Source organism: Paenibacillus sp. Pae15, assembly GCF_024519685.1.
Lineage (GTDB): Bacteria > Bacillota > Bacilli > Paenibacillales > NBRC-103111 > Paenibacillus_G > Paenibacillus_G naphthalenovorans.
This window is the reverse complement of sequence record NZ_JALJRM010000002.1, coordinates 230686-283540: the sequence shown is the minus strand read 5'-3', so window position 1 is coordinate 283540 and position 52855 is coordinate 230686. Positions and strand designations below refer to the sequence as shown.

The 52855-nt window shown below is 53.4% G+C and carries 47 protein-coding genes, 1 pseudogene and 2 other annotated features (1 of these 50 cut by a window edge); of the genes and pseudogenes, 4 read left to right on the top strand and 44 right to left on the bottom strand.

Features of this window, described 5'->3' with window-relative positions:
- Window positions 1-54 precede the first annotated feature (54 nt).
- From NR121_RS03060 to NR121_RS03030, 7 genes and pseudogenes are all read right to left on the bottom strand, one after another.
- Window positions 55-702 (bottom strand): annotated as a pseudogene (locus NR121_RS03060) (IS1595-like element ISPana1 family transposase); the annotation flags it as partial.
- 148 nt (window positions 703-850) lie between these two features.
- Window positions 851-3478: a LysM peptidoglycan-binding domain-containing protein gene (locus NR121_RS03055; RefSeq protein WP_256830441.1), complete on the bottom strand. Its 2628-nt coding sequence runs from the start codon at window positions 3476-3478 to the stop codon at window positions 851-853.
- 204 nt (window positions 3479-3682) lie between these two features.
- The gene (ilvE, locus tag NR121_RS03050) at window positions 3683-4561 is read right to left on the bottom strand and encodes a branched-chain-amino-acid transaminase (protein ID WP_054819710.1); all 879 of its coding nucleotides are present in this window, start codon (window positions 4559-4561) and stop codon (window positions 3683-3685) included.
- Between the two features lie 6 nt (window positions 4562-4567).
- Window positions 4568-5452, bottom strand: a complete 885-nt coding sequence (gene pheA, locus NR121_RS03045) for a prephenate dehydratase (protein WP_256830440.1) — start codon at window positions 5450-5452, stop codon at window positions 4568-4570.
- Window positions 5449-6429, bottom strand: coding sequence for a homoserine kinase (gene thrB / locus NR121_RS03040; protein WP_137670535.1), 981 nt, complete (start codon window positions 6427-6429; stop codon window positions 5449-5451). Before thrB ends, pheA begins: the two co-directional genes overlap by 4 nt.
- Before the next feature lie 124 nt (window positions 6430-6553).
- Window positions 6554-7840 (bottom strand): homoserine dehydrogenase, encoded by a 1287-nt coding sequence (locus tag NR121_RS03035; protein WP_256830439.1) that lies wholly within the window; start codon window positions 7838-7840, stop codon window positions 6554-6556.
- 17 nt (window positions 7841-7857) lie between these two features.
- A complete protein-coding gene (locus tag NR121_RS03030) occupies window positions 7858-8331 on the bottom strand; it encodes an ACT domain-containing protein (protein WP_054819709.1) in 474 nt (157 codons plus the stop codon).
- A 144-nt stretch (window positions 8332-8475) separates the two neighbouring features.
- On the opposite strand from NR121_RS03030, the gene NR121_RS03025 reads away from it, so the two are divergent.
- Together NR121_RS03025 and NR121_RS03020 are read left to right on the top strand one after the other, a co-directional pair.
- Window positions 8476-8979: an NUDIX domain-containing protein gene (locus NR121_RS03025; RefSeq protein WP_054819708.1), complete on the top strand. Its 504-nt coding sequence runs from the start codon at window positions 8476-8478 to the stop codon at window positions 8977-8979.
- Window positions 8980-9075: 96 nt separating this feature from the next.
- Window positions 9076-9861 (top strand): ABC transporter ATP-binding protein, encoded by a 786-nt coding sequence (locus tag NR121_RS03020; RefSeq protein ID WP_256830438.1) that lies wholly within the window; start codon window positions 9076-9078, stop codon window positions 9859-9861.
- A gap of 65 nt (window positions 9862-9926) precedes the next feature.
- Here NR121_RS03020 and NR121_RS03015 read toward each other — a convergent pair whose 3' ends face one another.
- The 20 genes from NR121_RS03015 to NR121_RS02920 all read right to left on the bottom strand — a co-directional run bounded on the left by NR121_RS03015 (window position 9927) and on the right by NR121_RS02920 (window position 28544).
- Window positions 9927-10982 carry an anthranilate phosphoribosyltransferase gene (locus NR121_RS03015; protein ID WP_054819707.1) on the bottom strand — a complete coding sequence of 352 codons (1056 nt, stop codon included), beginning with the start codon at window positions 10980-10982 and terminating at the stop codon, window positions 9927-9929.
- 67 nt (window positions 10983-11049) lie between these two features.
- On the bottom strand, window positions 11050-13179 hold the full coding sequence (gene nasC / locus NR121_RS03010; protein ID WP_062410986.1) for an assimilatory nitrate reductase catalytic subunit NasC: 2130 nt from the start codon (window positions 13177-13179) through the stop codon (window positions 11050-11052).
- 42 nt (window positions 13180-13221) lie between these two features.
- Window positions 13222-14454 carry an MFS transporter gene (locus tag NR121_RS03005; RefSeq protein WP_054819706.1) on the bottom strand — a complete coding sequence of 411 codons (1233 nt, stop codon included), beginning with the start codon at window positions 14452-14454 and terminating at the stop codon, window positions 13222-13224.
- A gap of 307 nt (window positions 14455-14761) precedes the next feature.
- Window positions 14762-16063, bottom strand: coding sequence for a GTPase ObgE (gene obgE / locus NR121_RS03000; protein WP_256830437.1), 1302 nt, complete (start codon window positions 16061-16063; stop codon window positions 14762-14764).
- Entirely contained in the window at window positions 16053-16694 is a 642-nt protein-coding gene (locus NR121_RS02995) for a Spo0B domain-containing protein (RefSeq protein WP_249929608.1), read from the bottom strand. Before NR121_RS02995 ends, obgE begins: the two co-directional genes overlap by 11 nt.
- A gap of 196 nt (window positions 16695-16890) precedes the next feature.
- The gene (gene rpmA, locus NR121_RS02990; protein ID WP_054819705.1) at window positions 16891-17202 is read right to left on the bottom strand and encodes a 50S ribosomal protein L27; all 312 of its coding nucleotides are present in this window, start codon (window positions 17200-17202) and stop codon (window positions 16891-16893) included.
- A 19-nt stretch (window positions 17203-17221) separates the two neighbouring features.
- Window positions 17222-17548, bottom strand: coding sequence for a ribosomal-processing cysteine protease Prp (locus NR121_RS02985; RefSeq protein WP_054819704.1), 327 nt, complete (start codon window positions 17546-17548; stop codon window positions 17222-17224).
- A gap of 6 nt (window positions 17549-17554) precedes the next feature.
- Window positions 17555-17866, bottom strand: a complete 312-nt coding sequence (rplU, locus tag NR121_RS02980; RefSeq protein ID WP_054819703.1) for a 50S ribosomal protein L21 — start codon at window positions 17864-17866, stop codon at window positions 17555-17557.
- Between the two features lie 11 nt (window positions 17867-17877).
- Window positions 17878-17964, bottom strand: a sequence feature (ribosomal protein L21 leader region).
- A gap of 51 nt (window positions 17965-18015) precedes the next feature.
- Complete coding sequence (locus NR121_RS02975) at window positions 18016-19254, bottom strand: Rne/Rng family ribonuclease (protein WP_171005939.1); 1239 nt, start codon at window positions 19252-19254, stop codon at window positions 18016-18018.
- A gap of 36 nt (window positions 19255-19290) precedes the next feature.
- A complete protein-coding gene (locus NR121_RS02970) occupies window positions 19291-20196 on the bottom strand; it encodes a M50 family metallopeptidase (protein ID WP_137670539.1) in 906 nt (301 codons plus the stop codon).
- Window positions 20189-21067, bottom strand: a complete 879-nt coding sequence (locus NR121_RS02965) for a M23 family metallopeptidase (protein ID WP_054819700.1) — start codon at window positions 21065-21067, stop codon at window positions 20189-20191. The genes NR121_RS02970 and NR121_RS02965 overlap by 8 nt, the downstream gene beginning before the upstream one ends.
- A 258-nt stretch (window positions 21068-21325) precedes the next feature.
- A complete protein-coding gene (locus NR121_RS02960) occupies window positions 21326-22477 on the bottom strand; it encodes an FtsW/RodA/SpoVE family cell cycle protein (RefSeq protein WP_054819699.1) in 1152 nt (383 codons plus the stop codon).
- A gap of 6 nt (window positions 22478-22483) precedes the next feature.
- Window positions 22484-23281, bottom strand: coding sequence for a septum site-determining protein MinD (gene minD / locus NR121_RS02955; protein WP_062409250.1), 798 nt, complete (start codon window positions 23279-23281; stop codon window positions 22484-22486).
- Between the two features lie 19 nt (window positions 23282-23300).
- On the bottom strand, window positions 23301-23966 hold the full coding sequence (gene minC / locus NR121_RS02950; protein ID WP_062409251.1) for a septum site-determining protein MinC: 666 nt from the start codon (window positions 23964-23966) through the stop codon (window positions 23301-23303).
- A gap of 70 nt (window positions 23967-24036) precedes the next feature.
- Window positions 24037-24561 carry a rod shape-determining protein MreD gene (gene mreD, locus NR121_RS02945; RefSeq protein ID WP_054819698.1) on the bottom strand — a complete coding sequence of 175 codons (525 nt, stop codon included), beginning with the start codon at window positions 24559-24561 and terminating at the stop codon, window positions 24037-24039.
- Complete coding sequence (mreC, locus tag NR121_RS02940; RefSeq protein ID WP_083351186.1) at window positions 24558-25415, bottom strand: rod shape-determining protein MreC; 858 nt, start codon at window positions 25413-25415, stop codon at window positions 24558-24560. Before mreC ends, mreD begins: the two co-directional genes overlap by 4 nt.
- 43 nt (window positions 25416-25458) lie before the next feature.
- Window positions 25459-26493, bottom strand: coding sequence for a rod shape-determining protein (locus NR121_RS02935; protein ID WP_054819697.1), 1035 nt, complete (start codon window positions 26491-26493; stop codon window positions 25459-25461).
- Between the two features lie 285 nt (window positions 26494-26778).
- On the bottom strand, window positions 26779-27468 hold the full coding sequence (radC, locus tag NR121_RS02930) for a RadC family protein (protein ID WP_054819696.1): 690 nt from the start codon (window positions 27466-27468) through the stop codon (window positions 26779-26781).
- Between the two features lie 57 nt (window positions 27469-27525).
- A complete protein-coding gene (locus NR121_RS02925) occupies window positions 27526-28137 on the bottom strand; it encodes a Maf family protein (RefSeq protein WP_074727148.1) in 612 nt (203 codons plus the stop codon).
- Window positions 28138-28301: 164 nt separating this feature from the next.
- A complete protein-coding gene (locus NR121_RS02920) occupies window positions 28302-28544 on the bottom strand; it encodes a DUF4321 domain-containing protein (RefSeq protein WP_054819695.1) in 243 nt (80 codons plus the stop codon).
- A 158-nt stretch (window positions 28545-28702) separates the two neighbouring features.
- Between NR121_RS02920 and NR121_RS02915 the strand changes: the two genes are divergently transcribed.
- Window positions 28703-30001 carry an N-acetylmuramoyl-L-alanine amidase gene (locus NR121_RS02915; protein ID WP_256830433.1) on the top strand — a complete coding sequence of 433 codons (1299 nt, stop codon included), beginning with the start codon at window positions 28703-28705 and terminating at the stop codon, window positions 29999-30001.
- Between the two features lie 138 nt (window positions 30002-30139).
- Here NR121_RS02915 and NR121_RS02910 read toward each other — a convergent pair whose 3' ends face one another.
- From NR121_RS02910 to NR121_RS02880, 7 genes are all read right to left on the bottom strand, one after another.
- Window positions 30140-31441 (bottom strand): hypothetical protein, encoded by a 1302-nt coding sequence (locus NR121_RS02910; protein WP_256830431.1) that lies wholly within the window; start codon window positions 31439-31441, stop codon window positions 30140-30142.
- 140 nt (window positions 31442-31581) lie between these two features.
- Window positions 31582-32967, bottom strand: coding sequence for a UDP-N-acetylmuramate--L-alanine ligase (gene murC / locus NR121_RS02905; RefSeq protein ID WP_054819255.1), 1386 nt, complete (start codon window positions 32965-32967; stop codon window positions 31582-31584).
- Window positions 32968-32975: 8 nt separating this feature from the next.
- Window positions 32976-34355 (bottom strand): bifunctional folylpolyglutamate synthase/dihydrofolate synthase, encoded by a 1380-nt coding sequence (locus NR121_RS02900; protein ID WP_054819254.1) that lies wholly within the window; start codon window positions 34353-34355, stop codon window positions 32976-32978.
- A gap of 7 nt (window positions 34356-34362) precedes the next feature.
- On the bottom strand, window positions 34363-37035 hold the full coding sequence (locus NR121_RS02895) for a valine--tRNA ligase (RefSeq protein ID WP_256830428.1): 2673 nt from the start codon (window positions 37033-37035) through the stop codon (window positions 34363-34365).
- 107 nt (window positions 37036-37142) lie between these two features.
- Window positions 37143-37398 (bottom strand) — a binding site (T-box leader).
- A 154-nt stretch (window positions 37399-37552) separates the two neighbouring features.
- Entirely contained in the window at window positions 37553-38662 is a 1110-nt protein-coding gene (locus NR121_RS02890; RefSeq protein ID WP_062409255.1) for a LysM peptidoglycan-binding domain-containing protein, read from the bottom strand.
- 104 nt (window positions 38663-38766) lie between these two features.
- Window positions 38767-39639, bottom strand: a complete 873-nt coding sequence (locus NR121_RS02885) for an RluA family pseudouridine synthase (RefSeq protein WP_062409256.1) — start codon at window positions 39637-39639, stop codon at window positions 38767-38769.
- Entirely contained in the window at window positions 39636-39803 is a 168-nt protein-coding gene (locus tag NR121_RS02880; protein ID WP_171005937.1) for a hypothetical protein, read from the bottom strand. The genes NR121_RS02885 and NR121_RS02880 overlap by 4 nt, the downstream gene beginning before the upstream one ends.
- A gap of 201 nt (window positions 39804-40004) precedes the next feature.
- On the opposite strand from NR121_RS02880, the gene NR121_RS02875 reads away from it, so the two are divergent.
- Window positions 40005-41471 carry a phosphodiester glycosidase family protein gene (locus NR121_RS02875; protein ID WP_062409257.1) on the top strand — a complete coding sequence of 489 codons (1467 nt, stop codon included), beginning with the start codon at window positions 40005-40007 and terminating at the stop codon, window positions 41469-41471.
- Window positions 41472-41599: 128 nt separating this feature from the next.
- Here the strand turns inward: NR121_RS02875 and hemL are convergent, their stop codons facing one another.
- From hemL to hemA, 10 genes are all read right to left on the bottom strand, one after another.
- Complete coding sequence (gene hemL / locus NR121_RS02870; protein WP_054819250.1) at window positions 41600-42901, bottom strand: glutamate-1-semialdehyde 2,1-aminomutase; 1302 nt, start codon at window positions 42899-42901, stop codon at window positions 41600-41602.
- 168 nt (window positions 42902-43069) lie between these two features.
- The gene (gene hemG, locus NR121_RS02865) at window positions 43070-44488 is read right to left on the bottom strand and encodes a protoporphyrinogen oxidase (RefSeq protein ID WP_256830422.1); all 1419 of its coding nucleotides are present in this window, start codon (window positions 44486-44488) and stop codon (window positions 43070-43072) included.
- A gap of 4 nt (window positions 44489-44492) precedes the next feature.
- Complete coding sequence (gene hemH / locus NR121_RS02860) at window positions 44493-45437, bottom strand: ferrochelatase (RefSeq protein ID WP_054819249.1); 945 nt, start codon at window positions 45435-45437, stop codon at window positions 44493-44495.
- A 1-nt stretch (window position 45438) separates the two neighbouring features.
- Window positions 45439-46512: a uroporphyrinogen decarboxylase gene (hemE, locus tag NR121_RS02855; protein ID WP_062409260.1), complete on the bottom strand. Its 1074-nt coding sequence runs from the start codon at window positions 46510-46512 to the stop codon at window positions 45439-45441.
- A 280-nt stretch (window positions 46513-46792) separates the two neighbouring features.
- A complete protein-coding gene (gene hemB / locus NR121_RS02850; protein ID WP_054819247.1) occupies window positions 46793-47788 on the bottom strand; it encodes a porphobilinogen synthase in 996 nt (331 codons plus the stop codon).
- A gap of 31 nt (window positions 47789-47819) precedes the next feature.
- The gene (gene cobA, locus NR121_RS02845; protein ID WP_139170766.1) at window positions 47820-49361 is read right to left on the bottom strand and encodes a uroporphyrinogen-III C-methyltransferase; all 1542 of its coding nucleotides are present in this window, start codon (window positions 49359-49361) and stop codon (window positions 47820-47822) included.
- A 13-nt stretch (window positions 49362-49374) separates the two neighbouring features.
- On the bottom strand, window positions 49375-50319 hold the full coding sequence (hemC, locus tag NR121_RS02840; protein ID WP_256830457.1) for a hydroxymethylbilane synthase: 945 nt from the start codon (window positions 50317-50319) through the stop codon (window positions 49375-49377).
- Between the two features lie 146 nt (window positions 50320-50465).
- Window positions 50466-51230, bottom strand: coding sequence for a precorrin-2 dehydrogenase/sirohydrochlorin ferrochelatase family protein (locus NR121_RS02835; RefSeq protein WP_074727137.1), 765 nt, complete (start codon window positions 51228-51230; stop codon window positions 50466-50468).
- A 14-nt stretch (window positions 51231-51244) separates the two neighbouring features.
- On the bottom strand, window positions 51245-52069 hold the full coding sequence (gene ccsA / locus NR121_RS02830; protein ID WP_062409264.1) for a cytochrome c biogenesis protein CcsA: 825 nt from the start codon (window positions 52067-52069) through the stop codon (window positions 51245-51247).
- 15 nt (window positions 52070-52084) lie between these two features.
- Window positions 52085-52855: the 3' portion of a glutamyl-tRNA reductase gene (gene hemA, locus NR121_RS02825; RefSeq protein ID WP_054819246.1), read on the bottom strand. It continues 630 nt past the right edge of the window; 771 of the gene's 1401 nt are visible here — the last part of the coding sequence; its start codon lies beyond the right edge, outside the window; its stop codon occupies window positions 52085-52087.

Below are 52855 nucleotides of genomic sequence, written 5' to 3'. Positions count from 1 at the left end.
ATTTTCTCGGCATTTTTACGCTGCAATTCTCGGCACTTTTATTTTGCGATAAACAGTTTTCACAACCCGACCCATACAAGCAACTTTGGAGACAGTTGCTTTTGTACGGTCTCTGGCAACAAGAACACAAACCTGTTCGTGGCTAATCCCTCTATGCTTGGATTTACCGACACGTTTGCGAGGTTTACGGTCAGTAATGCCACGTTGCCCCTTTTGAGAGTACAGGAAATAGGTCTCGTCAATTTCAACGATACCTTCAAAATGGTCAAAATCCATTTGTTTCAAGGCGTTTAACAGTTTGTGTCTCCAATAAAAAAGTGTAACCCAAGTAACTCCTACGACTTCAGCCGATTTTCGCAGGGAATATCCTTTGAACATACAATCAACAAATGTAATCCATTCGTTGCCTTTTCGGGTACGGTACAAGACGGTATTGGTTGTGTCAGTGAAGGTTTTGCCACAACATTTACAGCGATACCGTTGTCGACCATTATATTTTCCGAACCGAACAACGTGTTCTGATGAACAATGAGGACATTCAAATCCTTCCTTGAAGCGAGTTTCTCTTATTTCATTGATTAAACGACCACCAGCAGAGGAAGAAGGCTCGACATAGCATTTAACCCATTGATAGACTTGCTCTTTTTGGGTGTGTGGTAATTTGTCGATATATTTTAACAAGTTTCTAAACGCTTTGCTCACCTATAACCCCCCCGAATACTTGTTCCTATGTTAAGATTTGGGCAGGTATCAAATATCAACATGTACCTTTAACAGAGCCTTTGTTTTACAAAAATGAAAAAGGGGTACCCCCGTCACCTCGGTGACTTATGGGACACCCCCTTGCATTTTAATTATTTATCCAAGGAGACGCCTTTCTCACTGTTTCCGTTTTCCGTGTTCTTCGGTTATGGCGTTTGATCAGACTGCTGATCGAAACGCGCGGCGATTTCCGTTTCGCAGAGGCTTTGGACTGCCTGGGAACCGGCTGAGGTCCCGTTTGAGAAACCTCCGCCTTCTCCTCCCGGGATTTTTCCTTATCCCCTTTGGATTGGTCATGGTAACCGTAAGCCTCCTGCCCGCCCCAGTCCTGCCCGCCCCAGGGATAGGGTACATTAAGGGGAGATCCCGGACCGGCCGTGTCCGCGTACGGCGAAATTCCCGGATAAGCGTTGACTGCCGCTAACGGCTCGAATGAAGAATAACCACCGGTTCCGTAAGGCGCTATCGGCACGCCATAAGGATGAATCGGATACGATAAGAACGGATCTCCCGCCGTAGGAATACCGGGATAGCCTGCCGCCAAAGGCAACGCGTAGGGAAGTTGAGGCTGACCCTTGCCGCATCCGCAACCTCCTCCCAAATGCGGTCCTTCCACGTAAGGAAATGAAGGAAGAGGCGCATGGGGAGTATAATACGGGATCTCCGAGCTTGAAGGCAGATTCGGCAGCGCAGGAAGCGATTCGGCCGTCGGCATTGTATGCACGGGCGGCAACGGCAGGTGCTCCGGCTGCTTCCATTCTTCTTCTTTTCCTTTGCTTTTGGACGATTCCGTATCGTGAGCCATGACTTCCGTCGCCGGCACATGATATTGCTGAAACAAATCGGAAGAAGGCGGCAGGTTCCCCGCTCCCGAATGAATCCCCGTCTGCCAATCCGATTGCGGCACCGTGTAATGAGGCAAGACAGCCTCATGTAACCCGAACGGCTCATTACTCTCCACTGCCGTCAGTGCATGCGCCGTATTCGGCCACTGCGGAACCCCATAAGAGGGCGAGATATTGGAAAGCTCTATGGCTGGCGCTTGCTGGACGCCCAAGTAAGGGATTTGCGGAATGGCGTCAAATGGAGAAACATTCGGCTGCTCGTTTGAAGGCTCCTGCTGTATGCCTACGTTCGGCCACTGCGGGGCCGACTGGATGTACGGCACATTCGGCTGCTCCTTGGAAGGCTCCTGCTGTATACCTACGTTCGGCCACTGCGGGGCCGACTGGATGTACGGCACATTCGGCTGCTCCTTGGAAGGCTCCTGCTGTATGCCTACGTTCGGCCACTGCGGGGCCGACTGGATGTACGGCACATTCGGCTGCTCCTTGGAAGGCTCCTGCTGTATGCCTACGTTCGGCCACTGCGGGGCCGACTGGATGTACGGCACATTCGGCTGCTCCTTGGAAGGCTCCTGCTGTATGCCTACGTTCGGCCACTGCGGGGCCGACTGGATGTACGGCACATTCGGCTGCACCTTGGAAGACTCCTGCTGTATGCCTACGTTCGGCCACTGCGGGGCCGACTGGATATACGGCACATTCGGCTGCTCCTTGGAAGGCTCCTGCTGTATGCCTACGTTCGGCCACTGCGGGGCCGACTGGATGTACGGCACATTCGGCTGCTCATACGAGGACACCTGCTGTATACCCACATTCGGCCACTGCGGACTCGCCTGGATGTACGGCACATTCGGCTGCTCATACGAGGACACCTGCTGTATACCCACATTCGGCCACTGCGGAATCGCCTGGAGGTACGGCACATTCGGCTGCTCATACGAGGGCACCTGCTGTATACCTACGTTCGGCCACTGCGGGATCGACTGGATGTGCGGCACATTCGGCTGTTCCTTCGAAGGCTCCTGATGTATTCCCACGTTAGGCCACTGCGGGGCCGACTGAATGTGCGGCACATTCGGCTGCTCCTTCGAAGGCTCTTGCAATATCCCTACGTTAGGCCACTGCGGAACCGACTGGATGTACGGCACACTCGGCTGTTCTTTCGCAGGCTCCTGCTGTATTCCCACGTTCGGTATCTGCGGGATCGCCTGGATGTGCGGTACATTCGGCTGCTCTTTCGAAGGCTCCTTCTGTTTCTCCACATAAGGCCACTGCGGGGCCGACTGAATGTGCGGCACATTCGGCTGCTCCTTGGAAGGCTGCTGCTGTATCTCTACGTTAGGCTGTTCGGGAGTCTTTTCCGCCTGGAGCACATTCGGCTGCTCCTTGGAAGGCTCATGCTGAATCTCTATGCTCGGCTTTTCTGCCTCCTGCTCCGCTGCCGGCGGTTCTTCCACCGGAAGCGGAGCTTCGGGAATAATCTGAGACGTGTCCGCTTTCGGTTTGACGCCCGTACTCAGCTTCTGTGACGGGGCAGCACTCAGCTTCGGAATATAAATGGCTTCGCCTGTCATCAAAACATTAGGGTTTTTGAGCTGCGGGTTGGCGGCGATCATATCTGCCAGTGGAATACCCCACGCTTTACCCAACTTCCAGAGCGAATCCCCCTGCACGGCGATGTGTTTATACAAATAATCCGTCGGCGGCGTAATCGATTTCGGCGAAGCAGGGATTTTCACCTTCGTGCCGATGTCAAGCACGTTCGGGTCAGGGATGTGCGGATTGGCCGCAATCAGCTTGTCGAGCTCGACATGGTACTTTTGAGCGATCTCATAGAGAGAGTCGCCTTTTTTTACGATATGAATCTTCACTGCATAAACCTCCTTCAAATTTTGCGGAAGTATGATCGTTCGGGTTACGTCCGCTGTGTCTCGCCGCACGCAAACGATGCGAAACAAAATGATATTACAGTTTATGCAGCAAAGTGGGCATTTGACCATCGAATTCCAGAAAAAATCGCGGCTTTTTCCGGGATAACAAAAAGAACCCGTCTTAGACGGGTCCTCGCTTATCCATTATTCGTAAACCTTCAGGCCGTCAATCTCGACCAGCTTGCGGAATTCCTTCAGCAGGTGGGTGGTGATTGGACCGGCTTTGCCTTCGCCGATGATGCGGGCATCGACTTCGCGAACCGCGATGACCTCCGCCGCTGTACCGGTAAAGAACACCTCGTCCGCCACATAGACGTCATGCAGGGTGAACGGCTCTTCTTTGACCGTATACCCCAATTTGCCGCAAATTTCGATAATGGCGCCACGCGTAATGCCTTCAAGCGCACCGCAATAGCAAGGCGGAGTATATACAACGCCGCGCTTCACGATGAAGATATTGTCCGATGAACCTTCGGCCACATAACCTTGGGAATTGAGCATGATCGCTTCGCCTACGCCGGCCAGGTTCGCCTGGATTTTGACCAAAATGTTGTTCAGGTAGTTCAGCGATTTGATCTTCGGGTTAAGCGCATCCGGAACGTTGCGCCGTGTCGAGACGGATACCGTTTTCAGACCGTTCACATAAGCTTCTTCCGGATAAATCGACAGCTGTTCCACAATGATGATTACATTCGCTTTGGGCGAGCGTCTCGGGTCAAGTCCCAGGTCCCCGGGACCCCGGGAAACCACCAGACGAATATATCCGTCCCGCAGCCCGTTGCGGCGAATCGTTTCCGCGAGAACGGCCTGCATCTCGTCCTGCTTCAAAGGAATGTCGAGCATGATCGATTTGGCCGAGTCATACAACCGGTCCAGATGCTCCTTGCATTTAAAAATGTTCCCGTTGTAAATCCGAATCCCTTCAAAAATGCCGTCGCCATACAAAAAACCATGATCATAAACCGATACTTTCGCTTCTTCTTTGTTGACGTATTCCCCATTTAGGTAGATGACTTGTGCCACGTCTGATTACACCTCCGAAGTTTCGGACTCATAGGAGTAAGTCGGGTAACAACCCAGGATGCGCACCTGACAGCCGATCGCTTCAATTTCTTGAAGCGCTGCCGGGAGCAATACGGAGTCCATAGAAGCCTCAATGTCGATATAAAAAAAATAATTCCCCAGCTTTTTCTTGGTTGGACGCGACTCGATTTTGGACAAGTTGATCCGTCTCCAGGCAAACGCGGACAGCACCTGGTGCAGTGCGCCCGGGTAATCCTCGGGCAGCGTCACGAGGATTGTCGTTTTGCAGCCGGCCGATGTTTTCATGACCGGCTTCTCGCGGCCGATCAGTACGAACCGGGTGTAGTTGTTCTGATGATCCTGTACGCCTGCGGCAAGCGTCTGCAAACGGTACAGCTCGCCCGCGGCCTGAGGAGCCAGCGCCGCTATAGCCGGGTCATTCAGTTCCCTCACCAGTCTGGCGGCTTCGCCGTTACTGCCGACCTGCTCCAGCTCCACATGCGGCAGATGCTCACGCAAAAACTTTTGACACTGGGCCAGCGTCACACCGTGTGAATAGATTTTGCGGATCCGGCCGCAGCCCTTCTCGAATGCGTCAGGCTCATTCTCCACAGCAGGAATGGAAAGCAGATTAATGGATATCGGGTATACCCATTCCGCTTGAATCGGCAGGTCCACATCATGGACCAGCCAATCCACATGCAGGCTGACCGAGCCCTCGAAGGTATTCTCGATCGGAATGACGCTGAAATCGGTCGTTCCGTCCACGGTCGCGCGGAATACATCGGCGATCAGCTTGCAGTTCACATATTCAAACCCGTCTTTGCCGAGAAAGTAATGGGCGGATTCCTCGGTGAACGTGCCTGGACCCAGGAGGGATACTCGCTTCATGCACGGACCTCTCCTTTTATCTTTTCCAGTAATGTACACCTTTCATCTTCAGGTGTCAACGGGTGCACTTGTACACCGTGCTTGTCCGGGTTCAGCCACATGGTCGTGGCGTCGATCCCCTCCTTCTTCAGCGTGTCCACCATGAACCGCTCCAGCTCCGCTTTGCGGGAGCTTCTCCGGTCAACGAGCGCGAGGATCGTCGGACCCGCGCCGCTAAGAGCCACGCCCAAGGCGCCGCGGTCCGTCGCTTCGGCGAGAATTTGACCCAGGCCGGGCACAAGGGCCGCCCGGTAAGGCTGATGCAGCGCGTCCTTCATGGCGCATGCGATCATATCGAGCCGCCCGGTGCACAGGGCGGCGACAAGCAGCGACGAATGGCCGACGTTGAAAACGGCATTCTCGAGGCTCTGCTCACGCGGCAGTACGCCCCGCGCCTTTTCCGTCGACAGTTGGAAGTGAGGGATGGCGACCAGCACTTCCAGCTGTCCGTGCGGTTCCACGCGAATGTGCTCCGCCCGCGTGCCGTCCCAGAAGGCGACGACAAGTCCGCCGAACAGCGACGCCCCGACGTTGTCGGGGTGCTGCTCCAAGCCCGTCGCCATTTGGAACAGCTCGTCATCGGACAGCGGACTGCCGATGAGCGCGTTGGCCGCGGCGAGCGCCCCCACAATGGCCGATGCGCTGCTGCCGAGGCCGCGTGTCAACGGAATTTCGCTGTACATGCCGATGTACAGCTCCGGGTGGCTTACACCGGCCCGCTCGAACACCATCTGCGCCACCTTATAGATAAGGTTGCTCTTATCCGCCGGCACACCCTTGACCTGATCACCGAAGAACTCAATGACGGTTTGTTCGGCAAAGCCCATCTCAATCCATGCATACAAGTCCAGCGCCATGCCCAGCGTATCGAAGCCGGGGCCCAGATTCGCCGTGCTGGCCGGCACCTTAACGAGTACTTTCCTGCTGCTGTTCTCCATTTCTTAATCGCTCCTACCCTTTCGGCTTCCGAATCGCTTCCATCCGCCGCTTCAAAAGCCTTTGCTGATCATCGGCTCTCCCGCGCTATACTTTCGCAGCAGTCCAACGGATCTTAAAAAATGATTAGCCTTCAACCCGATATACGCTCTTGATCGCTTGAACGACGTCCATCGACTCGAACCGCTTCAGCACTTTAGTCATAGCGGCTTTGTTGGCGTCGTGGGTAATGACAATAATTTCAGCCAGCGAATTCGTGCGATTCGGGTGCTGCAGCACCGACTCCAGGCTGACTTCGTATTCGGCGAACACCTGGGTAATTTGCGCCAATACGCCCGCCTTATCCTCTACATGGAGCAGGATAAAGTTTTTCGAGACGATCTGTTCGTCGGTTTTGAGCTTCTTTTCTTTGTAAGGGACGAATCCGCGGCGGCCGTTGATCCCGAGATTCAAATTCCGGACAACCGCCACAAGATCGGCCACCACCGAGGTCGCCGTCGGCATTTCGCCTGCGCCCGGGCCGTAAAACATTGTTTCGCCTACCGCCTCACCGTACACGTATACGGCGTTAAATACGCCATTAACCGATGCGAGCGGATGCGAATGCTTGACCATGGTCGGCTGCACGCTGATGCTGATAGCGTCGTCCTGACGCTCGGCAATGCCGAGCAGCTTCACTTCATAACCGAGACGCTTGCCATAGGCAATATCTTCCTTGCTTACCTTCGAAATGCCTCTTACTTCTACATCGGAGAGCGCCACGTTCGCCCGGAAGCCGAGTGTGCTCAGAATGGTCATTTTCCTTGCGGCATCGAATCCTTCCACGTCGGAGGTCGGGTCAGCCTCGGCATACCCGAGCTGCTGTGCCTCCTTAAGCACATCCTCATAAGCCACGCCTTCCTGGCTCATTTTCGTCAAAATATAGTTGGTCGTACCGTTGACAATTCCCATGATCTTCGTAATCCGGTCGGACGTAAAGCCCTCGACCAGCGTACGGATAATCGGAATGCCTCCGGCTACGCTCGCTTCATAGAACACGTCGCATCGTTTTTCCGCCGCCCTCGCCAAGATCTCCGGCCCGTGCAGCGCCATCAAATCCTTATTGGCCGTAACGATATGCTTGCCATGATCAAGGGCGGTCAGAATAAGCTTCTTCGACAGCTCAATGCCGCCCATGACTTCAACAATGACGTCGATTTCCGGGTTTTCGACCACATCCCACGGATTTTCCGTCAGTATATCCGAAGACACGCTGATATTGCGGGTCTTGTTTTTATTCTGCACCAATATTTTGGCGATTTCAATCGGAGACCCTGACTGGCTGAGCAGATCGTGCTGATGGTTTTCTACAATGCGAACGACCCCGGTTCCTACGGTACCGAGACCAAGTAATCCTACTTTGATCGGTTTCATACGCTTCCTCCTTATCATTAGCCCTGCCCGACAACCGCGGCGCGGCTGACGCCTTCCTGGCTCCGCAGCTTGTCAAGCAGAAAAGCGACATTCTCGCCCATCATGGACGTTTCCACGGAAATGACCACATTGGCCACTCCTTGAAGCGGAATCGTCTGGTGAATCGTCAGCACATTGCCCTCGAGTCCCGCAATTAGGGCAAGAACCCGGGACAAAATACCCGAACGGTGTTCCAAATCCATGGAGATCGTGACGATCCGCTCACGGTCGAGCTTGCTTAACGGGTAAATGCCATCCTTGTATTTATAGAAGGCGCTCCGGCTCAGCTCGACCTGCTCCACCGCTTCGTGAATCGTCTTCACTTCTCCGCGGGCCAGAAGCTCCTTGGCTTGCACCGTCTTGATCAGCGCCTCCGGCAAAATATCCTCGCGCACCAAGAAATAACGCTCGACGCCATCCGTCTTTTCCTCTGCGACATGTTTGTCCGGCACGGTAACAGTCCTCTCTATAAAGACGATTGTTTTTACCTAGTGGACATTATAACGTAAAAAGCAGTGTTCGGGCAATAGGCTTTCCCATGTAAAATATGATAAATTGGTAAAGAAGCATAAATGCGCCAAAAGGAGAGAGCCGGATTGATTCGAGCCCGCATGATCGCTACTGCGCTTCTTTTTCACGATAATGATTTGCTGATGATGAAAAGGTCACTGACACGCACCCTTTCACCAGGTCTGTGGGCCGCAGTCGGAGGACATTTGGAGCCGGAGGAAATCAATGACCCTCAAGCCGCCATCCTCAGAGAAATTCACGAGGAGACGGGACTGCTTCCCGAAGATATCGCCGACCTCAGGCTGCAGTACATCCTGATTCGGCTGAACCAGAAGGAGGTCCGGCAGCAGTTTATTTATACAGCCAGCGCCCTGCGGCGCGACGTGGGCCTGACGGAAGAAGGGGAGCTCCATTGGATCCCCCGCGAACAGGTGCTGAACCGCGAAATCCCTTTTATTTTTCATCGTTTGCTGGAGCATTATTTAGAACGGGGTCCAAGCCGTCATGTGTGGGTTGGAACGGCCGGTTATGACGGAGACGGAAAGGCAACGGTTCACTGGACCGAACTGGCGGACCCGCAGCAGGTGTGAGCAGGCGGCGGCTTGAAAAAGAGCCCGGCCGCTGCTTGAATAAAGTAAAAGCGCTTGAGGGAGAACATCGGACAAGAAGAGAGGAGAAAAACAGTTGTGAATACGGCCTATACGATTGAAGTGAAAAATCTCAGCTACCGCCGGGACGACAAAACGCTGCTGAGCGGCATCGAATGGAAGGTCCGCAAAGGAGAGCATTGGGCTTTGCTCGGGCTCAACGGCTCCGGTAAAACAACGCTGCTGAATATGATTACAGGCTATTTGTGGCCAACCACAGGCGTCATTAGCGTTCTTGGGGAAACGTACGGGTCCGTCGATCTGCGGGAGATGCGCAAATCGATCGGCTGGGTCAGTTCCTCGCTCCAGGAAAAACTATACGCCAGCGATAAAGCGCAGGTCGTTGTACTGAGCGGCAAATACGCCACCATCGGTTTATACGATAAACCCGACGAGAAGGACTATGAACAAGCCTCGGAGCTGATGAAGCGGCTGGGCTGCTCCCATCTGTGGGACCGGACATACCAAACGTGCTCCCAAGGGGAGAAGCAGAAGCTGTTGATCGCCCGTGCATTGATGGCCAATCCACGGCTGCTGATTCTCGACGAACCCTGCAACGGACTCGATCTCTTTGCACGGGAGCAGCTACTGTCGAGCATTGCGGGCCTGGCGGAGCGGCCTGATGCCCCTACCATGCTCTATGTCACGCATCATACGGAGGAAATTCTGCCCGTCTTCACCCACGTCCTCCTGCTGCGCCGCGGTGAGATGTTCGCAGCTGGAGAAACCGGGAAGCTGCTTACCGACGATACGTTATCCGACTTCTACGAGATGCCGGTGGAGGTGCGCTTCCGAAACGGCCGGGCTTGGCTTGCCGTAGTGTAAGCCTCTTGACAAAGCCGGGCCGCAGGCCCGGCAAATCAAGCACTACAGCGTCCGATTCACTTTATTCATCCGTTCGCCTGAAGCCGTCCTCCATAGTCGCTTCGGCTGCTTAAATCGCGCCATTTGTCCAGCAGCTTCTGCGCTTCCTTGCGCTGCAGCAGCGATCGTGCGAGCTGAAAGCCTTCCTCATACGATCCCACCTTATCGAACCAATACAAACGAAGTCCGGCATTAAAGATCACATGATCCCGCTCATTGGCAATTTCCGGGGAATCGTCTCCTTGTACGATTCGGGTCAACAGCTGAAGCTGCCGCTCTTTGCCGCATTTTTCAAGCGGGACCCCGTGAAAGCCGAAGGTGGCCGGATCGATCGTGCTCGCTTCATCGCCCCAAGGCGTTACTTTACGGATGGAGCTGTTCTTGTAGATGGGCAAATCCTCGGATCCCTCCATACCTTGCACAATGTAGGCGGTCTCGAAGCCCGATTTCGGCAGCAGATGGATCAGATGATCAATCGCCGTCTTATGATTGACTCCGATAATGATATTAAGCGAATGCACCGGATTGATCACTTTCTCCACTGTATTGAAAAAGGTTCTGAGCCCCATCTGCTCCCTCACATGCCTTACGCGGCCAAAGGGCGGACAGATCAGGTCGGTCCATATAAATCCGATATTGATGCTCATAAAGATCATTTCCCACTCCTTCGCCTGCAGACCGACCCGAATCCCCAAGCCTTCAAGAAGCTCTTTCAACGATTGCCCGAGCTTCGGAGGGAGTGAATCGCTGCCGTGCAGCACCTGCGGGAACCCGACGGATGCCAGCAGCAGACTGACAGGGATCGTCACGGGAAAGTACACCCTTCCATCGTAAGGTCCGGCACAGTTCAACGAATGCGAAAAAGAACGGTACGGCAGGGAATATTTGCGAAACACATCGATGAAACCCATCATCTCCTCATCCGCCTCGCCCTTCATCCGCATGGCCATCAGGAAGGCCGCCGTTTGCGCATCCGTAGACTCGCCGCGGGCGATGGCATGAGCGGCGGCTACCGCCTCGTCGTAGGTTAAATGCCTTGAACCCGTTTTTCCGGTGCCTACCGTTTTAATCCATTGCTTCATGATGGTCTCCTCCCCCGGGAAAGTCTAAACAAAAATGGAAAAGAGCGCGTGAAGACGCGCCTACAAATTAACCCGGCATAATGTTTACCGCGCATACTTTGAACTCCGGCATGCGGCAGGCCGGATCAAGCGCCGGATTAGTCAGCCGATTAATGCTCAGATCATCACCCCAATGAAAAGCGACAAACACGGTGTCCTGACGGATTTTGGCGGAATATTTCACTTTGAGCCGGATCTCCCCCCGCTTCGAGGCTACCTTGGCATGGCCGCCATTGATCAGTCCGATCTCCCCCGCCGTTTGGGGATGAATCTCCAGCAGCGGCTCGGGATATCTGGAGTTCAGCTCCGGCGTGCTGCGGGTCTGTACACCGGATAAATAATGCTGCAGCACCCGGCCTGTCGTCAGCAGAAAAGGATATTTTCTGCTGGCTGGTTCTTTCGGGCTCTGATGCGCTATGGGTGCAAGCCGCGCCCGGCCGTCTTCATGTGCAAAGCGCCGTTCGAACAACCGGGGCGTCCCCGGATGCGCTTTCTCCGGACACGGCCAGAATATCCCGCTTTCCTTCTCGATCCGATCGTAGGTCATCCCGTAATAATCCGCTTTTCCTCCTTTGGAGGCCAGTCTCAGCTCGTTAAAAATATCCTCGACACTTGCGTACCGGAAATATGGCCCCTTACCGAGAACCTCCGCGATGTCACAAAGAATTTTCCAATCCAGCCGCGCTTCGCCGGGCAGCGGCCTGATCGCCCGACGCACCATGACCCTGCCCTCCAACTGTGTGATGGTGCCTTCATCCTCCAGATAGGAAGAACCCGGCAGCAGCATATGCGCATGCCTTGCCGTTTCCGTTTCGAACAGATCGATAACAAGCAAAAATTTGAGCTTTTTCAGCGCCCGTTCGACCAAATGACTGTTCGGATTCGATACGACCGGATTGGACGCAAGAACAATCAGGCCCTTGATCTCTCCCCGGTCAATCGCCTCCATCATTTCATAGGCGGACACCCCTTGACGGGGCAGCTCTTCTTCCGGGATTCCCCAAACCTTGGCAATGTAAGCCCGGTGTTCGGGATTTTCTATCATGCGGTAGCCCGGAAGCTGGTCCGCCTTCTGACCATGCTCGCGTCCTCCTTGTCCGTTGGCCTGACCTGTAATCGCTCCATACCCGCAGCCGGGCTTTCCGATTTTTCCCGTCAGCAGCACCAGGTTGAGGAAATTTCTGACGTTGGCGACTCCGCTGGCATGCTGCTCTACGCCCCGCGCCGTGAAAACCATCCCCGTCTCCGCCTGCCCGTACATCCGGGCCGCTTCGACAATCAGCCGGGAAGGAATCCCGGTAAGCTCGGCAACCTCGTCCAGGGAAACCTGCATCAAATGATCCGCGAGCTCCGCAAACCCGTTCGTCCGCTCCTTTACAAAAGCATGATCGACATACCCTTCCTCCACAATGACCTTGAGCAGCCCGTTCACAAGGGCCGCATCGTAGCCGGGTTTGATCTTGAGATGAAGATCCGCAATGGAGCAGGTTGCCGTTTCCCGCGGATCGATCACGATGATTTTACAGCCCTCCTGCCTTGCCTTGCGAAAATACGGCATAATCGTCGGTTGGCATTCGGCAATGTTCGTGCCCGCCAGAATAATGCATTTGGCTAACGGCACCTCCGACAGCGGATTCGTCAGCCCGCGATCCACACCAAAGGTGAGGTTCGACGCCCCGGCGGCCGCCGACATGCAGAAGCGGCCGTTGTAATCGATATATTTGGTCTGCAATGCGACCCGCGCGAATTTCCCCAGCAAATAGCTTTCTTCATTTGATAATGAACCGCCGCCATAGACGCCAATGGCATCGTTACCGTACTGTTGTCTTATGCCTTCGATTTCCGCTTTCACCCTCTCCAGCGCCTGATCCCAAGATACAGGACTGAGCGTACCGCCGATCCGGATCATCGGGTATCGCAGCCTCCGGTCGTGGGTCGCATGCACATGCGCGTTCAACCCCTTGACGCAGAGCCTGCCGTCCGTAACCGGATCCTCCTTGTTCGGGGTGACCGAATAGCGGCTTACCATGATCGACTTTTCCTCATGCAGATTCATCGTGCATTGCACACTGCAGTAAGGGCATTCGGTTTTGACCGTTTTTTCTCTGGATGCCAAAGCAGCCTGCCTCTTTTGAAAATGCCTCAGAAATTCGCTCATCGTTCTTTCACGCACCTTATCGTTCACCTAAGTAGCTTTCGATTAAAAATTGACGCCCGAGTCCGTCGTAGCCCAGGACTTCCTCCAGCTGCGGGTCACCGTGTAAAACACAAGCGTAACGACCAGTACGATGGAAGCCACCACGATAAAGCCGGTCACGTGTGTTCCCGTCGCCTGCTTTAACGGACCCAATATGTTGTTGGGCAGCAAGAATCCGCCCAAACCGCCCGCTGCCCCTATGATCCCCGTCACCACTCCGATTTCTTTAGGAAAGCGTTGAGGCACGATCTGGAACAGCGAGCCGTTGCCCATGCCCAGGCATGCCATCATAATACTTGTCAATACCAGCATAACCATAAAGGAGCCCGGCATTGTCGAGATGGCGAAAGCGCAGAGCGCCACGGCCGAATACAACCCCAGCATGAAGCGCATGCCGCCGATACGGTCGGCGATATAGCCTCCGATCGGCCGGAAGAAGCTGCCGGCAATGACCGTAATCGTCACAAGATAGCCGACTTCCACCCGGGTAATTCCGCCCTGTACCGTTTGATCCCCGTACACATCGTAAAAGAAAATGCTGAAATAACTGGAAAATCCGACGAATCCTCCGAACGTAACGGCATAGAATACGCAAAACCACCAGGTGTCGGCATATTTGAAGGCGGCTAAATAATCCTTAAGCTTTTTGGGTTCCGGCTGATTCGGACTGTCCTTTGCCATCAGGGTAAATGCGATCAGTACGAGAACAAGCGGAATGATCGCCATTCCGAATACGTTGTGCCAACCGTACGAGGCCGCCAGCTGCGGTCCAAAGAAGGTTGCCAGTGCCGTACCGCTGTTGCCTGCTCCGGCGATTCCCATCGCAAGCCCTTGATACTGCGGCGGATACCAGCGGCTGGCCAGAGAGAGGGATACGGCGAAGCTTGCTCCCGCAATACCCAGAAGAAAGCCCAGAGCTTGCAGCTGGCTGAAGCTTGTGCCGCCAAGCCAACCCCACAGAAGCGGAATGATCGTCAGCACCATCCCGATGATGCCTGCTTTCCGGGAGCCGATCCGATCGGCCAGAATCCCCATCGGAATCCGGAACAGGGAGCCGCCGAGCGTCGGAATGGCGACCATTGTCGCTTTCTGGGCATCCGTCAGGTTAAAATCCTTAGTAATGTACAGCGAAAGCGCCCCGCAAAGAACCCAAATCATAAAACTGACATCAAAATAGAGGAATGATGACAATAAACTTGGGAAATGACCTGCCTTGCGAAAGTTTTTTAGATCCACTCCACTCTACCTCCCATAATTTTACCTTGTTTTCTCTCTTTTTGTCTAGTTTGTGTAAAGATTAATTACATGGTTATACTATACAATCGGAAAACAGAAAGTTCAATAGGTTTCCCGAAAAAAAGTTCATGTTTTTCTTGATGAATATTTTAATGATTCATATTTTACTACTTATTTCTGTTTATTGACGAACATTAGATTCAATTCTAAATATTAATGTACGTGTTTATTCACAATAAAAAACACCAACCTAACATGTTTGTGACATGAAAGATTGGTGTTGGCGGCAAGTTCGCTATCGGTCATCCTATTCCTGCTCCACGAACTCAAATTCATAATCACCGATTCGGATCGTTTGACCATCCTTGGCGCCGCGTTCGCGAAGTGCTGCGTCGATCCCTTTCTTTCTTAAAATACGGGCAAATCGCATAACGGATTCATGAGTGCTGAAGTTGGTCCGTTTGATCAGTTTCTCTATACTTGGACTTTCAATAACAAAAGCCTCGTTATCCCGGCGAATGGTAAAGTCTTCCCCTTCTTCCCTTTCCAGCCGATATACCTTACGTTCCGATAAGTCAGCCAATTCTTCCACCAGAGGCATTTCAGGAATCGTTTCCAGCTGGTCGGCCACTTTATACAGCAATTCCTGCACACCGCTTTTCGCTATAGCCGAGATCGGGCATATCGTCACATCACGGCCCGTTTCGGCAAGCCGCCGCTTAAACTCGGCCAAATGCTCCTCCGCACCGGGCATATCCATTTTATTGGCTGCAATGATCTGAGGGCGTTCTTCCAGCTTGGCGTTATAAAGTTTCAGCTCACCGTTGATTTTTTCCCAATCCTCGAAAGGATCGCGACCTTCCGTACCCGCCATATCCACGACATGGACGATGATGCGGGTGCGCTCGACATGACGCAAAAATTCGTGCCCCAGGCCGACGCCTTCGTGCGCCCCTTCGATAAGGCCCGGAAGATCGGCCATCACAAAGCTGCGTCCGTCCCCGACCTCGACAACGCCCAAATTTGGCGTAAGCGTCGTAAAATGGTAAGCCCCGATCTTCGGCTTGGCCCCGGATACAACGGATAACAGGGTCGATTTCCCCACGCTCGGAAAGCCTACCAGGCCCACGTCGGCCATTACCTTGAGCTCCAGCACCACCCAGCGCTCTTCGCCTTCCTCACCGTTCTCAGCGATTTCGGGAGCCGTATTGTTCGCCGTCGCAAAGCGGGTATTCCCACGGCCGCCGCGTCCTCCTTTGGCAACAACGACCTCTTGGTTGTGCCGCGTCAGATCGGCGATGATTTCCTGCGTATCATCATCGATAACAACGGTGCCCGGAGGCACTCGTACAATCAGATCCTCCGCATTCGCTCCGTGCTGGCTTTTGTTGCGGCCTTTTTCGCCGCGCTGCGCTTTAAAATGCTTTTGATAGCGAAAATCAACCAAGGTACGAAGTCCCTCATCAACACGAAAAATGACGTCGCCTCCGTCGCCTCCGTCGCCTCCTGCGGGACCGCCTTCCGGAACGTACTTTTCCCTCCGGAAAGCAACCAAGCCGTCGCCTCCGTCGCCGCCCTTCACATAAATCTTGGCCTTATCAACAAACATCACAGTCACCCTCTTTATGTATCACATCCGCGTAGGTCCAATAAAGCTTCCATACGATCTTACGTTCCCCATTTTGCGCCTCGAGCTTTGAACCGCCTTCAGCCAGCCGCTTGGCGTTTAGCTGCGCTTCCTTTTGTGCTATGCGCTCATTGATGTAAGCTCCTTCATATACAGCCGTCAGCAGCAGCCGCTGCCCTTCGCGGCTTAGACGAAGAACAAGAAAGCTTTCATCTTCCATTGAAACTGTCGCCTCTTCTTTAAATGCATCAAGCACCGCAATAATCTCTTCGGCGGATGCCTCCGGATGCTCCAACTCCGAAAGGTGAACTTCTTCTTCTAACCGGATGTCAAGCGCAAGCTCCTTCACCTCGGCTTGAAACGTCAGCAGATGCAGGATCAGATGGGGAATTCCCAGCTTGGAAATATAGCTTTCCTGTTGTACTTTCGCTTTTATTTTCTCCATTAACGGTGATAATTTATCATACTTTTTTAACTGCACGTATCCCATGAGAATTTGAATATCGTTCATCCAATCGTGACGGTAGTGGTTAAACAAACGAAGTATACGCTGGTCCGGATCGTCATTCAAGGGATCGGTTATAGAGGTACGGCCTTGAGGTTCCAATGTCATGCCTTTATCTCTCCGTTTCCGGTTCATCCTTCATCCATACAGTATATCATTTCGGCCATCAAAACTCATCCTATTGTCCAAACCGTTCAAACCGGACCTTCATCCGACGACTCAGTCCCCGGCAACAAATCCGTTTCAGAAGCAGAAAAACCCCGGCGAACATCGATCGCCAGGGTTTTGGTCGTTGACGGGTAATTTACACTTCTACCGCGGCGGCTACCGGAGCAGTCGTCACAGGGTAGACGCTCACTTTCTTGCGGTCGCGGCCATAACGCTCGAATTTCACAATGCCTTCAACCTTTGCAAAAAGCGTATCGTCGGAGCCGATACCCACATTGTTGCCCGGGTGAATTTTCGTTCCGCGTTGACGCACCAGGATGCTGCCTGCCGTTACCTTTTGCCCGTCGGCACGCTTCACGCCAAGACGCTTCGCAATACTGTCACGGCCGTTCTTCGTGGAACCTACACCCTTCTTGGATGCGAACAACTGAAGATTTAATTGCAACATGTCTGACTACCTCCTTACTTCAATGATATGTTATTGCTATATATGCGCCATACGATTGTTCTATGGTTTGCAGCATGACTACCATACCTTCCAGCAGTAGCTGCATCTTTGCGTCAATTTCCGCTTCCAGCTCTTTGGGAATGGTCACCAGAAGCAAACCATGCTCCATATCGGTGCCCAGCACGTGTCCCGTTAAAGCTTCAACGGCATTTACCGCCCCGACAGTAACGGCAGAGACACCGGCACAGACAATATCCTTACCGGGTTCGTCATACTCTGCATGACCTTCCACGCTAAAGCGTTCGATCCGTCCGTCCTGTCCACGATAAATCTCGATCCGAATCACGGTTTCTTACGCCTCGATCTTCTCGATGACAACTTTCGTGTAAGGTTGACGATGACCTTGCTTGCGGCGATAGTTTTTCTTCGCTTTATACTTGTAAACGATGATTTTCTCGCCTTTGCCGTGCTTCTCCACTTTCCCGGAAACCGAAGCGCCGGAAACCAGCGGAGCGCCAACCACCAAACCGCTATCTTTGGAAACGGCCAGCACACGGTCAAATTTCACCGCTTCGCCTTCGCCTGCGTTCAGCTTCTCGACGTATACAACATCGCCTTCCTGAACCTTGTACTGCTTTCCACCTGTTTCAATAATTGCGTACATTGTTGCACCTCCCCATGTCTCAGACTCGCCTAAAGCCAGGTGATAAGACCTTTAAGGCCTTATGCTTCATGACCCGCTTCGCGCGGTTACAGCATGCTATAGCAACACACTAAAATATCTTATCACATAACGGTCTTTCAATGCAACGCCTATTTTATGAAATCGGCAAAGCCGCTGCCGCCGCAAGCCGAACACGGCTCCGGCGCTGTCGTTTCCATGCTGTCGCGGACCTTTTTGCGAGTCAGTTCAACAAGACCAAGCCTAGTCCAGCCGACAACCACCGTTTTGGTGCGGTCCTTCCTCGTTTCCCGAATGAGCTCTTCAAGCACCGCTTGCCGGTAATCGTCCGTTTCCATATCGATAAAATCAATGATGATCAGTCCCCCGATATCTCTCAGCCGCAGGAGCCGGGCAATTTCCCGCGCCGCCTCCATGTTCGTATCGAACACCGTGCGCTCCAAATCGATCGTTCCGGTATATTTCCCCGTATTCACATCAAATACGGTCAGCGCTTCTGTCCGGTCTATAATCAAATACCCCCCGTTATCCAGCCATACCTTGCGTTTCAACCCGTTCTCCAGCTGCCTGGCAACCGATTCCCCGATGGACCGATCCGTTGCTGACTGCAGCTTCACTCTTTCCGCAAGCCCTGAAGAACCAGCGGGAATCAGTCCGCGAATTTCCTGCAGCGTTCGTTCGGAGGTCACAATGAGCTCCTGAACATCGTCCCGGAACAAATCGCGAATGAGTCTGGGAAGCATCTCCAAATCGCTGTATAGCAAACGCGGCGCCGGCGCGTCCAGCTTGGCGGCTTCCTCCAGCTGGCGGTAGCGTCCGCGCAGCTCGATCAGATCGGCGGCAAGCGCTTCTTCCGATTCCCTGAGAGCCGCCGTCCGTACGACAAAGCCTTCGCCAGGTTGTAAATGCCGCTCCGCTATCCGTTTCAGCCGGTCCCTGTCCGCCGGGTTCTCAATCTTGCGTGAGACGCCGATATAATCGGCATGCGGCATGTACACCCCGTAACGGCCCGGGATGGAATAGTGCGTCGTCACCTTGGCACCTTTATTTCCGACAGGTTCCTTGACGACTTGTACCATAATTTGCTGTCCTTCCTTGACCAAATCATGAATGGACGGCTTTTCCTTCGGCTGCCTGTCCATATGGGCCGGCAATACATCGTCGATATACAGGAATCCGTTCTTCTCAAGGCCGACATCGACAAAGGCCGACTGCATGCCCTGCAGCACCCGGACGACCAGCCCGATATAAATGTTGCCGGCCAGCTGGCCCTGATTCCGCTTTCCTTTATAATATTCCATCAGCTTGCCGCTCTCCAGAACGGCGACCTCGGTATGCTCATCATCGCTATTGACCCATATCCGTTTCATGTCCAGCAACACCTCGGCCTTATTGTACCATATTCCTCAGACGAAAAGCTCGGAAACCGCCCTTCCTCTTTTTGTCTCGTCAAAATAAGAATCGAGCAGCGTACGTTCGGGTAAAACATGGCTGATATACCCGTGATCGTCAAGCACATAAATCAAATGATAGCGATCCCGCATAAACAACCGCACCACGTCCGCCACTTTGCGCCGGCCGTGAACCACAATCGGTCCGGCGGGGGCCCCCTGCACCCATGCTTTTTTGAGCCGTGACTCCCTGTGAACCAAAAAACGCATGAACCGGTAAGGAAGTCCCCGTAACTCGTACCAATTCGAGAAGCATAAAAATAAACCAATCATCAGCCAATTGAGCTGAATGCCGCCCTGCTCCGTCGACAAATGAAAGGCGGATGCAGCGATCAGCAGAACACTGAGAAGCAGGCTGGCTACGGCGGCAACCTGCAGCGTCTTTTGGTAGGGCAGCCATAATCCGACCAGTGTCTGCATGACCTTCCCGCCGTCCAGCGGCAGCACCGGCAGAAGATTAAAAAGCGCAATAAGCAGATTCGCTTTGACAAAATAGGCTCCCCATTCCGCCGGGAGCAGGCCATAAGCCGTAAGCACAACCGCGACCAGCATCATCCAAAGGTTCTGCAGAGGTCCGGCCAAGGCAACAACCAGATCCTGGACGGCGGGTACGCCGCCCGGCTCCTCTACTACCGCCACCCCGCCGAAAGGCAGAAGCTGTACTTCCTTCACACGCCAGCCGAAGCTTTTGGCGGCAACGACATGGCCCATTTCATGAATAAATACGATGCCGAATAAGGTAACTGTTTCGATAAAATATCCCGTCAGCACGGAGATCAGCAGCATGATGGAAAAGAGCGGGTGAAAACGGTATTTGACCCCGTACCAGACATTCCAGGACAGCCTTTTTCCCCTAATCAAAAGGGACCACGTCCGTCGGATCGACAGGATTGCCGTCTTTTGAAACGGCAAAATAAAGCGATCCGGACGATTGTCCTTGCCGCGGCGGGGATACCGTTCCGATCGTTTCTCCCCCTTTGATCCAATCCCCGACTTTCACTTTCCCCTGCTCCAGCTGCCCATAGACCGATTCCATGCCTGACGAGTGGCGAAGAACGACCGTAAACCCCGTATCCTCCCTCAGCCCCGCAAAGGTAACGAGCCCCGTGTCCAGAGCCGATACCGGGGTTCCCGTCTTTGCCTCTACAAGTACTCCTCCTTGAACGGGAGTAAAGGCAGCGATCAATTTCCCCTGGACAGGAGGGAAATAATGTCTGGAGCCAGCGGACACTTTCTGCGCATCCTGATGCTTTGACGAATCGAATACGGGCAGGAAGGACGGTACGCTGCCGAACGTAACCTCATACCAAGCGGAGAGGAAGGCTGTGTCGAACGACTCCGTCAGCGCGCCCGTTACCACTTCTTTTCCTTTATTAGCCAACGGGTGCTCCACTTGAAACATGCCCCACACCAAAGCAAATAAAACACCGCTCAGCATGATTCGGACGGCCAAACGGTTTGTCCGAGGCTCTGACGGGCCTCCGCCGTTTTCATCGTAGGAATGCTCATACCGCGACCACTCCCGCTGCAGCTTGCGCTTCCATTCCACCTCGGGATCATGCCGATGTTCTATCGCCCTGCCCCAATCCATTTCCGGCCCATTTAAGCTCCTCTCAGCCGGAAATTCCATATGAGAAGGTTCCGGCCCCCCATACCTACGGCGCGGACCGCCTTCCTGAAGCTTACGGATTTTTTCCATCCGCCGCTCGCGAACGTTTTTCCTCGTCTCCATCCCAATACTCCCCCTTGCCGCAAGAGCTTGCCTATTCCATCCTATGAGCTTGTACCCGCAAATATACGAGTTCCAACGGCACTCGGCAGCAAGAAGGTTTGCGGTCCTTTTCCGCACCCTATAATGAAAAAGGATGAGGCGCCGTGAACACGGCTCCCCACCCTGCTTTTAGAATTAGCGATGATGACGGCATGCCAAAAGGACTTGGCGGACCACTTGCCGCAAAGTCCCTTTACTTCCGAATTTGCCGATGCCGCATCATTCCTCATCGAGCAGTTTATCGTCATGCAGACGGACGCTCATCACCAATCCCATCGCGACCATATTAATCAGCAGCGAGGTGCCTCCGTAGCTGATGAAGGGAAGCGTAATTCCCGTGAGCGGCATAATGCCGATCATCATTCCGACATTCTGGAACACTTGATAGACCAGCATGGAGACAATGCCGATAATCATGTATGAGCCGGTATAATTATTACAATAAAGAGAAATCAGAATCATGCGGTAAATCAGGACAAAATACATAAGCAGCAAAATCGAAGAGCCGACAAAACCGAACTCTTCTCCTACCACTACAAAGATGGAATCCGTATAGGCAACGGGAATAAACCCGCTGTGGATGGATGTTCCCTGCAGATAGCTTTCCCCTAGCAAGGATCCGGAGCCAATGGCGCGAATCGCATTGTCCACATGATATTTCGCATCGTTGGTCGCGGCGGAAGGATCGATTAAGGTAAGAATCCTTGGCATCCAGTGCGTGGATATGCCTTTGGCCACAAGGAATTCCTTCAGGGGATCGTGGTACAGCTTGAATAAATATAAAAACAGATAAGCGAACCCGACAATCAAGCCCCCGCCAATAACACCGTGCGTCCAACGGATGTTGCCGATCCAAATCATGCCAAGCAGGATGACGCCCAATATTATCGCATTACCCAGGTCCGGCTGAATGACGACCAAGCCAATGGGCAGTATGCCGAGCAGGAGGATCGGGAGGACATCCTGAGTCAATCCCAGCGTCTCCCCCTTGTTGCGAGCCATAAAAGCCGCTAAACTAATGATCAAAATGATCTTCACGAGCTCGACCGGCTGAAAATCAAGTCCAAACGGCAGCTTGAACCAGCCTCTTGCTCCGTTAATTCTGGCGCCGAAGAAATAAACGGCAACCAACAGAAAAATTCCGATACCATATAAATAATACCAGATTTTCGCCAACACTCTGTAATCCAAAAGGGTCGTAACGAAAAAGGCGGTAAGCGAAATAATATAGATCACCGTCAGCTTCACAGGGTCAAATACTTCGGAGTGATTATATCTCGTCGCGCTATAAAGCAGAAGCGTACTGATCACCATGAAAGAAATAAGGATAAGCACGATGGTGAAGTCGATTTTTTTTAGTTTGTGCAGCACCTTGCGTCATCCTATCCCAAGAAACTTTTTCATTCGAGTGAAGACACCGGTTTTTTCTTCCATAGGCATCAGCGGAACGGAATCTCCAAGAATACGGCGTGCAATGTTCCGGTAGGCAATAGCGGCGCGCGAGTTCGGGTTCATGACCGTAGGCTCTCCGATATTCGCCGTTTTAATGACATATTCATCGTCAGGCACGATGCCCAACAGGTCGATGGCCAGCACGGAACAGATCTCATCGATATCGAGCATTTCCCCTTTTTTGACCATGTTCGGGCGAATCCGGTTGATGACGAGCTTCGGCGACTCCACATTCGGCTCTTTCTCAAGCAGCCCGATAATCCGGTCTGCGTCCCGTACGGCGGCGTTTTCCGGCGTAGTCACGACGATCGCTTTGTCGGCCCCTGCCACTGCGTTCTTGAAGCCCTGCTCGATACCTGCCGGACAGTCGATAATCACATAATCGAAATCGCGTTTGAGCTCCAGTACAATTTGTCTCACCGCGTCGGGTGATACCGCATGCTTGTCCTTTGTCTGTGCCGCAGGCAGCATATAAAGCTCGTCAAACCGCTTGTCTTTCACCAAAGCTTGCGGCAGACGGCAACGGCCTTCGGCCACGTCGATCAAATCATAAATGATCCGGTTTTCGAGACCCATGACCACATCGAGGTTGCGGAGACCGATGTCCGTATCCACCATCACGACCTTCTTCCCCTGCAGCGCCAAAGCCGTCCCGATATTGGCGGACGTCGTCGTTTTGCCAACGCCCCCCTTGCCTGAAGTAATGACGATTGCGTCTCCCATAGGTTCCTCTCCTTATCCTTCAAGTGCGCCCAAATAACCCAAACTTGTACAAGTGATGGATTTTGTCGATCTCCATTTTACCGTCTTTTACATAAGCGAACTCCATATAAGTATCGAAGCTGTCGCTAAGATCCCACTCATCCGGGGGACGGCTGATAATTCCTGCAATTCTAAGCTGCGTAGGCCGCATATGAGAAGCTGCGATGACAGCCTTCTCATCCCCGTCCACGCCCGCATGCGCCATACCGCGCAGCGAGCCCATAATATAGATGCTTCCCGAGCTGAGAATGGTTCCGCCCGGGTTCACGTCTCCTAAGAATAAAATATTCCCTTCATGCGAAAGCGTCTGTCCCGATCGTACCATTCCCCTTACCAATTTGACGTTCCCCGGGTCCGGTTCCGTTCTTTCCAGCGACGGGTCCTGCGTTTCGACCGATTGGACCAGCAGGTTGCCTCTGCAGCTGATGATGCTGCGTACCTGTTCTTTCTGCTCTTCCGTTACCGCGCGGCTTCCCAGCTTCACATGCACATGAATGATCGGCCCGGTCAAAATCTGTTGATGCGTTTTTTCCAGCTTGTGTTTTAATTCCGCTAGGACATCAGAGAACTCGCAGGTATCGTCAAGCAAAAATACGAGTCCGTCTTTTACGCCTTTTATCGTCACATGATGCTTATTTGCAGACATAACCGCTCTTACCCCCTAAGCCTATACAATTCGGCTTGGCGACGGCGTTCTCCTGCTCCTCCACAGAAAATTATTCTTCTTTCCTCTGCTTTAAAGAAAGTCCCTCAAACAGCTTCCGCATCGGAACATAAACAGCAAGCGCAAACAGCAGGTTAATCAGCATGCTCGGCAGCATTTGATAAAAGAATACCCACTGGAACTCCGTATGAATAACGCGAAACAAACGATACAAACCGAATATGACCGAATCGTAAAACAAATTTCCCATACCGATCACAAGCATGCTGATCACGATGCTGGAATACACCCGGCCCTGCAGGAGACCGGCCAAATAACCGGAGAGACCAAGTCCGAACGAAACCGGGCCGAGCATGGGTGAATAATGAATGAAATCCTGCAGCATACCGAAAATAAGTCCGAACATAAGTGCCGTATGACGATGAACATACAGCCCGATATATAGAACAATGACCAGCAGGAGGTGCGGAACGACATATACCTTCGTTTGCCAGGCTGTTGGAATCAACCAAGGCACCAGGCTGCTCTCAAGTAAAAACAGACCGCCCAAAATCAACCAAAGCTTCGTATGATTCATGACGACTCACCCAGCTCGGGCACTTCTACGACGAACACTTCGCGAAGATGGTTAAACGAAGCGAAAGGCTGAATGTTGGCCACGTAGGTGATGCCGAATTCGCCTTGCTTTTTCTCGACCACCTTTCCTACTTCGATGCCGCTCGGGAATACCAGACCTCTTCCCGAAGTAATGACCGTATCGCCGGGCTGAATCGGATCCTTCGGATCAATCTTGGTCATCAGCAGCGTCTGCGAATCAGAATCGAACGTCTCAATGAAGCCGAACGATTCGTTCTCCTTGCCCTTCACCGTTACGGAGATCGCTTTGGACTCCAGCGCCGCTTTGTCGTCAATTCCGGTAAGCAGCTGTACGTCGGAATAAAAAGAAGATACGCCGACCACCCTTCCGATCAGGCCCTCCACCGACATGACGGCCATATTGGGCCGGATTCCGTCCTTTTCGCCCAGATTGACCGTCATCATCTTATTGCCCTGATTGAAATAAACGACCTCGGCTATCCGGAATTTATAATCGTTCATTTGCTTCTGCCGTTCGGTAAAACCCAGAGCATCCTGCAGCCGTTTGTTCTGCTGCTCGAGGTCGTTCAATCGGGTCGTATCGCGGGCATACTTGGTCAACGTCTGACGCAGCACCTGATTTTCTTCATAGATAGTACGCAGCTGTCCGATATTTTGAAAAAACCCGACGATGGCGCCGACAGGCTTGTACACCAGTCCCTGGGTCCAAGAAATGGTATCCTTCAGAAACTTTTCCGGCCATGTATTATAATTTCGCTGCCCGGACGTAAGACCCATCAGCACAATAAAGCAAATCAGGCCCAGCATCAGCAAGAGCAGCCTCTTATTCCCCATTAATCTCAATGCTTACACCTTCCAATACGAGAGGCTGTAATTTTTAACGCCGGGCTTTGACGGCAGGACCGGACCTCGTCTTGAACAAGTGAATGTTGTCAAGCGCTCTCCCTGTGCCGATCGCAACGCAATCGAGCGGATTGTCGGCCACCAGCACAGGCATCCCCGTTTCACGGGAAAGCAGCTTGTCCAGATTGCGAAGCAAGCCTCCGCCGCCCGTGAGCACAATACCCCGATCCATGATGTCGGCCGCAAGCTCCGGAGGACATTTCTCAAGGGTTATCTTTACGGCATCCACAATGCTGTTCACCGTATCTGCAAGAGCTTCGGTAATTTCATCCGAGGTCACGGACATCGTTTTGGGCAGCCCCGTCACCAGATCCCGGCCCCGGATTTCAAATCTCTGCGGCGGGTCCAACGGCAGCGCGGAACCGATCTCCACCTTGATTTGCTCCGACGTCCTCTCACCGATCATCAAATTGTAGGTGCGTTTGATATATTGAATAATCGCCTCGTCCATCTCATCGCCGGCTACACGAATGGAACGGCTTGTGACAATACCTCCGAGGGAAATGACGGCCACCTCGGTCGTACCGCCGCCAATATCGACCACCATGCTGCCGGTCGGCTCCCATACCGGCAAATCGGCGCCGATCGCCGCTGCGAACGGCTCCTCGATCGTATAGGCGTCCCGGGCCCCGGCCTGCCGCGTCGCATCCTCCACCGCGCGTTTTTCCACTGCAGTGATCCCGGACGGAACACACACCATCACGCTGGGGTGACGCTGAAACAAAAAGCGCTGCTTTTGCGCTTGACGTATAAAATATTTGATCATCGTCGCCGTTGTGTCAAAATCGGCAATCACACCGTCTTTCATCGGACGGATGGCCCGAATGTTGCCCGGTGTGCGCCCGATCATTTTCTTTGCGTCGTTGCCTACCGCTTCGATGGTTTTCGTATCGGTGCGAAGTGCAACGACGGAAGGCTCGCGAACGACGATACCTTTGCCTTTGACATAAACCAATGTGTTGGCCGTCCCCAGGTCAATCCCCAGATCTTTTGTAAATCCTCCGAACATGGTTGGTGCTCCCTTCTCTATTAAAAGACGCGCATTCCGCGGAATTAGTTTTCAATTTTGATTAAAAAAACGGATTTTCAGCCGCTTATTTCAGGTACCGCCTTAAGTATGAAGCGTCATTCCCAACATAAGCCCATCCAATTCCGTGATTTGGCATTATAAACCTCTGACCGTCAAAAGAAGATTCGGAGGGATTCGCTTTCTGATGCTTTCAGAAAAGCCCCCGCCGCAACCTCCGTGCAGCTTTGCCGAATCGTCTTTGATCAAGAAGCCTTACTTATTATATTACATCAATCCAAGCTCCTTCAAACTTACGAAGCGTTGATCGCCGATCACGATGTGATCCAGCACATCGATCCCTACGATGTCGCCTGCTTGCACAAGCCGCTTCGTAATTTGGACATCTTCCGGACTCGGAGTCGGATCGCCGCTCGGGTGATTATGAGCGCAAACAATGGAAGCGCTGCTGCGCTTAATGGCTGCGCGGAACACCTCGCGGGGATGAACGATGGACGCATTCAGACTGCCCATCGATACGGTCTCCTGACCGATCACATGATTTTTGGTATTCAGAAACAGACAAACAAAATGCTCTTTTTGCAAATAACGCATGTCCTCCATCAAAAGTGACGCCACATCCTGCGGAGATCGAATCGTAACCGTTTCGTTCATGGCGCTTCGGGCAAGCCTGCGGCCCAGCTCGATGCCCGCTTGAATCTGCAGCGCTTTGGCCGCGCCGATCCCTTTGATTTGGGTAAACTGCTCGATGCTCATGTCGGTCAGGCTCCTCAGCCCGCCGCTTTCCTTCAATAACCGATGCGCGACATGGACGGCCGATTCCTGAAACGTGCCCGTTCTGAGCAAAATCGCAAGCAGCTCCGCGTTGCTTAATGCTTGAGCCCCATACTGTATCATGCGTTCTCTAGGTCGTTCTTCGTTTGGGACATCGCGCAATGTATAATTGAGCGATTCCATGCATTCCCCTCTTTCATATAGTCTTTGTTCGAGCATCCATTATATCATGACACCCTCTCAAAAAACAGCCACAGAAAAACGTTCGAGCATATCGGAAAGCAGCGACATCGGAAGACCCACGACGGTAAAATAATCGCCCTCGATTCTCTCCACAAGGGTTGCGCCGAGTCCTTGAATGCCATAGGCTCCGGCTTTGTCCTTTGGCTCTCCCGTTGCGATATAACGACGAATTCGTTCATCCGTGAGTGCCTTCATCCAAACGGACGTCCGCTGATGGTCTACATGCCTCTCCCCGGTCTGCAAATCGATGCAGGCCACGCCGCTGTAGACATGGTGCTCCCTTCCCTGCAGGGACTTCAGCATGCGGAAAGCGTCTTCTTCGTCCTTTGGCTTGCCGAGCGTTTCACCGTTCAAAACGACGATCGTATCCGAACCGATGATAATGCCGTCCCTGACCCCCGAACGATCCGCTTTACAACGTTCGTATACAGCCGACGCTTTGCGACCGGATAGCCGCTCCACAATGTGTTCCGGCGCAAGTCCCGCTTCTATCGTTTCGTCCGCGTCGCTGGCGATGATTTGATAGGGCAGCTGCAAGGAGCGGATCAGCTCCTGCCGCCGCGGGGATGAGGAAGCCAGAATCAGCGTTTTGGTTGTGGTTATCGACATAAAACGTTCCCTCGTTTCGAAATTTTATATGGTGGTTTGTCCCCGAAAATCCCCGGCTGTCCGGACATGACGGATGAAGGAAAAACGAATGAAGCCTGATGAATCCTCTATGTGAAACGCGCATGCCGATCCGCTTCCTTCACCGGAAGCGGACAGCTCCTTGTCTACAGCCTGCGATGCACCCAGAATCCGAGCGCCAAGCCCGCAATGCTGATCAGATTCAGACGGATCTGAAGATCCAGATCGTATTGGATCACAATCAGATCGGCTTTAGGCTGCCAGCTCAGCGGCACCGACTTGGTCAGGAACGACAATCCCGGATATGGGGTAAGAAGCTGGCCGACCAGCGTTCCGGCAACCAATCCGACAATCAGGAAGAGAATGAGCGTAAGCATATTCTTTTTCAAGTGTAGGATACCTCTTTCGGGAAAAAATTACTAATCTGATTTTCTATGTATGCCACTGGCTATTATATCACACTTGTCCGTGGCGACGAACGAGTATTGTCTGGAAAGGAATTATGAGGAATGCTATCTGCTTACGGAAGAAAAGGTGAACTTGGATCATGGTAAGAAAAAAAGGCAAGCCGTTGCGAAAACCGTGGATGCGCACCGCTATTTTGGCGCTGGGTCTTCTGGTGCTGCCCGGCCAGGCGATGGCCGCGAAAATTGTCGTCGATGCCGGTCACGGAGGCCGTGACCCCGGCGCCATTGGCGTAAACGGTCTTCAGGAGAAAACGGTCAATCTGGACATATCCCGCAAGCTGAGAGATCTCCTGATACAGCGGGGATACGAGGTTACGATGACAAGGGATTCCGATGTGTATCTCACCCTGAAGGAACGGGTCGACTTTACGAAGGCGCAGCATGCGGATTTGTTTGTTTCCATCCACGCGAATTCGATCTCCAGTCCCGGAACGCGCGGTGCGATGGTGCTTTATTATGACGATGCGTATCCTCAATCGAGCTATCCTGCAAGTCCAGAGATGAGGGCCCTTACGCCTCAAAGCCGGGAGCTGGCGACCAAGGTGCTGAACTCCCTCGTCCAAACGGCGGGGCTGGAAAACCGGGGCATTGTACCGAGCGCGGTCTATGTCGTACGTATGGGCAACATCCCGAGCATCCTCGTGGAGACGGCGTTCCTGTCGAACCCTGAGGATGCGGCTCTCCTGGCATCGAATCAGATGCGCCAAATCATGGCTCAGGGCATTGCCAGCGGCATTGAAGCTTATTTGCCGCCGAATATACAGTTCCCCGACACCCGGGGACACTGGGCACGCGAAGCCATCCTGCGGTTGAATGCGCAGGGCGTGGTGGAGGGCGTCGGCAAGAACTTCGAGCCGGACCGCATGCTGACGAGAGCGGAATGGATGACGCTGCTCGGACGCATATTCGACCTGCCGGCGGCGAAGCCGGCAGGGGGCGCTTGCGGCGACGGCGGCAAGGACACGGTCGCCGGCGCCGTCTACCGCGACGGCGGATGCGACGCCGCGCAGGGGGCTGCCGCGTTCCGCGACGTGAACGCGGGGCACTGGGCCTTCGCCGACCTGGACAGGGCGGTGAAGGCCGGCGTGCTGGAGGGCTACCCCGACGGCACGCTGCGGCCCGACCAGCCCGTGACCCGGGCGGAGGTAGCCGCGCTGTTCCAGCGGCTCGCGAAGCTGCCGCTGATTGAGCTTGCGCCGGGCTCGCAGCGGCCGTTCAAAGACATACCAGCAGGTTACTGGGCGGAGGGAGAGGTAGCCGCGTTGAAGCAGGCCGGCTGGATTGACGGTGTAACGGCAGAGCGATTTGAGCCTGAACGCTCCATAACACGGGCCGAATCCGCCGCACTGATCGACCGCTACATAGCAAGCCGCAAGTAACCTATCAGGGACGCCAGTGCCTTGTATCTGCTTGGGGTTACGGTAAAAAGGGCGGTAAATCGGCTCTTCATATCGTACATGAATAAAACAAGCTCACCTTTCATTCGTCACGGCGAATCAGAGGTGAGCTTGCTTTTTTTATTGTACCGAAGCGCTGCTGAGCAGCGCCTTCTCGGCCACGAGATACTGCATTAAAGCGGACTGAGCTTCCCAAAGGAGAGCCTGCGACGGATTCTTATTATATTCCTCAAGCGAAACTACGGCGGTATTGAGCGCGCTGTTCATTTTGGGAAGCGACGCCCGGCCAACCTCCCCTAAACCGTCGCTGACGGCCGAAGCCGTGCCAGCCCAGGTCTGGTGGGTCGCTTTGATGGACTGCAGCGCCTTCGGATCGAGCGCCTCCGGTTTTTCTTTGCCCAGCTGGACGACCGTCTGCGATGCAATCTGCTGTACCAGCTCATTTCCCTGGCTCATATAGCTTTCAAACAAATGGATCTGATTGCCTTTCCATTTGATTTTGGCTGCGGCCGGAATGTCAAATGGCTTGATCATCACCTCAAGCTGTCTCTGCTGAAACGTCCGGGTAAGCTCAAGCGCTTCATCCCGGCTCAGAGCCATGCCTACGTATACAGGGAACTTTTCCCCCGCATCGCTGACCGCAGCAAGCCCCTTCTGGCGAAAATCGGTTACAGCCGAATCTGCACTCTGGGAGCTACTGAAGACGCCTCCCTGCAGAAAAGAATATGTTTTGGCAGGAAGGTTGACAGCCAAGTCGGCCACGGCTTCATTCACGGCCGCATTCGGCGCTTTCGCTGCACCGCTGTTGCCATCCTGTACAGCGGCATTATCCTGCTGCTGCGGCGCTGTCGTCCCGCCCACGGGTTGTACCTTCCCGTAGTCGGAGACGTCTCCGGAGAACATAGAGAGCACCAAAAAACCGAAAGCGACGCCCGTCACGACAGCCCCCGTTACCGAGGCGGCGATTTTCAACCATGAGTTTCCGCCGGACGGGTTCGGATAGTAGAATGAGTCTTTGGTCTTATAAGCCCTGTACTCCCGCGTCTGCCCCCGCCCCCGATTCCATTCCCGTTCCACGTATCCCGATTCCGGATCGGCCCTCAACTTCTCCGATGGCGGGATACTCTCTTCAATCCGGTAGGTGTCCGTATCGAATGAGCTGTGCCAGCCGCCAAAATCGGTGGTATATTCGTTCAAAGGTCTGACCTCGACAGATTTGCGTTCCTCATTGCCCATTGCCGGCCCTTGCCCGGGTCGTTCTTCTATAACACGGTATTCCTCTGTACTCATCGGAATCCCCTTTGTCTGTTCCTTATTCTCCCGCTCCGTATGCTGATCGTGCCGACCGCTCTGTTCACTTTGCTCCTGCTTCTCACGCGGCTTTTGGTCATTGAAACGAAACGTAATCCTGGCTTTGTTCACCGGCGTCAACTCTCCCTTGTCCATGATCTTATTACTAGACTATGAGAGTTAAAGAGGAAATAGAACTGTACATAAAGAAGCCTCCGGCACCATACCGTCCTGCACGCGGCAGGATGGACCGAAGGCTTCGCTTTGCAAATTTAGTTTTGCTTTGCACGCTCCATAAGAGATTTGGCCAAACCGTCGGCCGCTTTCCAAATATCGCCTGCCCCCATGGTCAGCACCAGGTCTCCCGGATTTACGGTATCGAACAAATAGCTTTGCACCTGTTCCTTTGTCGGTATATACCGCACGTTCGGGTTGCTGTTCTTACGGATCAGTTCCACCAGATTGGCGGAGCTGATCCCTTCGATCTGCTTTTCCCCCGCCGGGGAATAGATGTCCGTGATGATCACTTCGTCGGCATTCGGAAACGCCCGGCTGAACTGCTCAAACAGGAAATACGTACGAGTGTATCTCTGTGGCTGAAAAACGGCGATAATGCGTTTCCCCGTCGCTTTGGCCGCTTGAATCGTGGCTTCGATTTCAGTTGGATGATGCGCATAATCATCGATGACCAGAATGCCGTCTACTTCCCCAAGCACCTGAAACCGCCGCTTGGCTCCGCGGAATTCCGTAATCGCTTCGGCTACCTGTTCGAACGTCAGACCCGCTTCCATGCAGGTAATGATCGTAGCCATCGCATTATACACATTATGCTTGCCGGGCACGGATAAACGAACCGTACCAAGCACGTTCCCCTCCCGCACCAATTCAAACGTAACCTTCCTGTCGCCAAGACAGATGTTCCGTGCCATCACATCGGCTTCCGTTTCGATCGCATAGGTGATGACCTTGCTCTTGATTTGCGGAATCATATCGCGCAAATAGACATCATCCTTGCAAACAACCGCTTTGCCGTCTTTCTTCACCTGGCTTAAGAACCGGGCATAGGCATATTTCAGATTTTCAAAGTTGCCGTCATAGTTTTCAAGATGGTCCGCCTCGATATTGTTGACCAAAGCGATGGAAGGCTGATACTGCAGGAATGAACCGTCGCTTTCATCGGCTTCCGCGACAACCCATTCACCCTTGCCCGCTTTGGCGTTGCTTCCGACGTTCATGATTTCCCCGCCGATGATGAAGGTCGGGTCCTGTCCGCAACGTTCCAGCACCAGGGCTATCATGGATGACGTCGTTGTCTTTCCGTGCGCTCCCGCTACCGCAATGCCCTTCTTGGCATTCATCAGTCTCGCCAGCATTTGAGCCCGGTGCAAAATCGGGATGTTCAGCTCTTCAGCCGCGACCATTTCTACGTTATCTTTGGACAGCGCCGTAGAGTATACGACGACGTCCGCTCCCTTCACGTTCTGCGCTTCGTGTCCAATGAACACCTGCGCCCCCTTGGCCGCCAGCTTCTCTGTAAGCTCCTGCTGAGCCAAATCGGATCCCGAAACTTGGTAGCCCATTTCCAGCATCACTTTGGCAATGGCGCTCATGCCGTAGCCTCCGATGCCGATAAAATGGATGTGCTCCGATGTATTCACTCGCGTTCTCACCAGCCTTTTTCAGAATCGGATTTATGCTTGATCCAGGAACGAACATCCCCTATCAAATATAACGTGCCCGAGACGACGGTAAGGTCGTCCTCTTCCGCCAAGCCCTTGGCTCGCTCGAGCGCCGCCCTCCAGTCAGGCTCCACGATCACTTCCACGTCACTTCGGCCATGCTCTTGCAGCATAGTTCTAGCCAGTCCGGCAAGCGATTCCGCCGAGGCCTTCTTATGCCAATCCGGCTCGGTAAGGATGAGAGTATCCACTATTGGCAGTATATGCCTAAAATAGCCGGAATGATTCTTGTTATCGAGCATTCCCATGACAAAATGGAGGTTTTTAAAAGAATATGTCTCTTTCAGCGTTTTTACCAGCGATTCGGCTCCCTCCGGATTGTGCGCGCCGTCGATCAAAATCCTCGGTTTCGCAGATATCATTTCAAGACGTCCGGCCCACTGCGTCCGTTTCATAGCGAGATACAGAGCCTCATCGTCTACAATGAAAGCATAATATTGACGCAGGACTTCAATCGTCATCAGAGTGACGGATGCATTCTCGATTTGATGCAACCCGTTCAAAGAGATCTTCACGTCCGGTATGTCCCGGAACAATCCCCGGAAGTGAAACGTCTGTTCATCTTCTTTTGACGAGACCGTATCATAGCGGAATTCCCGCCCCAGCAAATACAGCTTGCTGTTCTTTTCTTTGGCCTTCCGCTCAATGACATCCACAACCTCCGGCTGCTTCACCGCACTTACGACCGGAACGCCGGACTTGATGATGCCCGCTTTCTCCGCTGCGATTTGTTCCAGCGTTTCTCCCAAATAATCCATGTGATCATAACCGATGTTGGTGATCACCGAAACCAGCGGAGTAACGATATTGGTCGAATCCAATCGTCCGCCCAGGCCCGTTTCCCAAACGACGAAGTCGGGATAGGCCATACGCGCAAAATATTCAATCGCCGCAACGGTGGAAATCTCGAACATCGAGGGCTGCCCGTACTCTGCCGCCACTTGGTCGACCACGGGCTTGATTTTATTGATGACCTGAAGCAGATCTTCGTCGGATATGTTCTGCCCATTGATTCGGATGCGCTCGTTATAGCTCTCGATATAAGGGGACGTGAAGGTCCCCACATCGTATCCGCACTGGCGAATCACTTCCGACAGATAGGCGCATACCGAGCCTTTGCCGTTCGTTCCGGCCACATGGATAAATTTTAACCGGCGATGCGGATAATCGAGCAGCTCCATGAGCTTCTCCATCCGTTCCAAACCCGGCTTGATGCCCGCCAGCGGAATGTATCTTACGAGCCAGTCCACCGCTTCCTTAGCCGTCTGGAACGATCCTGCCGGAGCAGATTGCCTGTCTTCGCTCATCGCAAGTTCACCCTTTCAGCTCCGCCAGACGGGCATTCACTTTATCCCGTTTATCGGCGTAATCGGCAAGCTTTGCCTTTTCTTCTTCGATCACTTTAGCCGGAGCCTTCGCTATAAAGCCTTGGTTTGACAGCTTTTTCTCGATGCGGGCCACCTCGTTATGAAGCGTCCCGAGTTCTTTTTCCAGCCGCGCGATTTCCTGAGCGATATCGATCAGGCCCGCCAGCGGCAAGTACAGCTCCGCTCCGGTTACAATTCCTGTCATCGCTTTGTCCGGAGACGTTAACTCCAAATTGATTTCCAGAGATGACGTATTGCAGAACCGGCGCACATATTCTTCGTTGCGCTGCAGGATGGCAAGGAATTCGGCGCCGGCCGGCTTCACAAGCAAATCCACCTTCTTGCTCATCGGCACGTTCACTTCGGCGCGGATGTTGCGGACGGTACGGATGATATCCATCAGCAGCTCCATTTCGCGAACAGCCTCCGGAGCCTCAAAGCGCGCTTCGAATGCCGGCCAGGCAGCCAGCGTGATGGTCTCGCCTTCATGCGGCAAATGCTGCCAGATCTCTTCGCTGATGAACGGCATGAACGGGTGGATCAAGCGCTGAGTCCGGTCAAGCACATAAGCGAGTACGGATTTCGTCGTCTTCTTGGCCGCCTCATCGTTTCCGTACAAGGACAGCTTGCTGAATTCGATATACCAGTCGCACAGATCATCCCAAATGAAGTTGTACAGCAGACGTCCCGTTTCGCCGAACTCATATGCATCAATCAGTCTCGTCACATCCCGCACGGTTTCGTTCAAACGGTGCAGTATCCACCGGTCCGCCGTACTCAGTTCTCCGCTCAAATCGATATCGGAAACTTTGAAATCTCCGAGATTCATCAGCGCAAAACGCGATGCGTTCCAAATTTTATTCGCAAAGTTACGTGCCTGCTCTACCTTCTCCCAACGGAAGCGAAGATCCTGCCCCGGCGTAGAGCCTGTTGAAATCATAAAGCGCATCGCATCGGCGCCGTATTTCTCAATGACTTCAAGCGGGTCAACGCCGTTGCCGAGCGATTTGGACATTTTACGCCCTTCCGCATCGCGCACCAAACCGTGAATGAGCACATCCTTGAAAGGTATGCTGTCCGTGAACTCCAGTCCGCTGAAAATCATGCGGGCGACCCAGAAATAAATAATATCGTAGCCCGTTACCAGCAGGTCCGTCGGGTAATAACGCTTCATGTCTTCCGTTTGTTCCGGCCAGCCGAGAGTAGAAAACGGCCACAGCGCGGAGCTGAACCAGGTATCAAGCACATCGTCATCCTGCTTTAGGTGTGTGCCGCCGCACTTCGGACACACGGTCGCATCTTCGCGGGAGACGATGATCTCGCTGCAGTCGCCGCAGTACCACGCCGGAATCCGGTGGCCCCACCAAAGTTGGCGCGAAATGCACCAGTCGCGCACGTTCTCGATCCAGTGCAAATAGATTTTTTCAAACCGGTCCGGCACAAAATGGACGCCTTGTGCGGATTTCTGGGCCTCTACGGCACGCTCCGCCAGCGGCTTCATTTTCACAAACCACTGCGTCGACAAATATGGCTCCACGACGGCGCCGCTGCGTTCGCTGTGGCCGACCTGATGCACATGCTCTTCGATTTTGATCAGCACACCCAGCTCTTTCATATCGGCAACGATTTGCTTGCGGCAATCGAAGCGGTCGAGCCCCTGATATTTTCCCGCGTTCGCATTCATGGAGCCGGATTCGTCCATCACGAGCACCTGCGGCAAATCGTGGCGCTTGCCCACCTCAAAATCGTTCGGGTCATGCGCCGGCGTAATCTTGACGGCGCCGCTTCCGAATTCTTTTTCCACATACTCGTCGGCGATAATCGGAATTTCTCTTCCGATGATCGGCAGGACAAGCGTTTTTCCGATCAGGTGCTTGTAACGCTCATCCTCCGGATGCACCGCCACCGCGGTATCGCCCAGCATGGTTTCCGGACGCGTCGTCGCCACGACGATATATTCATCGCTGTCTTTGACCGGATATTTTAAATGGTAGAGCGCACCCTGCACTTCTTTGTACTCCACTTCAATATCCGATAGCGCCGTACGGGCGGCCGGGTCCCAGTTGATGATATATTTGCCGCGATAGATCAGGCCCTTTTCATATAGACGCACGAATACTTCGCGCACCGCCTTGGACAATCCTGCGTCCAGCGTAAACCGTTCTCTGGAATAGTCCAGCGAGAAGCCCATTTTGGCCCACTGCTCACGGATCGTACCGGCATAATGCTCCTTCCATTCCCATACTTTCTCCAGGAATTTCTCCCGGCCGAGATCGTAACGCGTCACGCCTTCCTCGCGAAGCTTTTGTTCCACCTTCGTTTGGGTAGCGATTCCCGCATGATCGGAGCCCGGAAGCCATAACGCGTCATAGCCCTGCATCCGTTTGGTCCGAATCATGATGTCCTGCAGTGTAAAATCCAGCGCATGGCCGATATGCAGCATACCGGTCACGTTCGGCGGCGGAATGACGATCGTGTAAGGCTTCGCGTCCTTACGCTGTCCCGCTTGAAAATAGCCGCCCTTCAGCCAGTAATCATACCATTTTTTCTCGGATTCTTTGGGATCGTACGTTGTCGGCATCGACGCAGCCGGCGCCGCCGCTTGTTTTGTTTCATCCATAACCAGCAATACCTCCATATGCTTTCGAATTCAGTTGGGGCTATATGTCGCAGGGACGCATCTTTCGCATAAACGCATCACCGCAGCACATCAAAAAACCTTTCGCCGCAAAGGACGAAAGGCTCTCGCTTCCGTGGTACCACCTTTATTCCGTACTTAGGCATAAATTCTCGCGGAGTCCTCTCCGGTCAAAATACGGCACTCAAACAGATAACGGCTGTAACCGGCCGAATCTAGGGTTCGCTTTCAATTCGGCAACTCCGGGGCGACTTCAACAGGTACGTCCTGCGGAACCTTCCAGCCTCTTGCCGGCTCCGCTCTCTGAAGGGTTCGCTGTCTACTATTCCCTTTCAACGTTATTACTGCATCTATGCGTACTATGATAAACAATCATCAGGTGAGAGTCAATACAAGAACCGTTTTTACTCCCGCCTATTCTGAGACTGGCCTTATGACAAGTATAACCAAAAAAATCCCCGTTCAAGCCTGTTTAGGCCGGATCGGGGATTTTTGAGCCTTATTTTGGTATGTAGACAATTTGTCCTTCCGTTAATTCGCCTTCTCCGAGCCGGTTGTAGAGCGCGATTTCTCTCGGATTCAGATCATAGCGTTTGGCAATCGTTTCAAGCGTTTCTTCCTTTTGCACAATGCACATCCGAAGCTTCTTGAATTGCTGCTGCTCGCGATCGGAATGAAGGAGCAAATTTTTCCATTCTGCTTTTTCGGAAGGCGACAGCTCCTGCTGCGTCGGCTGTCCATCCTCCGGCGGCCTTGAATCCGATTTTTTGGAAGCAAAATTCAACAGCGACGCCAGCCCAAAGGATTTGTAGACCGGCTCCGTGGAGGATTCGGGTGCTTCAGACGTTTTTTTGCTGCCAACGGCGACTTTCAATTCTTTTTTCTCATCCGTATCGGTCTCCGCTTCAGCGGCAAAGTCTTCCGTCTTGGCGTCCTCCGCAGCTTTGAGATCCTGCACCGGCTTTTCTTCCGGCTTGGCGGTGTCCGCAGCTTTGGGCTCCTGTACCGGCTTTTCTTCCTTTACCGGTTCACTGGTTTTGGCAACCGGTTCGTGCCGGTTGATTGGCTCATCCGCCTCCTGCCGCACCTCCGATGCCGGAGCTTGTTCCCTTTGAGGGATGGCCTCTGCAGCGGAATTTATGGCCGACGGCCATTCATCCTGTACTCCCGAACGGTGCTCCGAGACCTCGTGAATAAACACGACCTCTTCTTCGGCTTCCCTCCAGGGTTCGGATTCCGATCTCGAAACGATCTCGATGCCTCCAAGCGACAATACCCCCGTCACATTCAAGCTTCGCTCCGACAGCAAATCCACGTCGAAATTTTCGATTTCAACGGCAATGTCCTCGACATGCTGTACACGATTCAGCGGCAGCGTAATTTCTACCGGAATTAAATGCTGCAGCGTCTGTTCCGGCCGATCATGCTCATCGACGTACGTCCCCGTCAAAAGCAAATTGCCGCGAAGCACGGCTTGTTCTCCTTGTGGAAGCACTTGAATGTGAGGAGTCAGCTCTACCCCTTCCAGTTCCTTGATACCCAGCACACCTTCGGATAAATGTACACGCTCGTAAATGTCAAACCTAATCCCGTTATGCTGATTCGTCAAAGTAACTTCCTCCCTTCCCTATTGCACCTTTCCGTAAAAAAGAAAAGATCGTCAGCGCATTGGTCTTTACAATTTATATGGCTGCTGCGGGAGGAGCATGACTACTATTTTTTCAATTGTTCATAAAGAGCCGCAAAGTCTTCGGGCCAAGGCGCGCGCACCTGCACCCTTTCGCCCGTGAGCGGCTCCGGAAACATCAGCACATCCCCGTGCAGCGCTTGCCTGGCCATGCCCGCCGCCCGGCCGCCGTAAAGCAGGTCTCCCAACAGGGGATGTCCCAAATGGCTCATGTGAACGCGGATTTGGTGCGTTCTGCCCGTCTCCAGCCTTAATCGTACAAGCGAGGCAGAACGCAACCTTTCCAAAACCTCGTAACGTGTCACTGCCGCATCCCCCGTTCGGGATACCCGTCTTCTTGTCGCATGGTGCCTGTCGCGTCCGATCGGCGCGTCGATCATGCCGCTGTTGTCGGAAGGATGTCCTTGAACCAGAGCGACGTATATCCGCTCTACGCGTTTGTCCCGCATCGCTTCATCCAACCGATATTGCGCCCATTCGTTCTTGGCCGCCAGCACCGGTCCTGTCGTATCCTCGTCCAGCCGGTGAATAGGTCGCGGACGGCAGCGCTGTCCCGTCGATTCCAGATGCCAACCCAGCGCGTGAAGCAGCGTACCGGACTCCCCCTCCCGCGTAGGATGCACCTTCATACCCGGCGGCTTGTTTACCACAAGGCTGAAATCGTCCTCATACAGCACTTCGATGTCCGCCCATTCCGGCTCATATTGGAGCGTTTCCTCGGGAAACAAGCGGAGCATCACCCTGCGTCCTTTCCATTGAATACCGCCGGAACGGTTCAGCTTTGAAAGAAATCGGCCGCCTATCGTTTCAACCAGTTCCTCGCGGATATCTTCTATGGAATGCACGTCCCGTTTGACAGTCCATTCAAGCCACTCCCCTTTGCGGCGTCGCGCATTCATCTCGTGGAATCCTCCTTGGCACCGTCGGCAGCAAGATGCTTTCGGCGGCGTTTCCGCTCCATCCCCGCCGCCGCCATGATGACCAAAAGCAGGACAAAGAACAGCCCCATGACGATGATCATTTCCAGGGTAATTCCATAAAAACTGTATTTTTTCAAGAGCACGTAACTTCCTCCATCCGTTGACCTATCGTCAATTTTACCAAAACGCAGCTTTTTCTCAAAGCAGTTATACTTCCGGGACTTCCTCTATTTTGCTATATCAAATCTCTATTCATGGTTTCTTTATTATGATAGAATGTGAGAAAAATATATGATTTGACCTATGTTCATTTTCCATTACATCAATAACAGGAGAGACTTCGATTGGTTACTGTCTTGCGGACCATTCGTAACTGGGGCAGGCTGAAGAGAACGCTGTTTGGGGTCGCTCTGTTCGCCTTTGGGGTCTCCAGTTTTTTATTTTTAACCAAGCCGGGAAGCGAAATAAGGGAACGGCTCGCAGAAACGGTCATTACCACGCAGCACCGGAGCTGGGCCTGGATTTTTGTCGGAGCCGAGCGGCGGGACTTACTGGTTCAAAAAATGCAGAACGCGATTGAGGATGCCGCCAGGGAAAAGCAGGATCTGAGCATGGTGAACATCGGAAACCGCCGCTCCGCAGACGAACTGATTAAAGTAGAGGATATTTCGGGACCGTTATGGAAAGGAAAAAAGATGTACGTATACGATCCCAAATCGATCCGCGTCATGACCCCATCCAAACCTGGGGAAGGGGAACGAATCACGTCCATGGTTACCCGTACCGGTGCTGTAGCCGGCGTCAACGGAGGTAGCTTCGATGATCCGGAGGGACTGGGCAACGGCTTTGCGGCCATCGGTGTCATCATTTCGGGCGGCGATATCGTCTTCACGGATCAAGACGGAAGTATTCCGCAGCATATTGTCGGCTTTACCAGGGAAGGGAAGCTAGTCGTCGGCAAATATAATATTTTCGAGCTGAGGGATATGGGGGTATCCGAAGCCGTTTCGTTTTATCCAAGGCTGATTGCTAACGGCAAGCCGCTTATTACAAGCGGCGACGGCGGATGGGGCCGTGCGCCGCGGACAGCCGTCGGGCAAAGAACCGACGGAACCGTCATCTTCATCGTCATCGACGGCCGCCAGGCGAACAGCGTAGGAGCCACCTTGAAGGAGGTTCAAGATTTGCTTCTCAACGAAGGGGCTGTCAACGCCGGAAATCTGGATGGCGGAGCCTCCTCCGAGATGGTAGTCGGGGGCGAACTGATTACCCATCCGTCCAGCCGCTATGGCGAGCGCAGACTGCCGTCCGCGTTTCTCGTTTATGACAATCCGTCATCCGTTGTCGCCAACCGTGTCTGGGACGGCATCGATAAAATCGATCCGGGCGGCTCCCATGACCATCCCGAATATTTGCGGGAGCAGGCGGAGAAGAAAGCCCGCCAACAGCAAACCCGTGCTGCCGTACCTGCCAAATCCCCGGGCGGTGAAAAAGCGAAAAGCGAGCCCGCATCAGCAGAGACCAAGCCCGCAGCGGGCGGAAATCAGCGGGACGACAGCGGCAAAGCCCGCACCGCCGCCGGAACGGCGCCGCCAAAGCAAAGCGGTGCCCATGAGGGAGACGCTTCCTCCCCTTCGCCTGCCCCTGCAGGACAGAAAGAAACGGAAAACACGGATGGCGGCGGCGTCCCTGTGGATAAAACCGGGCCTCCCCCGGTTTCCGGTCCGGCTCCGGCGCCTGTTGTTGTCGGGGACTCCAACGGCAAAGTTCCCGCCGGAACCGTGACGGAAACCGTTCCTGCAGCAAAATAACAGCAACCGCCGAACTCTGCAGCCGTTCCAGGCTGACGATAATCAAAGCCGCCCCGTATTCCTCAATGCAGAAAGAATACGGGGCGGCTTCATTGGGTTGCGTCTCTTGACCAAAACGGTTTGAAGGTTCACAAGCGCTTCAAAGCCTGGTAATGCGCTTCAATCGTCGCATCGATATCCGCGTCGGTATGAGCGGCGGACACGAACATCCCTTCGAACTGCGAAGGGGCTATGCTGACTCCTTCATCAAGCAGTGAGGCAAAATAACGGTTAAACCGTTCCAGATCGGAACGTTTCGCCGTCTCATAATTGATCACTTTCGTGTCTGTAAAAAACGGGCATATCATGGAGCCTACGCGATTGATGGTAGACGGGATTCCCAGCTCGGCCGCGTTTTTCCTGAAGCCCTGCTCCAATTTGGCGGACTTCCGCTCCAGCTCCTCATAAACGCCCGGCTCTCCCAGCAGCTTGAGCGTCGTGTAACCGGCTGCCATCGCAAGCGGATTACCCGACAGCGTACCCGCCTGATAAATCGGTCCGGCCGGAGCAATATGCTCCATGATCTCCCGTTTGCCGCCGTACGCGCCTACCGGAAGACCCCCGCCGATGATTTTGCCGAGACAGGTAAGATCCGGCGTGATGCCGTAGAGCCCTTGAGCGCTGTGTAAGCCGACGCGAAAACCGGTCATGACCTCGTCGAAGATCAACAGGCTGCCGTAGGAGGAGGTCGTTTGACGCAGACCTTCAAGAAAGCCCGGCTGCGGCGGAACGACGCCCATGTTACCGGCAACCGGTTCGACGATGACCGCGGCGATTTCTTCACCGAATTTTTCAAACGCGAGCTGCACCGACGCCAGATCGTTATATGGAACCGTTATCGTATTGACCGCTACGGATTCCGGTACGCCCGGACTATCCGGAAGGCTCAGCGTGGCAACACCTGAACCCGCCTTAATCAGCAGAGAGTCCGCATGACCGTGGTAGCAGCCCTCGAACTTGAGGATTTTACTGCGGCCTGTGTAGCCTCTCGCCAGCCGAAGCGCGCTCATCGTTGCCTCCGTACCGGAATTCACCATCCGGACAACCTCGATCGAAGGAATCCGTTCAACCACCAGCTTGGCCATTTCCGTCTCCAGCTCTGTTGGCGCTCCAAAGCTCGTTCCGAGCTCCGCCGTGCGTTTTACGGCCTTGATCACTTCCGGATGAGCATGTCCCAGAATAAGCGGACCCCAGGATCCGATGTAATCAATGAACTCGTTGCCGTCCACATCATAGACACGCGAACCGGCTCCTTTAACCACAAACAGCGGTGTGAGACCGACCGATTTGAAGGCGCGGACCGGGCTGTTCACCCCGCCAGGTATGTATTTTTTGGCTTCCGCAAAAGCTTCAGCGGAACGCGTGTCGGAACGTTTGCGCTTTTCGTTCATTTAGGCCCCACCTTTTTCTATAATTGTACTTAAACCCATCTTAAAACCGGTATCCCGGTAACCGGACAATCTCACAGCCATTATACCATTCCCTTTGCAGGCCGCCATATCTTTTCTTCCCTTTAATCGAAAAATGTAAAGCCCGATGAGGTCGGGCTTTTTCCAATGCTACTGAAGCTGTGCCGCCATTTGCTGCGCAGCTTCCTTTCCCTGACGAATACAATCCGGCAGCCCTACGCCTTGGAACGCCGCTCCCGTCACCAGCACACCGGGCATGCGCTCGGACAACCCTTGGCGAACGCGGCCGATTAGCTCGAGATGGCCGACAGGGTATTGCGGCATCGAACGCATCAGCTTCGTCATTTCCATAAATAACGGCTCGGCTGTAATGCCCATCGTTTCTCTCAAATCTTTACGTACCTCACGGAAAACTTCGTCCTCCGTCATATGAAGCCAACGGTCGTCTCCGAAACGTCCGACATAACAGCGCAGAAGCACTTTACCGCTAGGCGCGGTATGCAGCCATTTCTTGGACGTCCAGGTGCAAGCCGTAATAAACCGCCCTTCCCGCCTTGGCACGACAAATCCCGAACCGTCGAGCTTCCGTACCATGTCCTCGGCATTGAATGCCAGGATAACGTTCGCGACGGAGACATATTCGATCCTGTCCAGCTCCCGAATTTCAGGAACCCCGGAACCGAGCACTTCGCTTATGCCGTAGGCAGGGAGCGCTATAATGACACCAGCCGCATCCTCTATCTCTCCGTCTTCCCGAATGACGCGGTAACCTCCCTCCGCCTTCTCCACCTGCGAAACACCGCAATGCTTTAGAAGACGCACATCATCGAGCGCATCCAGCAGTCCGTCAATCAGTGTCTCCAGTCCATCCCTGTAGGTGAGGAACATCGTATTACGTGCGGCCTCGGGCAGCGTCCGGCTTTCCTCGCCGCCCGCTTTCCGGTTTTGCATCATGCCCAGGATCAGACTGCGGTGCTTCTGCTCAATCGAGTGAAATTGCGGGAAGGTCGCTCTTAAGCTCAAATTGTACGTGTCGCCTGCATAGATGCCGGCAAGCAGGGGTTCGGCGATTTGCGCAAGCACCTCCGCCCCCAGCCGCCGCTCTAAAAAGTGCCCGAGCGACTCGTCTTCCGGCGATGTTCGTTTGGGCAGCGCCAAATCCAGTGCGGCACGCGCCTTGCCGGACAGCGACAGAAGACCCGTCCGCATGAAAGGAACCAGCCGAGTAGGAATTCCCAGCATAAGGCCGTCAGGTATCCGGTGAAGCTTCCCGCCCGATAGAATGTACGTTCTTTTTGCGTTGGGATTCGTACCTGTCAGCTTGTCCTCCAGCCCTAGCTCCCGGGTTAAATCAATGATCGCCTGCTTTCGCGCCAGGAACGAATCCGGGCCTTTCTCTATAACGAAGCCGTCCCGCTTTAATGTGACGATTTTCCCCCCGAACGCCCCGCCTTTTTCCATCACCGTAATCCGCAAGGGGGCGGCCGTACTTTTCTTCAAATAATAAGCGGCGCTAAGCCCTGTTATGCCTCCGCCAACAATAACGACGTGTCTGGCGTTGCCGTCCATACCATCAATTCCTCTCCAACTGCGCGTAAACGACGTCGCTTAACGCATCCATGTACAGCGGGTCGGTATTCAAGGAACGGGTACGTTCCAGATGCAGTCCGAGCTCGCGAGCCGTTAGCTGCGCTTCAATATCGAGGTCGTATAAAATTTCAAGATGATCGGAAACAAATCCGACCGGGCAGATCAGTACATGCTCCGCCTGCTTTTCCTGCTTGATGGTGCGCAGCACGTCCAGGACATCGGGACCAAGCCATGGCTCTCCGGTCTGTCCCGCACTCTGCCAGCCGAACTGCCAATTCGTCAGACCCGTCTTAGCGGCGACCGCTCTGGACGTTTCCAGCAGCTGCTCAGGGTACGGATCTTTCATCTCGAGTATTTTTTCCGGCAGGCTGTGTGCGGTAAAAATCACCTTGATCCGGTCCTTCTCCACCCCTTCGAATCGGTTCAAGGCTTCTTCCACCCGCTCCGCCAAAGCTTCGATCAGCTTGGGATGCAAATGGTAGCTGCGAACGAACCGGATGTTTAAACCAAGCTCATCCGCCTTCGCTTGCGCCCGTTTCATATACCCCCCAACGCTCATCGAGGAATAATGCGGAGCCAGCACCACGCCGACCGCTTCCGTAAGTCCGTCCTGAACGATTTGCTCTACGCCGTCCTCTATAAAAGGGGCCGCGTGCTTTAAGCCTTGATAGCAAATAAACGTGGTGTCCGGATATTTCTCGTTCAACCGGTCCTCCAGAGCCTTCACTTGTTTGTCGGTGTTCTCCCTAAGCGGAAATACGCCTCCCACAATCGCTTCATAGCGATTTTTCAAATCCTGCAGCTGCTCCGGCGTCGGAGGATGCCCTCTCCGGATATGCGTATAATAGGCTTCAATGTCATCGATGCTTTTGGGCGTTCCGTAAGACAAGACAAGAACACCAATCCGTTTGATCTCCGTCGCACTCATGTTATACACCGCTTTCCTGTTTGAAAGTTCCCTGCGCTTTCAGCGCCTGACGGGAGTACGTATGGATAAACGCTGTGAGCTCCCTCAGCTTTTCCAAGGAAGCCTCCGGGAACAAGCCGTGCCCTAGATTGAACACGTACCCCGGCTTTTGAATGCCTTCATCGATAATGGCCTTGGCCTGTGCCTCAATGACGGACATGGGAGCTGTCAGCACATAAGGGTCCAAATTGCCCTGCACCGCAAACCGGCTGCCTACGCGCCGACGTCCTTCTGCAATCGGAACACGCCAATCCAGTCCGATAACGTCAGCCTGGACATCCCGTAGATAAGGCAGTAGCTCCCCGGAGCTGACGCCCGGGAAATAAATTTTCGGCTCCTCATAAGATTCCATCTCGGCAAAAATACGGCGGATCGTCGGCAGCACATAGGTTTGATAATCGGCCGGAGACAGCGCCCCGACCCAGCTGTCGAACAATTGCACCGCTTTGGCGCCGGAAGCGATATGGGCTTTCAGATATGTAATGACCATGTCTCCCAATTTGTCCATCAGCTCAAACCAAATCTTCGGTTCACCGTACATCAGCCCTTTGGTGCGGATGTAGCTCTTGGAGGGCTTGCCTTCGATCAAATAGCTGGCAATGGTAAACGGCGCACCCGCAAACGTAATGAGCGGAACCTGCAGCTCTCCAACCAGAATTTCAATCGTCTTCAGGACGTGTGATAAATCCTGCTCCACCTGAATCGGCTTCAGCCTTTGCACATCCGCAGACGTGCGAATCGGGTTATGGATCACCGGACCGATATTTTTGACAATATCAAAATCGATTCCGATCGAAGCGACGGGATTCATGATATCCGAATACAAAATCGCCGCATCGACGCCAAGCTTTTTCACCGGCATCATGGTCACTTCCGCCGCCAGCTCCGGCTGCCTGCAAATTTCAAGAAGGCTGTATTTTTCCTTGATTTTGCGATAATCCGGGTCATACCGTCCCGCCTGCCGCATATACCACACCGGCAGCGTATCCACTTCCTGCTTTTTACAAGCACGGATAAACAAATCATTATAGCTCATATTGGATTCCTCTTTTCCGCATTCCCGTTGTATACTTTCCATTATGCCCTATTTGAAAGCAGGTAACAACGTATGTCAGCCGCCGTTTTCCGACAAATGTATGACAGCTGATTTCAAGGAAAATATCTCGCTCATCCCGGGAACGGAGAGCCGCCATGGCAGTCATCCCATTGGCCAACGTCCGGCCCCTTCGATGAAGGCGGCAAATCTAATGAAAAAAACGTTTGTCCTGCAGCTGAGCTGGAAGACAAACGTTTGATTACACGATAGACCGATTCGGTTATTCTTCTTTCAGCCAACGGGCAATGTCCTTGGCGAAATAAGTAATGATCAGATCCGCGCCCGCCCGCTTAAAGCCGACCATGGTTTCCATCACGATAGCCTTCTCATCGATCCAGCCCTGTGCGGCCGCGGCTTTGACCATGGAATACTCCGCGCTGACGTTGTAAGCAACAATCGGAAGATCATAACGGTCGCGCAGCATCCGAATCATATCCATATAAGCGAGCGCCGGCTTCACCATGAGAAAATCGGCGCCCTCCGCGACATCGGCATCCGCTTCACGCAGCGCTTCGCGGGAATTGGCGGGATCCATCTGATACGTCTTCCGGTCGCCAAACTGCGGCGCCGAATGGGCTGCATCACGGAACGGTCCGTAGAATGAAGAAGAATATTTGACGGAATAAGACATGATCGGCACGTGCTCATAGCCGGCTTCGTCCAACCCTTGACGGATCGCATACACGAAACCATCCATCATGTTCGACGGTGCAATGATATCCGCACCGGCTTCGGCTTGAGACACCGCCGTTTTGACGAGCAGCTCCAGCGTAGGGTCGTTCAACACCTCGGCACGCCCTTTGGCTTCATCAAAATGAACGATGCCGCAGTGGCCGTGGTCCGTGAATTGGCACAGACAGGTATCCGCAATGACTAAAAGCTGGGGATTCCATTCTTTGATCCGGCGGGCAGCCTGCTGAACGATGCCGTTTGCGTCATAAGCCGAGCTTCCGTGAGCATCTTTATGCTCCGGTACGCCAAACAAGAGAATGGCTTGAATACCAAGAGCCGTCACTTCACGAATTTCTTCTTCCAACCGGTCTATTGACAGATGGTATACGCCCGGCATTGAGCTGATTTCTTCTTTAATTCCGGAACCATGGGTCACAAATATCGGATAAATCAAATCATACGTGGAAACAGCGTGCTCTCTTACCAGATTACGTATTGCGTGGGACGTACGCAGTCTGCGATTTCGAACGAGCGGGAAACTCATAAGTTCTCCTCCTAGCTGCGGTTAGTCGGCTTTATTCGCCGCTATCCTGTTGGTATAAGCTGGCCACAAGCGACGAAACCGTCGCTTCTTTGGCCATATAGTCTACATTCAGCCCTGCATCCAAAGCAGTTTGGGCGGTTAACGGACCGATACAAGCAATGTTGCAGCCCCGGAGCAATTCAACCGGCTCATGCTCGCCAAGCTCCTTTAATGCGCGAAGCAGATTTGTTACTGTAGATGAGCTTGTAAACGTGACAATATGAATTTTACCCTGCTTGAGCAGCTCGATGATTTCATCACCGTGATCGGTTTCCAGCACCGTTTCATACATATCGATTTTGGTCACATGCAAACCGAGTTCCTTGAGCTTATGAGGCAGCGCGTCCCTGGCGATATTCGCTGTAGGAAGAAGCACACGCTGATTCGGCTGCAGCTCGGCAGCCAATGCTTCGGGCAGCGCATCCCCTTGATACCGTGAAGGGATCGTTTCAATCATCAGGCCTCGCTCCTCCAACGCTTCCGCTGTTTTCGGACCGACGGCCGCAATACGCGCCTTCGCAAGAGAGCGTATATCCTTACGCAGCTCCCGCATTCTTTGAAAGAAAAACTCCACACCGTTTACGCTTGTAAACATAATCCAGTCAAACTGTTCCACAGAGCTTATGGCGTCATCCCGCAGCGCTTGAGCAGCGGGATCGGTTGTCTGCTGTGTACGAATCACCGGAAACTCCACCGCTTCTCCGCCCAGTTCATCGATTTGGTTGGCTAAATCACTGGCTTGACTGCGCGCACGGGTGACCAGGATTCGCCGTCCGAAGAGCGGCTTCTTCTCGAACCAGGAGAGCTTGTCTCTTAGCTTCACGACTTCGCCAACGATCGTAACCGCCGGCGATTGAAAATTGGCTGCTCTCACCTTTTCCGCGATATCCGTCAATGTTCCCGTCAATGTTTCCTGCTCCATCCAAGTTCCCCATCGAATGAGCGCCACAGGAGTCTCCGGAGATTTGCCGCCATGAATCAGCCGGTTGCATATTTGCTCTAGGTTAGCCACACCCATTAAAAAAATAAGTGTGCCGGACGCTTGCGACAAGTTATCCCAATTCACGCTGGAGTATGTTTTATTTTTATATTCATGCCCCGTCACGATGGAAAAGGAAGAAGTAAAATCGCGATGCGTTACCGGGATTCCGGCATAAGCCGGCACGGCGATGGCGGAAGTAATGCCGGGAACAATTTCAAACTTGATCCCGTTGTCCGCGAGCAGCTCCGCTTCCTCTCCCACGCGTCCGAACACGCTCGGATCTCCGCCCTTGAGCCGGGTCACGGTCTTTCCTTGAAGCGCAAGGTCGACCAGCAGCCGGTTAATTTCCTCCTGCTTCATCATATGCTTGTCGGGCAGCTTGCCCACAAAAATTTTCTCCGCACCGGCCTTCATATGCTTCAGTAGACGCGGGCTGGCAAGTCTGTCGTAAACAACCACATCGGCCCGCTGTATTGCCTCCAAGCCTCTCAACGTAATCAGCTTCGGATCCCCTGGTCCGGCACCGACAAGATAAACGACACCCTTATTCACAACCGTTTCTCCCCTATTCCCCAGCTATGGACAGCAGCTCTGCAGCTCCTTTGGCGATTAGTGCCTCGGCTAAAGCTAATCCCAGCTTTTCCGGATCTGTTCCGTTCATTGTTTCTTTTAACATCCGTTTGCCGTCCGGCGATCCCACCATGCCGGTCAGCGTGATTTCCGGTTTACCGTCGGCGTTCACTTCGCCCAATTGGGCATAAGCCCCGATCGGAACCTGGCAGCCGCCGTTCAAGCGGCCCAGGAAGCTTCGTTCCGCGCTTACCGCAATAGCTGTAGGCTCATGGCGGTACCCGGCCAGGAGATCCAGCACGAATTCGTTATCGCCGCGGCACTCGATACATAACGCTCCCTGTCCTACGGCCGGGAGACACAACTCGGGAGGCAGGTATGCGCTGATCCGATCCTCCCAGCCAATACGACGCAAACCGGCCGCGGCTAACACGATGGCGTCGAAGCCTTCTTTCTCCAGCTTGCCCAGCCTTGAATCGATGTTGCCTCTTACCGGTTCGATCCGGAAGTCCGGCCGATAGTTTTGCAATTGGCTTGAGCGGCGCAAGCTGCTTGTCCCGATCTTTGCCCCCTCGGGGAGGTCGTCCAACCCCCGACCCCCGATCGTAATCAACCCGTCGCGAGGGTCTTCCCGTTCAGGTATAGCGCCGATCACCAAGCCTTCCGGAAGCTCGAAGGGCATGTCCTTCATGCTATGTACCGCCAGATCGATTTCGCCATCGAGCAGCGCTTGTTCAATTTCTTTAACGAATAAGCCTTTACCGCCTACCTTGGAAAGCGTTACATCGAGAATCCGATCGCCTTTGGTCACGATTTTTTTCAATTCGAACTCCACTTCGATGCCGTTCCGCTCACACAGCTCCTTAAGATGATCGATCACCTGTCCGGTTTGTGTCAGAGCGAGCGCGCTCTGTCTGGTACCTACAACGATTTTACGCATGCGTTCGGTCAACCCCTTGTCCACTCAATCAGCCTCTATAGCTAATGACCTGATATAAATTAAGAAAGCTTCTGAGCGAAGCCCGCTTGAATAACCCTTTGTGATCAGACAGTATTTTAACCATCCGTCTGGTCTTCTTTTTCTTTTCATTCATGCCCATTCCAAGCGTTTTGTAGACTCAGCAGCCAATCTCCGATGCTGCAGATCCCGTCGATTGTCGGGTCTTCCGCCACGCGGCGCAGCAGCTCCGACCGGAGATGATCATATGGCAGTCTCCCTGACTTAAACAAAGGAAGCAGCTTCCACTCCAGCATGGCCCGAAACAACTCCTGGCGTTCAGACGTATCGGACACGACAGTCTGGACGGTCATGCGCAGTTCATGCATCAGCTCCAGATACGGCGCGTACTCTTCTCCAAACATGTCTTCAAGCTGCCTGCGCACTTTGGCGGCCAGCGAAGGGCTTGCGCCTGCCGTCGATACCGCCAGCGTCAACCGGCCGCGCCTCAGGGTCGCCGGTACAATAAACCCTCCGGCCTCCGCATCATCGGCCGAATTCACAAGCTTACCGAGGGCTTCCGCTTCGGCACATACCTGCGCATTCACCTCGGCATCGCCGGTAGCGGCGAACACGAGAAACGCTTGCGCCAGTACGGGAAGACCGGCGGTATATTCCTCACGCTGCGTCCGTATAAGCCCTTGCTCCGCCCACGCTTCCAATTGCGGGGTAAGCCGCGGGCTGACCACTGTCACGCTCGCCCCGGCTTCCATGAGGGTACAAGCCTTACGCTCGGCGACCCTTCCGCCGCCGACAACAAGGCACGGCTTGTCCTCAAGATCAAGCAGCACCGGGTACCATATTTTGGCTCCGTCTTTCCGTCCCGCAGCCGGTCCATTGGATTTGGCCGCCATCCGCACTTCCTCCCTTACGACCATTGGTGAAAGCCGGAATAGTAATTCGCCAGCAAGAAATTAAGCAGGGTGATCACGAATGCCGCCAAATTCCAAAGCGCCAGCCTGTTGCCCGGTGCTTTCAACAGCATCCGTTGAAATAAATAAAAAACATAAGCCAAAAGAACAAACCATGAATTCACTACTTTAGAGTCGAAAAAGAGTGTAAAATCACCCTCAAGCGCAATCCATACAATACCAAGGGAAATACTCAGCAGCAGCAGCGGAGCACCGATCACCGCAGCCACAAACGCATAGCGATCCGTCTTCTCCAAGCTTGGAAGCCGCAGCATCTGCTGGGACCACTTCTTTTCCTTCAGCATGCGATGTAAAAACAAGTACATGCCGGAAAATACCGCCGAGACGACGAAGGCTGCATAGCCTCCCACCGCCAACGTAATATGAATGAATAAAAGCTCGTCATTAATATTCCAATGCGACAGTGTAGGAGAAATTCCCGGCCTGCTGAAAAAGTTGGCCGCCAGCACAGCAAATCCCAGCACATTAACCAAAAAGACAAACAATTCGATCCGAAAAAAACGATTGATAAGAATGGACACAGTCACTAGCAGCCAAGAAAAAATAAACAGCGTTTCGAACATCGAAAAGGTCGATAAATTTCTATGTTCTACCAGGCTGTAAACCAAGTATGCCGTTTGCAACACCCATACAAAAGAAAGCAACCCTGTACCCATCCGTTTTGCACTTCGGTTCGAACCGACAAAGTCCGAGAAGTAAAACAGGAGGCTCAGGGCATAGATATAAATAATGGCATCATACAACCAAGTTTGCGTAACCATGGCCTCCCTTTCCGGTTAGGCTTTGGCCAGAACATCAGCAGGCGTGGCGGATGCCCTTACCTTGGAAAGAAGCTCCTCTTTCATCCGCTCCTGCGCAGCTTCCTCTTCTTGCTTCTGCGCCGCTTGCTCCATCCGCTTTTGCTCGGCCAACTGCTCTTCCAAGGCAAAAATTTTCGTGAACATTTCGAGCGCATCATCCCCATGACGCTCAGCTGCCATTTCTTTAATACGGACAATGGGATCGCGCAGTATTTGATTGACAATGCTTTTGGTTAATTTGCGAATCACTTTCAATTCGCGTTCATCCAATTCGGGCAGCTTCTTCAGCAAGCTGTCCATGGTTTCCTCATGAATGGAGGCCGCTTTCGTTTGCAGCGCCTGAATGACAGGACTGACACCCAACGTCTTCGTCCACTGTTCAAAAGCCGCGATCTCCATCCCTATCATCTCTTCAATCTGTACCGCCGCTTTCCGGCGTTCTTCCAAATGGGAATTGACGATGGATTGAAGATTGTCAATGTCATATAAGAAAACATTCGGCATTTCACCCAAACGCGGATCCAGGTCGCGCGGAACGGCGATGTCGATCATAAACAGAGGTCTGGAGCGGCGGCGCTGCAATATGGAAGACACCTGCCCGGCAGTTAATACATAACCGGACGCCCCTGTGGAACTGATGACGATGTCCGCCTCCTCGAGATGAGCCATCAAACGGTCCATCGTGCTTGCGACGCCGCTAAACTTATCTGCAAGCTCCCGAGCCCGGCTTAGCGTACGGTTCACAAC

Coding starts and splice junctions, on each gene's coding strand:
- pheA (WP_256830440.1), bottom strand. CDS start 5,452: ATGAAGCGAGTATCCCTCCTGGGTCCAGGCACGTTCACCGAGGAATCC.
- obgE (WP_256830437.1), bottom strand. CDS start 16,063: ATGTTTGTTGATAAGGCCAAGATTTATGTGAAGGGCGGCGACGGAGGC.
- NR121_RS02935 (WP_054819697.1), bottom strand. CDS start 26,493: ATGTTCGGAGGATTTACAAAAGATCTGGGGATTGACCTGGGGACGGCC.
- NR121_RS02965 (WP_054819700.1), bottom strand. CDS start 21,067: ATGGAGACGAGGAAAAACGTTCGCGAGCGGCGGATGGAAAAAATCCGT.
- NR121_RS02975 (WP_171005939.1), bottom strand. CDS start 19,254: ATGAAACGGATATGGGTCAATAGCGATGATGAGCATACCGAGGTCGCC.
- mreC (WP_083351186.1), bottom strand. CDS start 25,415: ATGGGGAATAAGAGGCTGCTCTTGCTGATGCTGGGCCTGATTTGCTTT.
- rpmA (WP_054819705.1), bottom strand. CDS start 17,202: ATGTTGCAATTAAATCTTCAGTTGTTCGCATCCAAGAAGGGTGTAGGT.
- hemB (WP_054819247.1), bottom strand. CDS start 47,788: ATGAGTTTCCCGCTCGTTCGAAATCGCAGACTGCGTACGTCCCACGCA.
- NR121_RS02900 (WP_054819254.1), bottom strand. CDS start 34,355: ATGAGCGAAGACAGGCAATCTGCTCCGGCAGGATCGTTCCAGACGGCT.
- hemC (WP_256830457.1), bottom strand. CDS start 50,319: ATGCGTAAAATCGTTGTAGGTACCAGACAGAGCGCGCTCGCTCTGACA.
- mreD (WP_054819698.1), bottom strand. CDS start 24,561: ATGAATCATACGAAGCTTTGGTTGATTTTGGGCGGTCTGTTTTTACTT.
- thrB (WP_137670535.1), bottom strand. CDS start 6,429: ATGGAGAACAGCAGCAGGAAAGTACTCGTTAAGGTGCCGGCCAGCACG.
- hemG (WP_256830422.1), bottom strand. CDS start 44,488: ATGGACGGCAACGCCAGACACGTCGTTATTGTTGGCGGAGGCATAACA.
- rplU (WP_054819703.1), bottom strand. CDS start 17,866: ATGTACGCAATTATTGAAACAGGTGGAAAGCAGTACAAGGTTCAGGAA.
- hemH (WP_054819249.1), bottom strand. CDS start 45,437: ATGAGTGCGACGGAGATCAAACGGATTGGTGTTCTTGTCTTGTCTTAC.
- nasC (WP_062410986.1), bottom strand. CDS start 13,179: ATGAGCGAATTTCTGAGGCATTTTCAAAAGAGGCAGGCTGCTTTGGCA.
- hemL (WP_054819250.1), bottom strand. CDS start 42,901: ATGAACGAAAAGCGCAAACGTTCCGACACGCGTTCCGCTGAAGCTTTT.
- NR121_RS02915 (WP_256830433.1), top strand. CDS start 28,703: ATGGTAAGAAAAAAAGGCAAGCCGTTGCGAAAACCGTGGATGCGCACC.
- ccsA (WP_062409264.1), bottom strand. CDS start 52,069: ATGGTTACGCAAACTTGGTTGTATGATGCCATTATTTATATCTATGCC.
- minD (WP_062409250.1), bottom strand. CDS start 23,281: ATGGGAGACGCAATCGTCATTACTTCAGGCAAGGGGGGCGTTGGCAAA.
- NR121_RS02835 (WP_074727137.1), bottom strand. CDS start 51,230: ATGGCGGCCAAATCCAATGGACCGGCTGCGGGACGGAAAGACGGAGCC.
- NR121_RS02925 (WP_074727148.1), bottom strand. CDS start 28,137: ATGTCGATAACCACAACCAAAACGCTGATTCTGGCTTCCTCATCCCCG.
- NR121_RS03015 (WP_054819707.1), bottom strand. CDS start 10,982: ATGAAGCAATGGATTAAAACGGTAGGCACCGGAAAAACGGGTTCAAGG.
- NR121_RS02995 (WP_249929608.1), bottom strand. CDS start 16,694: ATGACATTGGAACCTCAAGGCCGTACCTCTATAACCGATCCCTTGAAT.
- radC (WP_054819696.1), bottom strand. CDS start 27,468: ATGGAATCGCTCAATTATACATTGCGCGATGTCCCAAACGAAGAACGA.
- minC (WP_062409251.1), bottom strand. CDS start 23,966: ATGTCTGCAAATAAGCATCATGTGACGATAAAAGGCGTAAAAGACGGA.
- NR121_RS03035 (WP_256830439.1), bottom strand. CDS start 7,840: ATGAAACCGATCAAAGTAGGATTACTTGGTCTCGGTACCGTAGGAACC.
- hemE (WP_062409260.1), bottom strand. CDS start 46,512: ATGAGCTATAATGATTTGTTTATCCGTGCTTGTAAAAAGCAGGAAGTG.
- NR121_RS02885 (WP_062409256.1), bottom strand. CDS start 39,639: ATGAATGCGCGACGCCGCAAAGGGGAGTGGCTTGAATGGACTGTCAAA.
- NR121_RS02895 (WP_256830428.1), bottom strand. CDS start 37,035: ATGGATGAAACAAAACAAGCGGCGGCGCCGGCTGCGTCGATGCCGACA.